This window comes from Amylibacter sp. SFDW26, assembly GCF_009184395.1.
Taxonomy (GTDB): domain Bacteria; phylum Pseudomonadota; class Alphaproteobacteria; order Rhodobacterales; family Rhodobacteraceae; genus Amylibacter.
The window spans coordinates 1-55,841 of the sequence record NZ_WEIC01000005.1 but is presented as its reverse complement, the minus strand read 5'-3'; the positions used below and the strand labels follow the sequence as shown (position 1 = coordinate 55,841).

63 protein-coding genes and 2 pseudogenes (1 of these 65 running past the window's edge) are annotated in these 55,841 nt (G+C 43.4%); 36 read left to right on the top strand and 29 right to left on the bottom strand.

The window, feature by feature from the left end:
* From F9L33_RS13415 to F9L33_RS13385, 8 genes are all read left to right on the top strand, one after another.
* Positions 1-527: the 3' portion of a MoxR family ATPase gene (locus F9L33_RS13415; protein ID WP_152143315.1), read on the top strand. The gene continues 313 nt to the left of window position 1, outside the view; 527 of the gene's 840 nt are visible here — the last part of the coding sequence; its start codon lies off the left edge, out of view; its stop codon occupies positions 525-527.
* A 2-nt stretch (positions 528-529) separates the two neighbouring features.
* Positions 530-961 (top strand): GNAT family N-acetyltransferase, encoded by a 432-nt coding sequence (locus F9L33_RS13410; RefSeq protein ID WP_152143314.1) that lies wholly within the window; start codon positions 530-532, stop codon positions 959-961.
* 11 nt (positions 962-972) lie between these two features.
* The gene (locus F9L33_RS13405) at positions 973-2,346 is read left to right on the top strand and encodes a DUF2927 domain-containing protein (protein WP_152143313.1); all 1,374 of its coding nucleotides are present in this window, start codon (positions 973-975) and stop codon (positions 2,344-2,346) included.
* 1 nt (position 2,347) lies between these two features.
* Entirely contained in the window at positions 2,348-2,518 is a 171-nt protein-coding gene (locus tag F9L33_RS15820) for a hypothetical protein (RefSeq protein ID WP_193222052.1), read from the top strand.
* 3 nt (positions 2,519-2,521) lie between these two features.
* Positions 2,522-3,706 (top strand): VWA domain-containing protein, encoded by a 1,185-nt coding sequence (locus F9L33_RS13400; RefSeq protein ID WP_152143312.1) that lies wholly within the window; start codon positions 2,522-2,524, stop codon positions 3,704-3,706.
* 56 nt (positions 3,707-3,762) lie between these two features.
* Positions 3,763-4,290, top strand: coding sequence for a hypothetical protein (locus F9L33_RS13395; protein WP_226804140.1), 528 nt, complete (start codon positions 3,763-3,765; stop codon positions 4,288-4,290).
* A 43-nt stretch (positions 4,291-4,333) separates the two neighbouring features.
* A complete protein-coding gene (locus F9L33_RS13390) occupies positions 4,334-5,014 on the top strand; it encodes a M48 family metallopeptidase (RefSeq protein WP_152143310.1) in 681 nt (226 codons plus the stop codon).
* 66 nt (positions 5,015-5,080) lie between these two features.
* Entirely contained in the window at positions 5,081-5,590 is a 510-nt protein-coding gene (locus F9L33_RS13385; RefSeq protein WP_152143309.1) for a BLUF domain-containing protein, read from the top strand.
* Here the strand turns inward: F9L33_RS13385 and F9L33_RS13380 are convergent.
* From F9L33_RS13380 to F9L33_RS13345, 9 genes are all read right to left on the bottom strand, one after another.
* Complete coding sequence (locus F9L33_RS13380; RefSeq protein WP_152143308.1) at positions 5,573-6,115, bottom strand: RSP_2648 family PIN domain-containing protein; 543 nt, start codon at positions 6,113-6,115, stop codon at positions 5,573-5,575. The genes F9L33_RS13385 and F9L33_RS13380 overlap by 18 nt on opposite strands.
* A complete protein-coding gene (locus F9L33_RS13375) occupies positions 6,115-7,335 on the bottom strand; it encodes an RSP_2647 family RNA methyltransferase (protein ID WP_226804139.1) in 1,221 nt (406 codons plus the stop codon). The genes F9L33_RS13380 and F9L33_RS13375 overlap by 1 nt, the downstream gene beginning before the upstream one ends.
* A gap of 80 nt (positions 7,336-7,415) precedes the next feature.
* Positions 7,416-8,030: a DUF6778 family protein gene (locus F9L33_RS13370; RefSeq protein ID WP_152143307.1), complete on the bottom strand. Its 615-nt coding sequence runs from the start codon at positions 8,028-8,030 to the stop codon at positions 7,416-7,418.
* A gap of 270 nt (positions 8,031-8,300) precedes the next feature.
* Positions 8,301-8,450 (bottom strand): RSP_7527 family protein, encoded by a 150-nt coding sequence (locus tag F9L33_RS15815; protein ID WP_193222051.1) that lies wholly within the window; start codon positions 8,448-8,450, stop codon positions 8,301-8,303.
* 116 nt (positions 8,451-8,566) lie between these two features.
* On the bottom strand, positions 8,567-9,136 hold the full coding sequence (locus tag F9L33_RS13365; protein ID WP_152143306.1) for a sarcosine oxidase subunit gamma: 570 nt from the start codon (positions 9,134-9,136) through the stop codon (positions 8,567-8,569).
* Positions 9,129-12,143, bottom strand: coding sequence for a sarcosine oxidase subunit alpha family protein (locus F9L33_RS13360; RefSeq protein WP_152143305.1), 3,015 nt, complete (start codon positions 12,141-12,143; stop codon positions 9,129-9,131). Before F9L33_RS13360 ends, F9L33_RS13365 begins: the two co-directional genes overlap by 8 nt.
* Positions 12,140-12,466, bottom strand: a complete 327-nt coding sequence (locus F9L33_RS13355; protein ID WP_152143304.1) for a sarcosine oxidase subunit delta — start codon at positions 12,464-12,466, stop codon at positions 12,140-12,142. The genes F9L33_RS13360 and F9L33_RS13355 overlap by 4 nt, the downstream gene beginning before the upstream one ends.
* A gap of 92 nt (positions 12,467-12,558) precedes the next feature.
* The gene (locus F9L33_RS13350) at positions 12,559-13,065 is read right to left on the bottom strand and encodes a hypothetical protein (RefSeq protein ID WP_152143303.1); all 507 of its coding nucleotides are present in this window, start codon (positions 13,063-13,065) and stop codon (positions 12,559-12,561) included.
* Positions 13,065-14,312 (bottom strand): sarcosine oxidase subunit beta family protein, encoded by a 1,248-nt coding sequence (locus F9L33_RS13345; RefSeq protein ID WP_152143302.1) that lies wholly within the window; start codon positions 14,310-14,312, stop codon positions 13,065-13,067. Before F9L33_RS13345 ends, F9L33_RS13350 begins: the two co-directional genes overlap by 1 nt.
* A 225-nt stretch (positions 14,313-14,537) precedes the next feature.
* Here F9L33_RS13345 and ccmI point away from each other — a divergent pair, with 225 nt between their 5' ends.
* Genes ccmI through F9L33_RS13330 form a run of 3 tightly spaced genes read left to right on the top strand, consistent with a single transcriptional unit; the run spans position 14,538 to position 16,437 of the window.
* Positions 14,538-15,737, top strand: a complete 1,200-nt coding sequence (ccmI, locus tag F9L33_RS13340; RefSeq protein WP_193222050.1) for a c-type cytochrome biogenesis protein CcmI — start codon at positions 14,538-14,540, stop codon at positions 15,735-15,737.
* A complete protein-coding gene (gene ruvX / locus F9L33_RS13335; RefSeq protein ID WP_370452140.1) occupies positions 15,731-16,213 on the top strand; it encodes a Holliday junction resolvase RuvX in 483 nt (160 codons plus the stop codon). The genes ccmI and ruvX overlap by 7 nt, the downstream gene beginning before the upstream one ends.
* Positions 16,213-16,437, top strand: a complete 225-nt coding sequence (locus F9L33_RS13330; protein ID WP_152143300.1) for a DUF1289 domain-containing protein — start codon at positions 16,213-16,215, stop codon at positions 16,435-16,437. The genes ruvX and F9L33_RS13330 overlap by 1 nt, the downstream gene beginning before the upstream one ends.
* A 3-nt stretch (positions 16,438-16,440) precedes the next feature.
* On the opposite strand, the gene F9L33_RS13325 is transcribed toward F9L33_RS13330, so the two are convergent.
* Entirely contained in the window at positions 16,441-17,067 is a 627-nt protein-coding gene (locus F9L33_RS13325) for a LuxR family transcriptional regulator (protein WP_152143299.1), read from the bottom strand.
* 318 nt (positions 17,068-17,385) lie between these two features.
* On the opposite strand from F9L33_RS13325, the gene F9L33_RS13320 reads away from it, so the two are divergent.
* From F9L33_RS13320 to ppk2, 4 genes are all read left to right on the top strand, one after another.
* Positions 17,386-17,628: a hypothetical protein gene (locus F9L33_RS13320; RefSeq protein ID WP_152143298.1), complete on the top strand. Its 243-nt coding sequence runs from the start codon at positions 17,386-17,388 to the stop codon at positions 17,626-17,628.
* Between the two features lie 40 nt (positions 17,629-17,668).
* On the top strand, positions 17,669-18,226 hold the full coding sequence (locus F9L33_RS13315; RefSeq protein ID WP_152143297.1) for an acyl-homoserine-lactone synthase: 558 nt from the start codon (positions 17,669-17,671) through the stop codon (positions 18,224-18,226).
* Positions 18,227-18,302: 76 nt separating this feature from the next.
* Complete coding sequence (locus tag F9L33_RS13310; RefSeq protein WP_152143296.1) at positions 18,303-19,319, top strand: 2-dehydropantoate 2-reductase; 1,017 nt, start codon at positions 18,303-18,305, stop codon at positions 19,317-19,319.
* A 140-nt stretch (positions 19,320-19,459) separates the two neighbouring features.
* Positions 19,460-20,371: a polyphosphate kinase 2 gene (gene ppk2 / locus F9L33_RS13305; protein ID WP_152143295.1), complete on the top strand. Its 912-nt coding sequence runs from the start codon at positions 19,460-19,462 to the stop codon at positions 20,369-20,371.
* On the opposite strand, the gene F9L33_RS13300 is transcribed toward ppk2, so the two are convergent.
* Together F9L33_RS13300 and F9L33_RS13295 are read right to left on the bottom strand one after the other, a co-directional pair.
* The gene (locus tag F9L33_RS13300) at positions 20,368-21,159 is read right to left on the bottom strand and encodes a hypothetical protein (protein WP_152143294.1); all 792 of its coding nucleotides are present in this window, start codon (positions 21,157-21,159) and stop codon (positions 20,368-20,370) included. The two genes, ppk2 and F9L33_RS13300, sit on opposite strands and share 4 nt — an antisense overlap.
* On the bottom strand, positions 21,152-21,976 hold the full coding sequence (locus tag F9L33_RS13295) for a sulfite exporter TauE/SafE family protein (RefSeq protein WP_152143293.1): 825 nt from the start codon (positions 21,974-21,976) through the stop codon (positions 21,152-21,154). The genes F9L33_RS13300 and F9L33_RS13295 overlap by 8 nt, the downstream gene beginning before the upstream one ends.
* A gap of 136 nt (positions 21,977-22,112) precedes the next feature.
* Here F9L33_RS13295 and F9L33_RS13290 point away from each other — a divergent pair, with 136 nt between their 5' ends.
* Positions 22,113-22,526: a hypothetical protein gene (locus tag F9L33_RS13290; protein ID WP_152143292.1), complete on the top strand. Its 414-nt coding sequence runs from the start codon at positions 22,113-22,115 to the stop codon at positions 22,524-22,526.
* 64 nt (positions 22,527-22,590) lie between these two features.
* Complete coding sequence (locus F9L33_RS13285) at positions 22,591-23,007, top strand: hypothetical protein (protein ID WP_152143291.1); 417 nt, start codon at positions 22,591-22,593, stop codon at positions 23,005-23,007.
* Here F9L33_RS13285 and dusA read toward each other — a convergent pair.
* Complete coding sequence (dusA, locus tag F9L33_RS13280; RefSeq protein WP_152143290.1) at positions 23,004-23,993, bottom strand: tRNA dihydrouridine(20/20a) synthase DusA; 990 nt, start codon at positions 23,991-23,993, stop codon at positions 23,004-23,006. The genes F9L33_RS13285 and dusA overlap by 4 nt on opposite strands.
* A 368-nt stretch (positions 23,994-24,361) precedes the next feature.
* Between dusA and F9L33_RS13275 the strand changes: the two genes are divergently transcribed.
* Positions 24,362-24,772: a hypothetical protein gene (locus F9L33_RS13275; RefSeq protein WP_152143289.1), complete on the top strand. Its 411-nt coding sequence runs from the start codon at positions 24,362-24,364 to the stop codon at positions 24,770-24,772.
* Positions 24,773-24,931: 159 nt separating this feature from the next.
* Here the strand turns inward: F9L33_RS13275 and F9L33_RS13270 are convergent, their stop codons facing one another.
* From F9L33_RS13270 to F9L33_RS13260, 3 genes are all read right to left on the bottom strand, one after another.
* Positions 24,932-25,777, bottom strand: a complete 846-nt coding sequence (locus F9L33_RS13270) for an isocitrate lyase/phosphoenolpyruvate mutase family protein (protein ID WP_152143288.1) — start codon at positions 25,775-25,777, stop codon at positions 24,932-24,934.
* Between the two features lie 5 nt (positions 25,778-25,782).
* On the bottom strand, positions 25,783-26,679 hold the full coding sequence (locus F9L33_RS13265; protein ID WP_152143287.1) for a DMT family transporter: 897 nt from the start codon (positions 26,677-26,679) through the stop codon (positions 25,783-25,785).
* A gap of 132 nt (positions 26,680-26,811) precedes the next feature.
* Positions 26,812-27,498: a response regulator transcription factor gene (locus F9L33_RS13260; protein ID WP_152143286.1), complete on the bottom strand. Its 687-nt coding sequence runs from the start codon at positions 27,496-27,498 to the stop codon at positions 26,812-26,814.
* A 763-nt stretch (positions 27,499-28,261) separates the two neighbouring features.
* On the opposite strand from F9L33_RS13260, the gene F9L33_RS13255 reads away from it, so the two are divergent.
* On the top strand, positions 28,262-28,846 hold the full coding sequence (locus tag F9L33_RS13255; protein WP_152143285.1) for a nitroreductase: 585 nt from the start codon (positions 28,262-28,264) through the stop codon (positions 28,844-28,846).
* A gap of 521 nt (positions 28,847-29,367) precedes the next feature.
* On the opposite strand, the gene F9L33_RS15810 is transcribed toward F9L33_RS13255, so the two are convergent.
* Complete coding sequence (locus F9L33_RS15810; RefSeq protein ID WP_193222049.1) at positions 29,368-29,544, bottom strand: hypothetical protein; 177 nt, start codon at positions 29,542-29,544, stop codon at positions 29,368-29,370.
* Positions 29,545-29,843: 299 nt separating this feature from the next.
* Positions 29,844-30,389, bottom strand: a complete 546-nt coding sequence (locus F9L33_RS13245) for a LuxR C-terminal-related transcriptional regulator (protein WP_152143284.1) — start codon at positions 30,387-30,389, stop codon at positions 29,844-29,846.
* Between the two features lie 146 nt (positions 30,390-30,535).
* Here F9L33_RS13245 and F9L33_RS13240 point away from each other — a divergent pair, with 146 nt between their 5' ends.
* The gene (locus F9L33_RS13240; RefSeq protein WP_152143283.1) at positions 30,536-31,327 is read left to right on the top strand and encodes a MipA/OmpV family protein; all 792 of its coding nucleotides are present in this window, start codon (positions 30,536-30,538) and stop codon (positions 31,325-31,327) included.
* 38 nt (positions 31,328-31,365) lie between these two features.
* Here F9L33_RS13240 and F9L33_RS13235 read toward each other — a convergent pair.
* Together F9L33_RS13235 and F9L33_RS13230 are read right to left on the bottom strand one after the other, a co-directional pair.
* Positions 31,366-31,764, bottom strand: a pseudogene (locus F9L33_RS13235) (acetyl-coenzyme A synthetase); the annotation flags it as partial.
* Positions 31,765-31,816: 52 nt separating this feature from the next.
* On the bottom strand, positions 31,817-32,947 hold the full coding sequence (locus F9L33_RS13230; RefSeq protein ID WP_152143282.1) for an AraC family transcriptional regulator: 1,131 nt from the start codon (positions 32,945-32,947) through the stop codon (positions 31,817-31,819).
* 260 nt (positions 32,948-33,207) lie between these two features.
* On the opposite strand from F9L33_RS13230, the gene F9L33_RS13225 reads away from it, so the two are divergent.
* The 6 genes and pseudogenes from F9L33_RS13225 to F9L33_RS15955 all read left to right on the top strand — a co-directional run bounded on the left by F9L33_RS13225 (position 33,208) and on the right by F9L33_RS15955 (position 40,134).
* The gene (locus tag F9L33_RS13225) at positions 33,208-34,191 is read left to right on the top strand and encodes a glycine betaine ABC transporter substrate-binding protein (protein ID WP_152143281.1); all 984 of its coding nucleotides are present in this window, start codon (positions 33,208-33,210) and stop codon (positions 34,189-34,191) included.
* Between the two features lie 128 nt (positions 34,192-34,319).
* Positions 34,320-35,360, top strand: a complete 1,041-nt coding sequence (locus F9L33_RS13220; RefSeq protein WP_152143280.1) for a proline/glycine betaine ABC transporter permease — start codon at positions 34,320-34,322, stop codon at positions 35,358-35,360.
* 11 nt (positions 35,361-35,371) lie between these two features.
* Positions 35,372-36,394: a glycine betaine/L-proline ABC transporter ATP-binding protein gene (locus F9L33_RS13215; protein ID WP_152143279.1), complete on the top strand. Its 1,023-nt coding sequence runs from the start codon at positions 35,372-35,374 to the stop codon at positions 36,392-36,394.
* 374 nt (positions 36,395-36,768) lie between these two features.
* On the top strand, positions 36,769-37,818 hold the full coding sequence (locus tag F9L33_RS13210) for an iron-containing redox enzyme family protein (protein ID WP_193222048.1): 1,050 nt from the start codon (positions 36,769-36,771) through the stop codon (positions 37,816-37,818).
* 3 nt (positions 37,819-37,821) lie between these two features.
* Positions 37,822-39,486 (top strand): annotated as a pseudogene (locus F9L33_RS15960) (FAD-dependent oxidoreductase); the annotation flags it as partial.
* A 99-nt stretch (positions 39,487-39,585) separates the two neighbouring features.
* Positions 39,586-40,134 carry a peroxiredoxin gene (locus F9L33_RS15955; protein WP_226804148.1) on the top strand — a complete coding sequence of 183 codons (549 nt, stop codon included), beginning with the start codon at positions 39,586-39,588 and terminating at the stop codon, positions 40,132-40,134.
* A gap of 384 nt (positions 40,135-40,518) precedes the next feature.
* Here the strand turns inward: F9L33_RS15955 and F9L33_RS13200 are convergent, their stop codons facing one another.
* Positions 40,519-40,809 carry a hypothetical protein gene (locus tag F9L33_RS13200; protein WP_152143276.1) on the bottom strand — a complete coding sequence of 97 codons (291 nt, stop codon included), beginning with the start codon at positions 40,807-40,809 and terminating at the stop codon, positions 40,519-40,521.
* 170 nt (positions 40,810-40,979) lie between these two features.
* Between F9L33_RS13200 and F9L33_RS13195 the strand changes: the two genes are divergently transcribed.
* Both F9L33_RS13195 and F9L33_RS13190 read left to right on the top strand, forming a co-directional pair.
* The gene (locus F9L33_RS13195; RefSeq protein WP_152143275.1) at positions 40,980-41,423 is read left to right on the top strand and encodes a VOC family protein; all 444 of its coding nucleotides are present in this window, start codon (positions 40,980-40,982) and stop codon (positions 41,421-41,423) included.
* Positions 41,417-42,490, top strand: coding sequence for a PQQ-dependent sugar dehydrogenase (locus F9L33_RS13190; RefSeq protein WP_152143274.1), 1,074 nt, complete (start codon positions 41,417-41,419; stop codon positions 42,488-42,490). Before F9L33_RS13195 ends, F9L33_RS13190 begins: the two co-directional genes overlap by 7 nt.
* Before the next feature lie 9 nt (positions 42,491-42,499).
* On the opposite strand, the gene F9L33_RS13185 is transcribed toward F9L33_RS13190, so the two are convergent.
* The 4 genes from F9L33_RS13185 to F9L33_RS13170 all read right to left on the bottom strand — a co-directional run bounded on the left by F9L33_RS13185 (position 42,500) and on the right by F9L33_RS13170 (position 47,189).
* Positions 42,500-42,742, bottom strand: coding sequence for a hypothetical protein (locus F9L33_RS13185; RefSeq protein ID WP_152143273.1), 243 nt, complete (start codon positions 42,740-42,742; stop codon positions 42,500-42,502).
* Between the two features lie 180 nt (positions 42,743-42,922).
* Positions 42,923-43,705 carry a 3-hydroxybutyrate dehydrogenase gene (locus tag F9L33_RS13180; protein ID WP_152143272.1) on the bottom strand — a complete coding sequence of 261 codons (783 nt, stop codon included), beginning with the start codon at positions 43,703-43,705 and terminating at the stop codon, positions 42,923-42,925.
* A gap of 55 nt (positions 43,706-43,760) precedes the next feature.
* A complete protein-coding gene (locus tag F9L33_RS13175) occupies positions 43,761-46,175 on the bottom strand; it encodes an FAD-dependent oxidoreductase (protein ID WP_152143271.1) in 2,415 nt (804 codons plus the stop codon).
* Positions 46,176-46,199: 24 nt separating this feature from the next.
* Entirely contained in the window at positions 46,200-47,189 is a 990-nt protein-coding gene (locus tag F9L33_RS13170; protein ID WP_152143270.1) for a GlxA family transcriptional regulator, read from the bottom strand.
* 219 nt (positions 47,190-47,408) lie between these two features.
* Here F9L33_RS13170 and F9L33_RS13165 point away from each other — a divergent pair, with 219 nt between their 5' ends.
* Positions 47,409-48,779 carry a class II 3-deoxy-7-phosphoheptulonate synthase gene (locus F9L33_RS13165; RefSeq protein ID WP_152143269.1) on the top strand — a complete coding sequence of 457 codons (1,371 nt, stop codon included), beginning with the start codon at positions 47,409-47,411 and terminating at the stop codon, positions 48,777-48,779.
* Position 48,780: 1 nt separating this feature from the next.
* Here F9L33_RS13165 and F9L33_RS13160 read toward each other — a convergent pair whose 3' ends face one another.
* Positions 48,781-49,407, bottom strand: coding sequence for a PAS domain-containing protein (locus F9L33_RS13160; protein WP_193222047.1), 627 nt, complete (start codon positions 49,405-49,407; stop codon positions 48,781-48,783).
* A gap of 151 nt (positions 49,408-49,558) precedes the next feature.
* Here F9L33_RS13160 and F9L33_RS13155 point away from each other — a divergent pair, with 151 nt between their 5' ends.
* Genes F9L33_RS13155 through F9L33_RS13140 form a run of 4 tightly spaced genes read left to right on the top strand, consistent with a single transcriptional unit; the run spans position 49,559 to position 52,145 of the window.
* Positions 49,559-50,440, top strand: coding sequence for a YicC/YloC family endoribonuclease (locus F9L33_RS13155; protein ID WP_152143267.1), 882 nt, complete (start codon positions 49,559-49,561; stop codon positions 50,438-50,440).
* Between the two features lie 2 nt (positions 50,441-50,442).
* The gene (gene gmk, locus F9L33_RS13150) at positions 50,443-51,090 is read left to right on the top strand and encodes a guanylate kinase (RefSeq protein WP_152143266.1); all 648 of its coding nucleotides are present in this window, start codon (positions 50,443-50,445) and stop codon (positions 51,088-51,090) included.
* Positions 51,087-51,614 (top strand): gamma carbonic anhydrase family protein, encoded by a 528-nt coding sequence (locus tag F9L33_RS13145; RefSeq protein ID WP_152143265.1) that lies wholly within the window; start codon positions 51,087-51,089, stop codon positions 51,612-51,614. The genes gmk and F9L33_RS13145 overlap by 4 nt, the downstream gene beginning before the upstream one ends.
* Positions 51,615-51,635: 21 nt before the next feature.
* Positions 51,636-52,145, top strand: coding sequence for a hypothetical protein (locus tag F9L33_RS13140; protein WP_152143264.1), 510 nt, complete (start codon positions 51,636-51,638; stop codon positions 52,143-52,145).
* Here F9L33_RS13140 and F9L33_RS13135 read toward each other — a convergent pair.
* Positions 52,132-52,734, bottom strand: coding sequence for a histidine phosphotransferase family protein (locus F9L33_RS13135; protein WP_152143263.1), 603 nt, complete (start codon positions 52,732-52,734; stop codon positions 52,132-52,134). The two genes, F9L33_RS13140 and F9L33_RS13135, sit on opposite strands and share 14 nt — an antisense overlap.
* 32 nt (positions 52,735-52,766) lie before the next feature.
* Between F9L33_RS13135 and F9L33_RS13130 the strand changes: the two genes are divergently transcribed.
* Genes F9L33_RS13130 through F9L33_RS13120 form a run of 3 tightly spaced genes read left to right on the top strand, consistent with a single transcriptional unit; the run spans position 52,767 to position 54,659 of the window.
* Positions 52,767-52,943, top strand: a complete 177-nt coding sequence (locus F9L33_RS13130) for a DUF3553 domain-containing protein (RefSeq protein WP_152143262.1) — start codon at positions 52,767-52,769, stop codon at positions 52,941-52,943.
* 49 nt (positions 52,944-52,992) lie between these two features.
* The gene (locus F9L33_RS13125) at positions 52,993-53,847 is read left to right on the top strand and encodes a GNAT family N-acetyltransferase (RefSeq protein WP_370452130.1); all 855 of its coding nucleotides are present in this window, start codon (positions 52,993-52,995) and stop codon (positions 53,845-53,847) included.
* Complete coding sequence (locus tag F9L33_RS13120) at positions 53,844-54,659, top strand: 1-acyl-sn-glycerol-3-phosphate acyltransferase (RefSeq protein WP_152143261.1); 816 nt, start codon at positions 53,844-53,846, stop codon at positions 54,657-54,659. Before F9L33_RS13125 ends, F9L33_RS13120 begins: the two co-directional genes overlap by 4 nt.
* Before the next feature lie 53 nt (positions 54,660-54,712).
* Here the strand turns inward: F9L33_RS13120 and F9L33_RS13115 are convergent, their stop codons facing one another.
* Positions 54,713-55,141, bottom strand: coding sequence for a hypothetical protein (locus F9L33_RS13115; RefSeq protein WP_152143260.1), 429 nt, complete (start codon positions 55,139-55,141; stop codon positions 54,713-54,715).
* A 9-nt stretch (positions 55,142-55,150) separates the two neighbouring features.
* Complete coding sequence (locus tag F9L33_RS13110; protein WP_152143259.1) at positions 55,151-55,456, bottom strand: hypothetical protein; 306 nt, start codon at positions 55,454-55,456, stop codon at positions 55,151-55,153.
* Positions 55,457-55,841: the final 385 nt, after the last annotated feature.

Genomic DNA, 55,841 nt, shown 5'->3' with positions numbered 1-55,841 from the left:
AAGCAGAAGAACGTCTTGTTCTATTGATTGATGAGATTGATAAGGCAGATATCGAATTCCCAAATGACTTGCTGCAAGAGTTAGATCAGATGCAATTTCATGTTTATGAAACAGGGGAAACAGTCAAAGCAAAGAATCGCCCAATTGTCATCATCACATCCAATAATGAAAAAGAACTGCCTGACGCATTTTTGCGCCGTTGTTTTTTCCACTATATCCGATTCCCTGATATGGAAACGATGCAACAGATTGTTGATGTACACTTTCCAAGTATCAAACAGGATTTGGTCGCAGAGGCTTTGACACAGTTCTTTGAAATCCGTGAAACGGCTGGTTTAAAGAAAAAGCCATCGACATCTGAAGTGTTGGATTGGTTGAAGCTACTGCTGGTCGAGGATTTGAATGCGGCTGATATGCGTCGTGATGGTAAAGATGCATTGCCGAAATTGCATGGTGCGTTGTTAAAGAATGAGCAAGATATCCATTTATTTGAACGTTTGGCGTTTCTAGCGCGAGGGGAGCGATAAGAATGGACATCAGGCTGGTTGAGGCAGAGGATAAAGCAGATTGGTCCGCCCTTTGGGAGGCGTATCTGACGTTTTACGAAACATCTCGTCCGCCAGAAGTTTATGAAAAAACGTGGGACCGTATCATAGACCCAAATGAATCTATGTATTCTGCATTGGCGTTTCAGGATGGGAAAGCCGTCGGATTGGTGAATTTTCTCTATCATAAATCTTTTTGGGATATTGAAGAGCGCATCTATTTAAATGACTTATATGTGGATTCTACCCACAGGGGATTAAGCATAGGTAAAAAACTCATTAAAGCTGTAGAAAAACACGGTTCTGAACATAATGTTGCCTCAGTCTATTGGTTAACGTCTACGGACAATGCGCAGGCGCAGGTTTTGTATGATAAAGTGGCCACGCGAACGTCGTTTATTAAGTATCAAGTATAAGTGTAACCAGTATGAAACGTATTTTATTACCACTATCTTTAATGGCCCTTATGGGATGTACCGCGACCGCCCCCTCAGAGGTTAGTCGAAATTCTTCAGAACTTGTATCGTCTACAACAATGCGTAGCTTCCCAAATGAAGTGGCAATTCGCAGCGTGCAGAAATCTAATGTTGATATTGCTCAAGAGTTTCTCGATTTAAGTTTTGCCTTGGAAAGCGGACAAAAACTTTCAACTCTTACGAAGTTTTCCGGCCCAATTTCTATTGGCATCAATGGGACTGCACCAAAACATGTTGTTCGCGACTTAGAACTGCTTATTACACGCCTTAAATCTGAGGCGGGTTTGGATGTTCGCCGCGTTTCTGGATCAGATGCCAATATTCATATTGAAACAATCCCAAAACGCCAATTGCAAAGTGTGATACCCACAGCTGCTTGTTTTGTTGTTCCGAATGTATCAAGCTGGTCTGATTACCGTCGTAATCGCTTTAAGAACAAACTGGATTGGACACGCTTGAGTGAGCGTAAAAACCTGACTGTGTTTATGCCAAATGATGTGGCACCCCAAGAAGCTCGGGACTGCTTGCACGAGGAAATTGCACAAGCTTTAGGGCCTGTTAATGATCTTTACCGTTTGCCTGATAGTGTATTCAATGATGATAATTTCCATATAACATTAACGCCTTACGACATGTTGATTCTACGCACGTATTATTCGCCTGAATTGCGCAATGGTATGTCTCGTCATGAGGTTGCAGCTATTTTACCAGATTTATTGGCACGTTTGAATCCAATTGGCCAATCACTGCCAGCTGCGAGACTGCAAAAGACGAGCAAAGCTTGGGTGAGAGCTATTGAAGTGGCTCTTGGTCCAAAAGCAAGTTCGGACAAACGTCGCAATGCTGCATTTGATGCCGTGAAGATTGCACAGGATAATGGTTACCGTGATCATCGTTTAGGTTTTGCACATTATGCACGCGCACAAGTATCATTAGGACCTGACCCAAAAACAGCTGCTAGTGATTTCGCGCGCGCTTACTCAATCTTTAGAACTTTATTTGGCACATCAGATATTCACACTGCACAGGTTTCAGTACAAATGGCTTCATTGGCATTATCTGCCGGCCATTACGACGCGGCATTGAAATTCATCAATGAATCATTGCCGGTTGCTCAAAAGTCGCAAAATGGATCTTTGCTGTTCAGTCTCTTGGCAATGAAAGCCGAAGTTTATGAAGGCTTAGGTCGCTTTGGCGATGCAAAGACGTTGCGACGCGAAGCAATCAGTTGGGGGCACTATGGCCTTGCAACCCGTTCAGATATAACTAAACGTCTAGACCTAGTTGCGTCCTTACGTCCAAGGGTGTCCACGAAAGGCTTCTAAAATGATTATGGTTCCTGCGTTTTTTCTTGGTTTGTTGGTTGGTGCATTCCGATCCTATAGAAAACAAGGGTCCACATTAGATATGCTGCAATATGGATTTGCACACGGCATAGCTTTTTTCATACTGGGTATGTTTTTATCCATCGCATTTGATTGGCAAGGTTGGGTATAAGTTATGCTATTACCACTCTTCGCAAATTTAAAAGATGCGAAGATACCAGTATCACTGCGCGAATACCTGACATTATTGGAAGCAATGCAAGCGAGCCTTACGACCTACGATATTGATCAGTTCTATTTTCTTGCACGCACTTGTCTGGTTAAAGATGAGCGCAACTTAGATAAGTTTGACCTAGCGTTTTCAAAGACATTCCAAGGTTTGGAAAATGTCACATTCGAAGATGTTATAAAAACCGTAGATGTGCCACAAGATTGGATCAAAAAACTTGCTGAAAAACATCTAAGCAAAGAAGAAATGGCTCAGGTCGAAAGCCTGGGTGGTTTTGATAAACTTATGGAAACGTTGAAAAAACGTATCGAGGAACAAGAAAAACGTCACCAAGGTGGCAGCAAGTGGATTGGTACTGCTGGTACGTCCCCCTTTGGTGCCTATGGATATAATCCAGAAGGCATTCGGATCGGTCAAAATGAAAGCCGTCACCAAAAGGCTGTGAAAGTTTGGGATAAGCGCGAGTTCCGTAATTTGGATGATAGCGTGGAACTGGGCACGCGGAATATCAAAGTAGCTTTGAAACGTTTGCGCCGTTGGGCGCGAGATGGGGCTGATGAAGAGTTGGATTTATCTGGCACCGTTCAAGCCACTGCTGAAAACGGATACTTGGATGTGAAAACCCGCCCTGAGCGGCGCAATGCTGTTAAGGTATTGATGTTTTTTGATGTGGGCGGATCGATGGATCCATATATCAAAGTGATCGAAGAATTGTTTTCGGCATCGCGAACAGAATTTAAACATTTGGAATATTTCTATTTCCACAACTGTCTGTACGAAGGCGTTTGGAAAGATAACAAACGCCGTTGGACAGAACAAATTCCAACATGGGATGTTCTGCGCACCTATGGGAAAGACTACAAATGCATTTTTGTAGGGGATGCCAGCATGTCACCTTACGAAGTGGCTTATGTGGGCGGTGCGAATGAACATTATAATCCAGAAGCAGGGCAAATCTGGCTGGAACGTGCACGCGAACACTGGCCTGACCACATATGGATTAATCCAGTACGCGAAGATGCATGGAGCTATACACACTCCATCCAAATGATCCGCCAGATATTTGAGGATAGAATGTTTGGTATGACCTTAAAAGGGATCGAAGCTGCCATGAAAGAATTGGGTCGCTAAGCTGTTACTTGACAGAAATGGTATGGCGCTGGCAGCATCGTCCTATGAAATGGCTTATGATCCCTTTAGTTCTATGTGTAAACACGGCTTATGCCTGCTCTGAGATTGCTGATCGTAATGATGAACGTGCTATGCTTTTGCAGAACCTAAAAGATGCCGATACTTACCGCAAAGGCCAAGCGTCTATTGCTGGAATGTGGATGTTTTGGCAACAAGCTCCAGATGAAACAGCGCAAGAATTGCTGGATACAGGGTTATCACGCCTACGCATTTCCGATTACATTGCAGCAGAAGATGCATTCGCACGTTTAGTGGATTATTGCCCAGATTATGCAGAAGGTCATAACCAATTGGCATTTGCGTATTTCTTGCAAGATAAACTTGAAGCATCCTCAGACAGTTTAGACCGTACATTAGAATTAGAACCCCAACATTTTGGTGCGTTGGCTGGTAAAGGTTTGGTTTTTATTAAACAGGGCCGTAATGATATTGCGCAAATATTCCTACGTCGTGCTCAAAAGGTTAATCCGTGGTTGAATGAGCGTGGCTTGATCAAACCCGTCCCTGGCCAAGGTGAATTATAATAAGTGACTTGCTAAGCACCTCTTTCGACCCCATATCAAATCTATGTTAAAATTCACACCCATCCTTTTGGCTATAATCTATGCGGTTGTAATGTACCGCCTGTCTGCATGGCGGTTGCGTTCGGAGTTGGATGAAAAGTCCACGCTTTTGGTTGACCCCATGTTGCAACCAATCATGGACCAATTGGCACAAGCTTTGGATTTAGAAAAAATCAAAGTCTTCGTGTATGAAATAGAACCAGTAAATGGGTTGGCTGCACCTGATGGTCGTATTTTCATCACTCGTGGCTTTGTGAATAAGTTTAGATCTGGCGAAGTAACAGCAGATGAGATTGCCAGTGTCATCGCGCATGAATTGGGGCATGTGGCATTGGGGCATTCGCGCAGACGTATGGTGGATTTTTCAGGGCAAAATGCTATTCGCGTTGCCCTCAGTATGATTTTGGGGCGAATTATCCCGGGTCTTGGCGTTTATATTGCCAACTTTTTAACAACAATGCTGGCTGCGCGATTATCACGTTCAGATGAATACGAAGCAGATGCTTATGCGGCTGCATTACTCACAAAAGCTGGGATCGGGACAGGCGCTCAAAAAAGCCTGTTCACCAAATTAGAAGCTCTTGTCGGTGCATCTGGTCAGCCTATGGCATGGCTGATGAGCCACCCTAAAACGGCTGATCGTATTGATGCGATCAAAAAACTTGAAGATCGTTGGAATGTTTAGCTAAATTTTCACAAGTTTTTAAGGCTCTCCTTCTATAGCTGATGGTTAATAGAAGAGGTGTTATGTATGTTTGTTCAAACGATATACCAAAGTAAATCGCGGATGCGGATAAAGCCGCATGATATTGCGCAGATCACAGCGCATTCTACCCCTAAAAACGCCCAATGCGGTGTAACAAGTTATCTTTATTACGACGATTGGTATTATTTGCATGTACTTGAAGGCGGGGCAGCTCAAGTTGCTGAAACCATGAAGCGGGTTGCGTCGAATAAATTACACCATTCCGTAAAGGTGCGGTTGATGACGCGAAGTTCAGAACGGGGTTTTGAGGGTTGGCCGTTTGGCTCTATTGCTGCAGATGATTTTGAACTGCGGCGCGTTATGAAAAACTTGGGGCATAAAGTATTAGTGGACGCAAATGTTTTGGATATCATGAAGATACTGAAACGTACTGCAGGTCGAAAACTACGCACGATGTCGTCTTTGGAAAAACGATCCTTATCAGATGTTGGTTCTTTGAAAATATTAGGATCACAAGGCAACCTGATTGAAGAGGTGTTAGGATTGCGTAGCTAGAAGTTTGCCTAGACGCGGCAAACCTGTGCGTTTTAGCAGCTTTCGGATATCTTTGGGTTCGCCTGAGTGTAGTTCGGCAGCGTGTTTGATTTCATTTGCAACATCGATCATCGCATTAGGGTGCTCTTGTGCGAACTCAACCAAAAAGTTATCGGGATCACGGCGTAAAATACTATGATTGGATAAAACCCGTGTTGGAAAATCTTTAATGTTTACAGTCAAAATTGCACCAGCTTCCGCCGTGATTGCTGTTTCCAAAACATGAATATCATTTTCATCTGGTAACCAAAGATTTTCAACGTGAACTGATGCAATCTCTGCCTTTGGCCAATTCGCTTTGAGTAATGCAATCTCAACACCTGCTACTTGTGCTTGATCTTTTCCATGCCGCACAGCAGCACGACGCCATTCTTCTAGTAATCGCGCAGACCAGATAGGATCGAATGCCCCTTTCTTTGCAGCCCCTAAAAGGACCTCACGCATAACGGTGGGATATAAAACACAAGCATCTAAAACGATGCGCATTAATCTAACCTAAAGAATATAGCTTTTAGATAAGCGCTTTCACCAAGGCTTGCATGTGTTGGATGATCAGCGCCTGCAAATCCTGTATGTAAGATTTGTGCAGAACGCCCAGATTTCCCAATGCCTGCTAGGGATGCTGTGCGGAAACTTTGAATATCCGCTGCGTGTGAGCATGAACACAGGCCGAGATATCCATTTGGTGCAACCAACTGGCTGCCATAGCGCGCGACGCGTTCATAGGCGCGCAAACCAGCCTTTAGTGCTGTTTTATTTGGCGCAAATGCTGGCGGATCACAGATCACAAGATCATATTTTTCGCCTGCATCAATCAATTCTTTCATTTTATCAAACGCATCGCCGCGCAATGTATTGAACTTATCCGAAACACCCGTTGCTGCGGCACCTTGGGATGCTAATTCCAATGCCGCTTCTGATCCATCTAAAGCTGTGACTTCGGATGCACCATGCGCCAAACAAGTCAAAGAAAACCCACCGACATGAGAAAATACATCTAAAACACGCAAATCTTTTGCTAAACCAGCTGCAAATGCATGGTTTGGACGTTGATCAAAGAACAAACCTGTTTTCTGACCACCTTCAACGTCGGCCATAAATGTAGCACCGTTCATGGAAACAGGGATTACACCATCTACAGTACCTACAAGTACGGCATTATCTTCGTCTAACCCTTCTAATTTACGGGCACGTCCTGAAGCATTCTTAATCACTGTTTTGATATTCAGATCATCCGTTAGGACAGCCACGAAATCATCCAACATATTCTCTGCCCAACTGGCGTTTGGCTGTAACACTGCCGTGTCACCAAAGCGGTCGATAATGACACCTGGTAAACCATCAGCTTCAGCATGTACCAAACGATAGAATGGAGCATCATATAAACGGTCGCGTAATGCAGCGGCGTTTATAAGTTTGCCACGCAACCAATCACGATCAATCACTTGCTCAGCCTTACGATCCATGAAACGGGCAACGATTTTGGAATCCGCATTAAAGGCACAAATCCCAAGAAAATGCGCATTGCTATCAACCACATTCACAAAGCTACCAGAGGGTAACTTGCGTGTGCGCCTGTCCATAACTAATTCATTTGAAAACACCCAAGGAAAACCAAAACGTATCTTTTGGGCATTCATTTTAGGAAGGAGGCGGATTGTGGGATAAATGCTGTCTGTCATAGCACCGCTAGTAGCGGGTTTCATAAGTTTCGGAAACCCACAAAAAAAGGTGACCGATATTCAGGCCACCTTAAGTTTGGTCTTTCGGGAAAAGTCTTGAGAGATCAGCTTTCTGTATTGCCGATCATTTCTTTGTACATAATGTCACGTACACGCTGTGTGATACGAACTTTTTGTGTTTCGCCGCGTTGTTCTGCTGCTACGGCTTTTCTGCCGCCGTGCGCTTTGAAAGATGCATCAATGTTTTTTATTTCTGCAACTGGTAAACCAGTGTTTACGTCACGTAAAAGGTAATCAAAGTTGATGTTATGTTTTCCACCTACTGTGTAGCGCGCTTTTTCTGTAACTGCATGGAATAGGTTTACACGTACTTCCATTGTTACAGGTTGGCCTTCTGCCACTTGCGATACGCCTTCTGCTATTGCGTTCGCCATGATGGCTTGTACTTGGTGTTTGCGATTACCGCGAGGATCTTCGCGCCACACGATATCTGCACGTGGAACGAATGTGTTAGCTTCTGATACTGTTAGTTCTTCTGGGATTGTTACGCTTAATTGCTCAACCTTATATACAGGTTGTTGTGCTTCGATTGTTTGTGCTGGTGATGCATTGATTGCATTTTTAGTAGGCGCTTGTGTGCTTGCACACGCTGTTACTGACAATGCCAACGCGATACCTGCGATGTATTTTGCGATTTTTGTTTTCAAGACCATTTTCATTTTTTCTTCCTTCGCTTTGTTGCGTGGATTTATTTTATGGTCTCTTTATTGCGCCTGAATGTGTTTGATTTTGGTAAGGCGTGAGGGGATTCAGAGGTAATATTAAGAAGATTTTGCGCCGAATAAGGGCTGAATTGTGCCAATTTGAATTAAATTGGGCAGATTTGACAAATTCAAAAATGAAAAAGCCGCAGCAAAAGCAGCGGCCATTCGATTACTCTATAGGGTCTCGATGTGAAATCAAAACACTCTCATTAGAGCAGGTTTTGCTTAATGCGCAAAACGTAGCTTTGGGGACAACTTGAATGATTTGATCCAAGCCACAAACTGTGTGCCAGCATTTTGCATTGCTTCTGCGCGTAGTTTGCGTGCTGTCGCTTCAATTGCTACATAGTCGATTTTTGTGTCTAGGTTAGTCATTTGGTGCTCCTTCGCTTCCATGATTAGAATATAGGAGCTAAAAGCGACATTTTCATCAGACAATGTCGCAAAACCGCTATGCGTTAAGCGCATATGTAATTGTAACAGTTATGCGATTATGTGTAGTATTTGGGCAAACTGCCTTTTTCTGAGGCATTTTTTAACCACATAAAGACGTGTTCACCAACTGAGCGGAAGCAAACCATGTGTGCCGTCTTTTCATCGTCCATCCAAAAAGCAACAGCAAGTTGCCCCAAGCGGCTGCGACGCATAACACCCACAGGTAAGCCTTCTTTGCTCATATCCGCAGGGCTACCTTTGGCGAGGATATCGCGTGTGGCAGCACCTTTGATTTCAAACATGGCACGGGCATCAGATACATTTATAACCAATGCATGTTCGCCAGATAGGGCCTTATCCAGCTTAGCAATAATGGCGTCTACTTTGGTGTAATCCACGAGTAAGAGTAACTCATCAGGCGACATCCATGCCGCAGACCCTTTTGCACTGTGCAAAATTTGCCCTGTTTCAGGCATAGCAGTACCCGTTGCTGTTTTAAGAGCTTTGGCAACGACGGCAGATTTGAAATCGCCACGTAGGGTGATCATACCTTGTAGGCCTGTGTCTTTGATCGTTACAGACCCTTTGAACGATGCGCCGTTCATTGCGCTGACAGCATTAGACATTTTGACGTGCCCCTTCTTTATCCAAGAATACTGGATCACAAATTTCTGCTTTGATGCTTTCGCCGCCGATTGTCGGGAAATCGATCACTTCACCCATTCGGTCAGGGCCATTCAAAACCAAACCCATAGCAATAGAGTGATTTAAGGTCGGTGAGAAATACGTCGATGTCACGCGACCGATCATATTGTGCATGCCATTTTCACGCATTGTGCCATCAACAGCATATGCGCCATCTGGAATGACTTTTGCAGGATCAACCGTTTTCAGCCCAACAAGTTTCCAACGGTTCGGGTCAGTCATATGCGATCTTTGTTGACCACGCTTGCCCAAGAAGTCTTCTTTCTTCTTTGAAATAGCCCAATTCAAACCCAAATCCTGTGGAATAACCGTACCATCGGTTTCATCACCGATCATGATAAAGCCTTTTTCAGCGCGCATCACGTGAAGACATTCGGTGCCATAGGGTTGAATGCCAAACTCTTTACCCGCTTCCATGCACATATCCCAAAACGCTTGGCCTTGGGATGCTGGTACGGCAATCTCGTATGACAATTCACCAGAGAATGAGATGCGGTAAGGGCGGGCTTTGATGCCGCCCAATTCGCCGTCTTTAAAGGTCATGAATGGTAATGCTTCGGCGGAAACATCCATACCGCCCAACTTTTCCAATACTTTGCGAGCATTTGGTCCAACAACAGCGATTTGCGCATATTGTTCTGTGGTATTGGCTGTATAAACTTTCCAATCCCACCATTCGGTTTGCAACCACTCTTCCATATGGGCGTGAATGCGGTCGGAACCACCAGAGGTCGTGTGGCATAGGAATGTGTTTTCATCCAAACGCGCAACAACACCGTCATCTGATAAGAACCCATTCTCAGAACACATCAAACCATAACGGCAATGCCCGACTTTCAATGTACTCATCATATTGGTGTACATCATATCTAGGAATTTACCCGCATCAGGCCCTTTGACGATGATCTTACCAAGCGTAGATGCATCCAACAGTCCACAGTTTTCACGTGTGTTCAGAATTTCGCGTGTGACTGCGTCTTCAACACTTTCGCTGCCTTGTTTATAACAATAGGGGCGACGCCAATCTGCAACAGGTTCCCAATCGCCACCGTTTTCATCAATCCATTGATGCATAGGTGTTTTGCGGATTGGCTTAAACAATTCATTATGTGCATCCCCTGCAATCGATCCCAATGAAATAGGGTGATAGGGCGGGCGGAATGTTGTTGTGCCGACATTTGGGATATCAGCGTTCAGGCTGTCAGCTAGGACTGCTAAACCGTTGATGTTTGACAATTTACCTTGGTCTGTTGCCATACCTAACGTTGTATAACGCTTCGTATGTTCCACACTTTCATAGCCTTCTTGCGCGGCAAGGCGCACATCACTGACTTTGACATCGTTTTGGTAATCAAGGAATGTCTTAGACTTAAGCTCGTAACTTGCGCCTTGTGGCATAGACCATACAGGCATCATTGCAGCCTCGCGTTCGCTTGCAGCTAGGGGTGCGGCCGCACGCGCGGGCTTATAGCCCACTTCCTTGGCCGCGGTCATGCCTGCTGCATGACCATCTTTGAGAGCAGCCGCTGCATCAAGATGACCGTTGGCTGTGCCCGTTGCAATTACGAAGCCAGTTCCATCAGCACCCAAAGGTGGGCGCGCTGGGTCAGGGCGGAACATCGCTGTATCTGCATCCCAGTTCAGTTTGCCACCGCAGTGTGACCAGAGGTGCACCACAGGTGACCAGCCGCCAGACATAGCAACGGCATCGCATTTAATTTCTTCTAATGTGGCGCCTTCGCCCGCTTGGGCGCAAAGTGTAACAGCTTCAACGCGTTTGCCGCCTTTGACTTTGCCGATGGCAGATTTGTTTTCAACACGGATACCCAAAGCGATGGCTTTTGCAGGCAGTTCACCGTCCAAATCACCGCGAGGGTCAATAATGCAAGGAACGTTTAGACCTGCTTCATGCAGTGCAATCGCTGTGCGGTAGCCATCATCGTTGTTGGTGACAACAACTGTGCGATCGCCAACGCTGACGCCGTAATCAGCGATATAATCACGCACGGCACCTGCAAGCATCACACCTGGGATATCATTGCCAGCAAAGCTAAGCGGGCGTTCAATGGCGCCTGTTGCTGTGACAATACGTTTTGCGCGGATGCGCCATAAGCGCTGGCGCGGACCATCAGAAGGGCCCATGTGATCTGTAAGCCGTTCATAACCCAACAGATAACCGTGATCATAAACACCAGCAGCCATCATGCGAGTGCGCATTTGGACGTTTGGCAGTTTCTTTAAAGCGGCCAATGTGGATTTGATCCATGCTGCGGCTGGTTTGCCGCCGATTGTCACGCCGTCTGTAATCGCACGACCACCATAGTCGACAGCTTGTTCCATCAAAAGAACTGTGGCGCCTGCTTGACCCGCTGTCAGGGCGGCTTGCAAACCTGCTATACCGCCGCCAGCAACCACGACATCTACGTGAGCATAAAAGTACTCATAGCTGTCTTCGTCTTTATGTGTTGGGGCTTTACCCAAACCTGCGGATTTGCGGATGATCGGCTCGAACACATGTTTCCAAGCAAAGCTCGGTGCCATGAAAGTCTTGTAGTAAAATCCAGCTGGGAAGAAGCGAGATAGCTTGGTGTTAATAGCACCAACATCAAACTCTAGCGATGGCCAATGGTTCTGAGAGTGGGACTTAAGCCCTTGATATATCTCAGTTGTTGTAGCGCGCTGGTTTGGTTCAAAACGACCGTCTTCGCCTGTGCCCATCAGCGCATTTGGTTCTTCTGGACCTGCTGCAACCACACCGCGTGGGCGGTGATATTTGAATGAACGGCCCATAAGCATTTGGTCATTGGCTAAAAGGGCAGATGCTAAAGTATCGCCCTGAAATCCGTTCAGACGTTTCCCATTCCAGTTGAATTCAATTTGTTTTGTGCGGTCGATCAAACGGCCGCCGGATTGTAAACGTGTGCTCATTTCACAAATCCTTCCCAATCAGGGCGCTTCTTTTTGATTTTGTTGATCAATGCTTTGGGTGGCTCCAGCGTTTGTGCCGAATAAGTCCCAAACACTTCCAATGTCATTGTGCAACGTGCTGCATGGAACCATTTTCCACAGCCATAGGCATGACGCCAACGTTCAAAATGTACACCTTTTGGATTTTTACGCATGAACATATACGTCTCAAAATCATCGTCAGATGCACCAGCGCCGTGGCGAGTGATATGGGCCTCACCACCTGCTTCTAATTCTGTTTCATCGGCATCAATGCCGCAACATGGACAATTTAACAGTAACATTTTGAGCCTCAATTATGAGCGTATGACTTACGTATGATCCGCGTATGATTGACGTATGACATTTACGCCATTCTAATACCGACCCTTTAGTGTTATTTGATACCTTCTAGGCATGTATCTACGCTGGCACGAGCTGCGCGAATAATGTCTAGATCGATGTTCATTGTGTCATTTGTATTTTTGAAAACAAACGACATGGTTTTTGCAGTTGTGACACCTGCATCAAAACCTTTTAGGTCGTTGTCTTCTGTGAATGGTAAAACAAAATCACTGCGGCTGAAATCAACGGCGCGGGCCATTAGATTGCGACCATCAAACTTGATGAACAACAGATCGCTTTTGGATGTGATTTTATTATCGTCAGTATAACCCGCGACCTGCCAACGGTCGTTGTCCAAAGTTTTATATGTGGCATATGTGAAATCGGAACCATCTTCTGATTTACCTGCATGAACAGCAAAACAGACTTTCGACGCAGCAACCTGCATCACATTATAGTTTTCGGCTTTTTCAAAGACCTCAACATTTTGGGCAACGACAGGTAAGGCAACACATGAAAGAATTGAACTTGTTACGATTGTTTTAATTAGTGTTGTCATTAGTGAGCTACTCCCGCTGCTACGCTTTCGTCGATAAATCGACCTTCTTTGAAACGGTCCAGCGTGAACGGTGCAGCCAGTGCACGCGGTTCACCGTCCGCCATTAATTCTGCCATGGCCCAACCTGAGCCCGGAATTGTTTTAAAGCCACCTGTGCCCCAACCGCAATTGATAAAACAGTTACCAAGGGGTGTTTTTGAGATAATCGCAGAACGATCCCCTGTCATATCCACGATACCACCCCATTGGCGCAGCATCTTCAGGCGCGACAACATTGGAAAGGTTTGAACAAGGGCGCGTACTGTTTCCTCAATGTGGTGGAAACTGCCGCGCTGTGTGTAGTTGTTGAATACATCTGTACCACCGCCGATAACCATTTCGCCCTTATCGGATTGGGACAGGTAACCGTGCACTGTGTTCGCCATGATGACAACATCCATGCAAGGCTTAATCGGCTCTGATACCATCGCTTGAAGCGCTACAGATTCAACTGGCAGGCGGAAGCCAGCCATGTCAGCCAGGTGACCAGAGTTACCAGCCACAACGATGCCAAGTTTTTTTGTTTTGATATAGCCTTTGGCGGTTTCAACACCTGTTACCTTGCCATTCTTACGGGTGATGCCCGTGACTTCGCATTGTTGGATGATATCCATACCCATGTCAGAACAGGCGCGCGCATAGCCCCAAGCCACCGCATCATGGCGTGCTGTGCCGCCACGTGGTTGCCAAAGACCACCCAAAACAGGATAGCGTGGGCCAGAAAGTTCGATGATTGGGCAAAGCTCTTTGACTTTTTGCGCGTCTATATATTGCGTTGCGACACCTTGCAGATTGTTTGCATGTGCTGTGCGTTTATAGCCGCGAATTTCGGATTCTGTTTGTGCCAACATGATCACACCGCGTGGGGAGAACATGACGTTATAATTCAAGTCTTTGCTCATTGTTTCGTACAAAGAACGGGCTTTTTCAAAGATCGCCGCAGACTCGTCTTGTAGATAATTCGAGCGAATGATTGTTGTGTTTCGACCTGTGTTACCACCGCCCAACCAGCCTTTTTCAATCACGGCAACATTGGTGATGCCAAAGTTTTTGCCAAGATAGAATGCGGTTGCCAAACCGTGCCCGCCAGCGCCAATGATCACAACATCATATTCTTTCTTTGGCTCAGGCGATTTCCATGCGCGTTCCCAACCAGTGTGGTGACGCATAGCTTCACGGGCGATAGCAAAAGCAGAATAACGTTTCATAATGTGACCTTAACGATGAGTGTCGTGAATGATATAGCGTGATCGTCGCAGAACGACCAGTCTGTATTGTATTTGCGTCAGATGCACGATTCCACCCGTTCACACAGCGGCGCTTTCATGTTTTTTCACGACATTTTGCGCTGCCTCAGTGTCGCGTTATATGAAAATCGCTTTCCTTGCCTAAATCGCTTCGATAGCAAGGGGGAAATTAATAAGGATAACCCTATGGTTTGGCTTGGCGCCATTTTTATTACGATTGCTGTGACTTACGTGATCTTTAAGGCGTTTTTGATTGCTCCTGCGGGGGCGAAAGCGGCTGAATTAGACGTTCAGGTTTATAAAGATCAGTTGAAAGCTTTGGACAGTGATTTAGAGCGTGGGGTTTTATCACCAGAAGATGCAGCATCAGCACGTTTAGAAATCTCACGTCGGCTTTTGGCAGCGGACAAACGTGTGCAAGATGAAACAAGTATCGCAGCTGATGGTGTATCAAAGTCGTTCTTGGCTTTGATTGGTTTGGTTTTGGTAGGTGGCTCATTCGGGCTTTATACAGTTCTGGGCAATCCAGGATTACCAGATCAACCATTGCAAGCCCGCTTAGAAGTGGCAAAACAGGCGCGTGCGGATCGTCCAAACCAAGCCCAAGCAGAGGCGCAGATTACGGCACCAGCTATTGAAACGACGGCTGAATATATGGAACTGATCGAAAAATTGCGCACGGTTATGATTGAACGCCCTGATGATGAAAAAGGTTGGGCTTTATTGGCATTACACGAGTCGCGGATTGGTAATTTTTCTGCGGCTTGGGTGGCCAAAGACAAAATGATTACACTGGTGGGTGATAAAGCCGTTGGTGAGGATTATGCTGATCTAGCCGAATTTATGATTTTGGCAACCAATGGTTATGTCTCTGTCGAAGCAGAAGGTGCTTTGGCAAATGCACTGAAACTTGATCCAAAATCATCACGTGCACGGTATTATTCAGGGCTGACTTTGGCGCAGAATGGTCGCCCTGATGTGGCGTACCGCATGTGGGTGGGATTGCTGGAAGAGGGGCCTGCGGATGCACCTTGGGTACAGTCTATTCGTGGGCAAATTGGTGGTGTGGCGCGTGCGGCCGGTATTGATACGGTAAATCTTGATGCGCCAGGGCCATCAGCAAGAGATGTGCAGGCGGCTGATCAAATGACAGAGGTCGAACGCCAAGAAATGATTGGCGATATGGTTGCGGGACTTGCCGATCGTCTGGCAACAGAAGGTGGCACGCCAGCGGAGTGGGCGCGGTTGATCCGTGCATATGGTGTTTTGGGTGAAACTGGAAATGCTTCAGCTGTTTGGAAAGAGGCGCAGGATGTGTTTTCTGGAAATGCAGAGGCTTTGGCTTTGTTGTTAGAAGCGGCGCAAGGGGCAGAGATATCATTTTGAGCGATCTTATTGAAGATATTAACAAATTTTCTGATCAGATTGGTGTGATTGGCTCGCTTATGGGCTTGGATTTTGGCACCAAGACTATTGGCGTTGCGATTTCTGATCGTTTGCAATCAGTTGGGACACCGCGCGAGACTATTAAACGTAAGAAGTTTGGTGTAGATGCGGACGCGATTGATCGTTTGATTGCTGAAAATGAGGTTGTTGGTATTGTTTTGGGTTTGCCACGCAATATGGATGGATCCGAAGGGCCACGTGCACAATCTACGCGGGCTTTTGCACGGAACTTGTCGGCGCGGATTAGCATACCTATATTCTTTTGGGATGAACGTTTATCGACCGTTGCGGCGGAAAGAGTGCTGATAGAGGCGGATATGTCGCGTAAGAAACGCGCAGATGTGATAGATAATGTAGCAGCGTCTTACATTTTGCAGGGCGTTTTGGACAGATTAGGACATGTTAGGGCAGGCTAATGGATGAAGTTTGGAAACGTGAAGAACGTCAGAGTCCTTGTGTGAAGATTTGCGTAATGCACCCAGAATCTAAATTATGTATTGGATGTTACCGCACAAATGCCGAAATTGCGGCATGGGGTCGTATGAGCCGTGAAGAACGTCAAGAAATTATGGCTGAACTGCCTGCAAGAGAGCCACTGTTGAAACCAAAACGCCGTGGCGGGCGTAAAAGACGCGCCTAAGTTTTAACCGTCGTTTAAATAACTGCGAACAATTGCTATTGATACGGCATGTGTTGGTGTCTTTGCATTTAGCTTATGCATTGATTTAGCAACGCGTTTTTTAATGCCAGAAACACTGACTTCTAAGGCATAAGATATTTCTGGATAATTATATCCGTCCCTTAACATCTTTAGAACCTCTAGCTCTCCTGTTGATAAATTGGCATTTGCGATTAATGCATTGGTCATACGATCCCATTGTGCCGTAAGTAGCATTATTTCGTTATCTGTTAGTTCACGATCATGGCGTGAGACTGAGAGAATAGATTTTTTACCATTTTTCAAACGTGAAAAAATCGCACCATAGTTGATATCATATCTACGCGCTTTTTTAAAAACACGACTAATGTCTATATATCCGGTTTCGCTCCAACGGCATTGGCCTGTATTGCGAATAGCCCACCAAACTGTCGGATCTACAAATTGTAAGCTTTTACTATGGTACTCTTCTTTCCACTTTTCTGAATAGGTACTAAGTAAATATTCTGCTCCACTATAGCCTGTATTCCACGCAATAACGATTCCCTTATTGGCGATCTCTTCAATCGATTTTAATTCGTTGTCGAAATTGGGAATTATAGATGAAAGCAATTCTGATATCCTAAGTGCAATTACAGGGGGTCTTTATAGGGTACGATCGTACAGTACGATAGTACCTTTCGCAATAATTTTACTATGATAGTTTCCTGCATGGATGAAAACTGATCACAGTAGTGGGGGGAACTGCGTGATTAGTAATGAAACAGAAATTCAATTTGTGTGTTTTGAAGCGTTAACGAGTGCGAGCATTATACCTGTAACGATGCAGTTGTTTTTTGTGAAATGCAAAAATAAACGAAATCAAAGGTTTATGGTCGAAGAGTGGGAGAGTGCAAATCAACTTGTACGAATAGCAAGGCCCGTTCTGATATGAGTAAAGACACAGAGATTGAGTTGACCATGGAGATGGTCGAAAGTTTGGTAAAGTTCTTTCCCCGCTACGCCAAAGACGGTGTGGTTAAGATAAATTGCAATAATATGGGTTTGTGGTTCGTAAACCCTTCAAATGGCACACATCAGTTCATCGGCAGGGTACAAGAAACGGAAAATAATCCCTCTACAAGCGAGCCAAAACAGGCTAAACAGGAAAAGAAAAAACCTACGCTGAATTAAGGGGAAGTTCAGTGTATTTTGAATACTGGACGCCCGTTGAATGACCGAAATAACAATCCTTAGTTTTCCAAAGGATATTGATAAATACGATCTTGTTGCAAGCTTTCTGAAATTGAGAAACGAAGTTTTTATCAATAAAATGCGCTGGCCACTCTATCAAACCGAAGGCATGGAATTCGAGCAATATGACACGCTTGGTGTGACTTATATTATTGCGCATGAAGGTCGGGAAGTGGTCGCTGGCGCGCGATTAATGCGCACAGATCGAAAATTTGCACGATATAGCTATATGATCCGCGATGCGTATTTAGAGCTATTACCTGGCTTGCCGAGTGATATTTGCAGTGAAGAACCACCTGTGGATCATAATATCTGGGAAATGACACGTTTTGCATCTACGCAGAATAGTGTTGGCGCTGAAATTATTAACCAAGGTATTGATTTTTTAAGATCGAAGGCGGCGAAAGGGTGTTTATTTCTGGGCCCGCCAGCGTTTATGCGATTTGGCGTGCGTCTCGGTTATGATCCCATTCCTTTGGGGCCGGTTACAGGCAATAAAGATGGGCGTTTTTTAGCATTTAGGTGTGATTTTAAGTAAGATATGCCCCTGCGTTACGATTGCGTTATAAGGTTGGTCGCGTTTATCTTCTAGATATTTGTGAAGAAGGGCGTGTATGTCGGGTATATCAAAACCTGTTGTGATGATCGGAACTGGGGCAATCGGGTGTTTCACTGGTTGCCACTGGGCTGCAAGTGGTATGAATATTAAATTGCTTGGGCGTTCTAAATCAATCAATGATTTGAAACGTGATGGCTTACGGTTTACGGGGAACACTAATTTATCGGTCGCGCCTGATGCTATCCAAGTAACTGATGATGTTAGATGTTTGGAAAATGCACATGCTATCATTCTTGCAATAAAATCAACAGCTTTGGCGCAAACTATTCAAGATATTCGCCAATATGCACCAGTTGGAATACCAATCGTGAGTTTGCTAAATGGATTGGCTCCTGTACGTGATCTGCAAAAAGCTTTACCAGAATTTCCAATAGTTGCTGGGATGGTACCCTATAATGTCGCTTGGAAAAACACTGATCATTTACATCGCTCGAGCGCGGGAAATGTTGCACTTGAACGTTGTGAATTTACCGAAAAATTAGCATCTTTCGCTGATGAAACTGATGCTGTCGTACATTTATATGATGATTTACGACCCATACAATATGGAAAATTATTGCTGAATCTTATCAATCCAGTGAACGCACTTTCTGGCATGGCTTTACATAAACAAATGTCCAAACGTGGATATCGATTGATCTATGCAGCTGCATTGGAAGAGGCTTTGCACATATATAAGGCAGCTGGGGTTGAGTATCAAAAAACGGGCCCATTTCCACCTGCATTGATTGTTCGTATGCTAAGATTACCTGATATATTGTTCAATCACACTGCATTGCGACTGCAAAAAATTGATAAAGCAACACTCACATCTATGGCATCTGATTATCAAGCGCATAAACCCACGGAGATTGCTACGATTAACGGTGAAATTATACATTTGGCAAGTGCAATAGGACTGGATGCCCCTGTGAATAAAGCTTTGATCCGATTGATTGAAACAGCTCAGACGAAGCACTGGCCACGCTATGACGCGCTTGAATTGGCCCAAGCTATTGGTTTGAAGGCTTGATACTTTAAACTTTGGTGAAAACACTCTATTTTGAGCATTTACAGACTTGTACTTTACAAATCTGTTACGGGCAGTGTGTTAAGTTTTTATATGCCGTAACCATAGATAGTTCTGTGGGTTAATTTTAGAGTGAGACGACGATGGACGATAATTTAAAAGATCAAAGCTGGATCCAAACTGAATTCCGGGATGGCTTGGATGAAGAATTGGAAATGGAAATCTATGATGAACATATTCCAGAAGAATTGCGCCATATTAATCGTCCTGGTGCTTTACCACCTATGGAGCGGCATACATATTTTACGGAATTGTTCCGTTTACAAGCCGAATTGGTGAAGTTGCAAGATTGGGTCATCCATACCAAGGCCAAGGTTGTTGTAATCTTTGAGGGTCGTGATGCCGCTGGTAAGGGTGGTATTATCAAGCGTGTGGCTCAACGTTTGAATCCACGTGTTGCACGTGTTGTGGCGCTGCCCGCGCCAAGTGAACGGGAACAAACGCAGTGGTATTTTCAACGCTATGTATCGCATTTGCCTGCAGGTGGTGAAATCGTGTTTTTTGATCGGTCATGGTATAACCGCGCTGGCGTAGAGCGTGTTATGGGATTTGCCGATGAAGGCCAAGTTGAGCAGTTTTACAATGACGTTCCAGAATTTGAGCGTATGTTATGCCGCTCTGGTATTAAGCTGGTTAAGTATTGGTTCTCAATCACAGACGAAGAACAACAATATCGGTTTTTAACACGTATTTATGATCCAATGAAGCAATGGAAACTTAGCCCTATGGATTTGCAATCGCGTATCCGTTGGGAAGATTATACAATCGCCAAAGAGGAAATGCTTTTGCGAACGAATATCGACGAAGCCCCGTGGTGGATTGTAGAAGGGAACGATAAGAAGCGGGCGCGTTTGAACTGTATCGATCATCTATTGAAACAAATACCATATGAAGAGGTGCCACATGATATGGTTGAGCTGCCTGACCGCGTATCGAACCCAGATTATGAACGCCACGTTCTACAAGAAGACCTATACGTGCCGCAGAAATACTAAGTCAGCCAGCGTTGCATATCGCCGTTCCAATAGGGGCGAAAGTATGCGATGACACGACCCTCCGCAGGCCCATCTAATCTATCTGGCCAAGAGGCCATACCATGTAATGAAAAACGGTGAGCGATGTAAGCTTCGCCTACTTCAGCATGAAGCTCAACACGCTTACATTCATCGAACATACGTTGGCGGGTTTCTTGATATATCTCAGTAATATCAATAGTATCCCACTGATCATGTGGTGTGTCTGCATATAAGCTTTGCAGCATGTCACGGAATATAATGTGGGACCCTTCCCATATGACAAAAGGCGATGCTTTTGCTGGGTAATCGTTCAATGGGATGCCCAGAATAAACCCGTGAAATTCATCCATAATACGACGGCGTTTATCACCAATAGGCTTTAAACCGTCCAGATGTGCAAAATCACGGTTACGGCGATAGTTGAACATGCCGTCTGTTTCATCATCACCTTTTTTAGGGTAACCTTGATAACATACAGAAACTTGGCCCAACCCCCAGTTTATGGCCTCTTGTCCTGTTGCATATTGTGCAGCTTTTAAAACACCGCCCCTTAAGGGATCAGAACCGTGCACACATCCATCTGGATCATTGTCCAATGCATCAACCCCCACAAACCATGTGCCTTGGGATCGCAGCCATTCCGTGTGATGTTTTGGGTCATTTGCAGCGTCTATTGCATAGGGCAACGCATTCTGTGCCCAAGATTTCAGTTCTGGCTCATATGGGATTTTTGCCCAACCAAGAGTATCGAAAGAGAACTTATCCAAAATATGCTTTCCGCAACATGTTCAAAGCGACAAAGATTAGGAAAAATGCAAACACACGCTTGAGCGGTTTTGGGTCCATTGCATGTGCAATTTTTGCTCCAATCGGTGCTGTGAATGTGGTCATGGAAATGATGATTAGGAAAGCGGCTATATTGACGCTACCAACTGTGAAAGGTGGGCGCGCTTCTGCAACAACAGGTGTCAGTAAAAAACCTATCGCAGATGGCACCGCAATAGCCAAACCAAACCCAGCAGCGGTTGCTACTGCACGGTGAATAGGCTGGCCATGCAATGTCATGGTCGGAACGGCAAAGCTGCCGCCGCCGATACCCATTAGAACCGATAAAAAACCAATGATAGAACTTAGACTGATACGTTTTAACCCAGTCGGCATGATATCCGATATCTGCCAATCCTTTTTGCCAAAAGCCATATATAGACCAACGGCAAACCCAAGGCCTGCAAAGATGTATTGCAACGTTGTAGAGCGCAGATTGCTGGCGATAATCACGCCAATAATAGCGCCCACCATAATACCAGGTGCCCATGATTTAAGGATATCCCAATCTACAGCACCCTTTTTATGGTGACTGGAAACAGACCTGATGGATGTAAACACGATGGTGGCCAACGAGGTGGCTACACAGATTTGCATCAACTGCGGTGAATTATAGCCAAGCGCTGGGAAGGCATAGAAAAAAGCAGGCACCAAAACGATACCGCCGCCAACACCTAGCAAGCCTGCAAGTACACCAGCAAAAGCACCAATGCCCATAAGCAAAACAAGTATAGGGATATATTGAATAACGTCTTGCATCTGTGATCCTGTCTTTTGGCGCACTTTAGGTAAGCGCTAGGAGGCTCACAAGAGAAAACGGTGTGACCTTTTGGGTCATTGTTTGAGATCAAGCCGAGTGACTATCTTTAAGTATCAAAAGAAAATGAGGCTGAGCATGGAACGCGGTATTAAGTGTCATCCAGTTAGTTTTTGGGCTTTTATAACGGCTCTTATTCTTGTTCCGTTCATTTTTCTATTACTTACAATACCTTTAAGTTTTGTGTTTAGCACTGGTTTTTTTGCTATGGGCTTCTTTTCTTTATATTTAATTGGCCCATTCTACTTGCTCTTAGGGGGACCCATTTATTGGCATACGGTACGCCGTTTTGGGCCAAATTATCGCCATACAATGATTGCAACTATTTTTGCATTTTTCTGCGTCCTGATTATTACTAGCGCTGCCTATTCCTTACACTTATTAGATTGGGATGCTTTTTTCACTTCACTTTGGTTTGCTATTCTAGGCAGCATAGTAATGTCGATTTGGGGGTGCCTTTTTCTTTTTTATACAAGAAATTTCAAAGGATAAAGCTTGTGCCTGAAAGCGAATATCATGTTGATAAAATAGATCAAAGCCTTAAGGGTTAACGTCTATGGATACCAGTTCTTTGAAATACCCTGTGTCTATTAAGGCCTTCATATCGGCTCTTGTCATTGCTCCAGCCCTTTTCACATTTCTTATGTTGTGGTCGCCTATGGTTGCAGGAGAAATGATGATTGCTGGTTGGCCACCCTACTTTATTTTGGGAGGGCCCGCTTTTTGGTATACGCTACGTCGTTTCGGACCATCTTATCGGTATATAGCTCTTGCCAGCCTGTTCGCTGTCGGGATTATTCCTGTAATTGCATGTGCTGCTTATTTCTTATCTCTTATAGATTCGAACGCCTTTGAGCTTATACTTGCAGGGGTTACGTTTGGCGGGGTCGTTGCATTAATCTGGGGATGTTTTTTCTTATTCTTATATAAACGCTTTCGACGCATGACGATTGTGCCAAAGAGTGAGGTTTAAGCGGCTTTTTGTTTCATAGCGTCCAAAGCAGTTAACACCACTTCTGGGCCTGCACCATCTTTATGCGCTGTTTCAGATAAAATCCGGCGCCATAGTTTTGCACCTGGGCGCCCTGTAAAGATACCCAGCATATGACGTGTGATTTGGTTTAAACGACCACCTTTGGAAATGTGGTTTTCAATATAGGGCAGCATGTCTAATACGGCCTGTTCCGCGGTGGTCTTATCCGTATCACCGTAAACCAAACTGTCTGCTTGTAGCAAAACAGAAGCAGGGTCGTGATAGGCCGCACGCCCGATCATAATACCATCCAAACCGCGCTCTAAATGAGGCAAGGCTTCGTTCAGTGTCATCAGGCCGCCATTGATGTGAATGTTCAGATCAGGGTTTGCCGCTTTCATCTGATGCACCAGATCATAATCCAGTGGTGGGATATCACGGTTTTCCTTAGGGCTTAACCCTTTTAACCAAGCTTTGCGGGCATGGATTGCAAAAGTTTTAACACCTGTCGCACTGACACGTTTGATGAAATCAGGAAGTACCTCATGTGGGTCTTGTTCATCGACACCGATACGGCATTTCACCGTAATTTCGGCACCTGTACTTGCATCTTGCATGGCTGACACACATTTCGCGACCAAGTCAGGGTCTTGCATCAAACAAGCCCCAAAAGCACCTGATTGTACGCGGTCCGAAGGGCACCCGATGTTGATGTTGATCTCGTCGTATCCATAATCGCAGCCAATTTTTGTGGCTTGGGCCATTAAATTTGGGTCTGACCCTCCAAGTTGCAAAGCGATAGGATGCTCGGTTTCATCATAAGATAACAATCGATCCCGATCCCCATGGATCACAGCAGGGGCTGTCACCATCTCTGTATACAACAGGGCATGCGAAGACATCAGGCGGTGAAAGTACCGACAGTGCCTATCGGTCCAGTCCATCATCGGGGCTACTGATAATATTTTTTCTTTATTTTTCAGCATACTAGTACATATTTCAAAGGGGTAAAGGGAGAACAAAACTGCACGGATTCACCCACCCGTGCACTTAATTGCACTATATTGCACCACGTGGTGCACGGAAATTGCACGGATTCGAAGGACTGCACGGTTATCATGGCTACATTAGTTCAGACAAAAGAAGGTTCATGGCGCGCGCAAGTGCGACGCAAGGGTAAATATGCATCAAAAACATTGCGATTAAAAGGTCATGTGAAAGAATAGGCGCGAGATACTGAATATTTGATCGATAACGGAGGAGAGGTCACAACACCTTTGGCTAATAAGGCATCAAGCTTTGTTCATCTGATTGATTTACACATCGAAGATATGCATGAGGTTGGGAAACCATCTTGCGATCAAAACACGCCGTACTCGAAGCTTTAAAACGTGATTTGGGACGAACACGGATACGCAACCTAGACCGCGCGACCATCGTTCAATACGGTAAGAAACGCGCAAAAGCAGGAGCAGGGGTAGTAACCCTTGCTGTTGACCTTTCATACATCGGTACAGTGCTAACCCACGTACAAGCCATCCATGGGATAACTGTTGATACAGAATGTATGAGACCGGCGCGTGTCGCACTTAAACGGCTTGCCCCAAACAATGCACGTTTGAAGTCGGACACAAGCTTCTCCAACCGTTCAATACAATTATCTTTAGAAATAACCATGGCCTGTAATGTGGTTATATCAGTGGGGAGATTTGGAGCGAAAGTCATAGGCTGCACCTATCAAATCTTGGATAGCTTGACCTTGTAAAAGCTACATACGATTCACTCTGCCGCAAGAGGAGGTAAAGATAATTGTTATGATAATGCCACAATAGAAACGTTTTTCAAACTCGCATATCGAAACCCAAATGCTGAGTGGGATCGCATACCGCTACATAAAAATTTGAGATAGGCTTTAAAAGAAGTTTCACTCATCTCTTAAGAAGAGCTTGTTTGCTTTATCGTAGGGAATAGATTGCTCATACATACTTGTAAAAGTCCCTTGATTCATTAATTCCTCAATGATCTTTTGTGTCAAACCAAGACATGCTCTTGCAGGGCTCGAACCTACACTCAAACGACTAACACCCAATTCTTGTAAAGCATAAGTTGATGGACATGCAGTTGATGCAAGGATGTTTATAGGCCCCTTGATCTGCTGAACTAAAGTACGAATGCTATCGGCATCAGCTATGCCAGGTATGAATACACAATCCGCACCTGCACTTAAACAAGCGTTTCCTCGTTCAATTGCAATATCCAGAAGATGTGATTTATCTGACAAATCATACCAATGAGTGTTAATCCGTGCATTCAATACGAATGGTATATTGTTTTTATCTTTTAAATCAGCAACTGCAGTAATAATGTTTCGATGATAGTCTATTGCAGTTAGCGTTTTGCTTTTCGCATCAAAACTATCTTCAAGATTAACTCCTACGGCACCTTTCTTGATAACTTCACTTACATTTTGCGCAATCTCGCACGGAGTGCTTCCGAAGCCCTCTTCTATGTCCACTGTAAGCGGTACATCTATCCTGTGACTGGTGCGATCAACGTATTCAAGCAGCAAATCAAATGGTAATTGTTCACAATCTGAATACCCTAGGGAATATGCAACGCCCGCACTGCTTGTACCAACAGCTTTAAAACCAGCTTTAGAGTACATCACAGCACTTCCCGTATCCCATGCATTCGGCAACACCATAATATCATCACAAAGGTGGAGCCTTATTAACTCTTTTGCTAATCTCTGCTGTTCTTGTTTCAACATTATAACTATGCCTTACCTAAAATTATGGTTGAAACTCCTAATACTACAAATATCGCTCCAACCCACGCCCACTTGCTTGGCCGTTCCCGTGTAATAACCCATAGAATAGGCAGCACCATTACTGGGGTCGTTGCAGACAAAACGGTAGCGATTCCAACATTTCCCAATTTTAATGCATAAGTTAAAAAGAAGCCCACCGCTATAATGATGCCAAATACCCCAGCAGTTAATGTCCACATAAACTGCTTCCAAGTTATATTTTTATACCAATGTGTTTGAGGCAAGAAATAACCAACGCATGCTATAACACCACCTGCAGCCATGATACGTATTGTTGCAAGAACAAAAGGATCAGCACCATTATTAAGAACTGGCTTTAAAAGAATGATGCCAACTGCTTGGGATAATGCACCGAACACCCCCCACATAATTCCTATCCACAATTTACCCTCAGTATCTTCCCAAGAATGGGTTTGCTCTTTGCGTTTACCATAAGCGATAGCAATAAAGATTCCTAAGAATGTTATCGTGACACCAAGTAGCTGTAAGTACGTTGGGTACTCACTTAATATTATAACCCCTAAAAAAACAGTCATGGGGGCATTGAACGAATAAATAATTTGAGTTCTGCGCGGGCCTAGGTATTGCATCGACATCAACATTGCAGAGTCGCCTAAAGAAAAACCAATAAAGCCAGAAAGCATAACAACAAATAGATCAGACGTATCAACCGTATTCCAGCCCCCTAGAGCCAATGCAACTAATGGCATGACAACAGCCATTATAGTAAGTCTTAGCCTATTATATGCAGTACCGCCTAAACTTCGGCTTAAATCAGCGTGTATAAGGCTCGTAACGGCCCACAAAAAAGCAGTGCCAAGAGCAAGATATTCATAATTCATATAAAATGGCTTTCATTATAATTAATATATTTATAGTAATTCACGCTTATTAAAAACAACTGTAAGATGTTGAAGCTAAACTTATAAATACGGCAAAATAATAATCAATGGGTATGTTGACTACCCTGAATATCACACATTTATAGCAGAATAATTCAAGGATGTTGCCGTATTGGTACTCATCGAAGCTATCGCAGCTACTGCAAAATATTTCTTAGTTGCTTCATTTCTTGTATTAACGTTCAACTTCTTGAAAATAGACTTATTATGTACTTTGACTGTACTGCATTGAATGCCAGTGTAATTAGCGATCTCTTTATTACTAATGCCTATAGACATTAACGTGAAGATTGTATGTTCCCTCTTTGAAAGGCTATATTTTTTCCTTTCGTTTTCTGGATGCTTAAGCAACAAAGGCACGAGATCGTAAGGGATATATTTTTCCCCCGTCATGATTATTTTTATAATATACGGAAGACTATTCGTATTCGTACTTAATGAGAATACGCCCGAAATTCCTAGGTTAATTAATTCAACGATGTAACTTATCGGTATATTATCATTAATACGTATTAAAATTTGAACTTCTTTTGCCGTATCTAAAATCTTCTTTATTGAGACTAAGCTCTTCATATCAGGCAAATCTAAACTTAAAATAACCATATCAGGTAAAGTAGATCTTTTACTTAAATGGAATAATAGATCTGTATATGTATGAGCTGTTGCAAATGTAATTTCGTCAAATGATTTACTAATTAAAGATACAATACTATCGTTAATAAACTTAAAGTTTTCTGCAATTAATATCTTTTTGTACATCTTCTATTATCGTCCCAATTTAATATTCAAATCTTCTGCCTTTGATTCAAAAAAAATAAAATATGCTTTTTACACTCATCCAAATTATTAAAGGCTTCACTACTTACGATATCTTCACCTTGTTCATTTTGACCAGCCAGACGCCACCGCCACATATCAAAGTGATCCTTTTCAAAACAAACTCCGCTTATGCTTGCAAACCTTTGCACCCTACAAGACGTGCATTTTTCGCAACACCTGCAGAGCCTTTCAGAACGTTCCATCATATATCAAAATTCCTAAATCAATTTATCATTCTAACCTTTCAAAAGCGAATATTAATGTCCAAGATCAATTAGTGGTAATCCAACTCTAAATGGTAGTAGCTTTACAAAACACGACGAATGGCACACTCTTAACGACCAGTTCCTATAAAGTAGGAAAAAGTAAAATGATTGCACAATCATTGAGAGGGTCTCAACAAGAATTAATCTCATAACAAATAGATAAGAGGATATTTGGGTTCTTCTTGTATTTTATGATTTGCTTGCTCGTTTCTGATAAAGAATTAAATGAAGACTGATCTTTTACTTTGAAACAACTTCAATCGTGTTTCGCACCAACTTTCAAAAATATAATACCTAAGCTCGCTCTATGGCAGTAAAAGTGCCCCTTTTTTACTAGAGAATTACCTCTTCTATTTTGTGATTGCTACTCATTCAATCATGACACAGTGGAAGTAACGTTTATATATAATGTTTCAATTTAAACCCTGAGGTAAGATATGGATAATAATGTAATCAACAATATTGCTACGCCAGCAACGTTTCTAGCTTCTCGCAGGTCATCTTCACCAAAGCTCTTTACAGGACCGCTCCCGGATCATGATACATTGAATCGGATTTTAACCTCTGGTTTACGTGTACCAGATCACAAAGGGTTGCAGCCTTGGCGCCTCATTGTATTAAGAGAAAACGCATTAACAAAGCTATCGTGTTCCATTGAACATGAAGCCATGGAACAAAAGAATGGCAATGCAAAATGGCTTAGAATAGCCAATCTATATCGAAACGCTAAATTAGTTGTTTGTGTGGTTTACTCTCCTATAGAACAGCCAGAGGTTCCAAAGTGGGAACAGTTATTATCTGCGGGTTCTGTCTGCCTGTCACTTGTCAATGCAAGTTTAAGCGAAGGGTTTGCGGCGGCGTGGCTCTCTGGTCCTCCAACAGAGAGTCGTTCTATCATGAATGAGTTAGATATTATGGAGCATGAAAAAATTGTTGGGCTCGTTCATATTGGCTCCTGTAAAAACACCCCATCCGATAGACCTAGAGCTAACATATCGGGTAAAGTTTCTTATCGAGATTAGTGCTATATGTCTCAACTCGATCACATATGTCCTGACTTTAAATATGACACGCAAGTTATAAATTGTATCCGCAAGTATAAAACCACCATAAAAAATTGTGGCTTTGATACCTTCTTGCTCAAAATCACATAATATAATTGAGTTTGTTAAATTAATTTATTTGATTGCAAGCAATGCAACACAAAGTAAATATTATAAATTTAAATTCTATTTTAATCCATATATCGACTAATATAAGGCATGATTGCTCCCATTGGCTATCTCAACTGTCCAGTAACTAAAACAATTGTGCTAGACAAAGAACATTTTGGTGCCATGCGTTCGATGTTTGACCTTTTACTATCAGGGCATCATTCACCTAGTTCAGTACACCGTGTGGTGTGTAACCATTGGAATTACACAACGCCTCTACGGAAAAAGGCAGGCGGCAAACATCCCGCTGTCCCCACTATATACAAGATACTGTAGAACCCATTTTATGCGAAATTTATCCATTGGAAGGGACAGTTGTATTCAGTAAATCACATACCAGTGGTGATAAAGGCTGAGTTTGAAAAGGCCCAAGGACTGTTGGGACATAAATTACGTCCTAAACCTATCAAACATATTTCTTCTTGGCGCATGGCTGCTGCAATCGCAAAGCGTACAATACGGCTCATAGGTATGATGGATGGATTTGTACCGAAGTAGGCAAGCATCGCGTCAATCTCGCCCTGTGTGGGCCGTCTGTCACGCTCTTGGCTCTTACCTACCAACCCAAAGCCAGAGAAAGTATCTACAGATCAATATGAACTGATGCTTGAAGATATTGAAACAGCGATTGCGACCATCCACGAACTGCTACGGTGGAACTTTGGGAAGTAAAAACAACGCTTACCGCTTTAGTTACTTTTAATCAGTAGGTCTCGGGTTCGAACCCCGACCGGCTCACCAATAAAACAAAGGCTTAGCATTTATTTGCTGAGCCTTTTGTTTTTGGTGCTTAATGAATTTACTTTTACTTAGCTGCAGTCGAAAAAGTAGATGGCAGCAAAAGATCTTCTAAAAAAAATGCTGAAAGCTCTGCACGTCCCCCGATATCCGCTTTACTATAAATCGTGACCGCTTGTTGACGCGTTGTTCGCTCAGAAACCTGTCTTAGGTCTGAAATTTCTTTCATAGAGAACCCTTTCAACAACATCAAAGCCACGTCCTTTTCTGCTGCTGTTAAGCTCCATGCATCAAATTGTGCATCTATATAAATCGCCAAACCTTCCAACTGAATTTGTCTTTGATGCGATAAATGCGCAATATCTATGGCTTGTGCATCATTACTGCGGGATAATTCTTTGTTATCCGATTTGGTTTTCATGGGTTGCAATACATAGATGTATGCAAGCAAAAGCGATACCATCGCAACCACGACAACATCCTTTAGTAATTCCACCAAAGCTTCGCCTTCTTGAACATCTTCCCAGATATCAAAAGCGATAGCGAGTAAAAGCAATATCAATGCTAAAATTGAGAACTGTTTTTCTCGTGAATATGTTTGTTGAATTTTCATTCTTACAATAAAGCGAAATTTACCCTGTTTCACTATATGTCATTTGACGCATGAGAATAAAATGACCGTTAAATAGTTCCTATGCTGGATGACGCAATCGTATTTAAACATTTAATTGCCGCATATCTAATAACAAGGAAACAGATATGCGAATCTTAAATTCTCGTAAAGAATCTTTACTCATTTTACCTTTAAGCCTTTGTCTGGCTGCCCCTTCCGCATTCGCAGAAGAGCAAGGTTGGTCCTTTAGGCTTGGTTTAGGTGCTGAATACGAACCCGCTTATGTCGGCTCAGATGAATATTCAACCGAAGCAGGTTTTCTTTTAGGGGCTGCATATACAACAGCAAATGATGTAACATGGTCTGTCGGTACAGATGGCATTGGCGTAGAATTTGAACCCTTTGAAGCGACAAAAGTTAAGTTGAACTTCGAATATGAATTTGGCCGTGATAATGCAGATGACCCGATCCTGACAGGTTTTAAAGAAGTTGAAGACACCGTAGAGTTTCAAGCCGTTATTATACGTGAATTAGGTAATTTCGAAATCGGTCTAGGGTTGCAACAAGACATTCGTAATCGCGGCAAAGGCTTTGTTGGTTTTGTTGGCGCAGGGTATGAAAAATCACTTACAGATCGCCTGTCTTGGAATGCGAGCGTTGACGTCAGCTTTGCAAATTCCACACATATGAACACTGAAGTGGGAATTACTGCGGCAGATGCAGCTGCCTCAGGCTTAAGCAGCTATAACGCATCTGGCGGATATAAAGGCACCTCATTTGGCTTAGGCTTGGATTATGCGTTAACCGATTCCACAGTCCTATTTGCAAACGCATCTATTGAAACATACGGATCTTCTATTTCTGACAGTCCACTTGTGCGCGATCACGGATCATCCACAACACAAGAAGCGTCATTAGGGGTTCTGTTCAACTTCTAATCGTTCTGGTGAACAATCAAAATTACGGATCATGCTTACCCCAATGATCCGTAATCATTTTCTGCAACCTTACGCAGAATGCGGCGCATGATTTTGCCAGAGCGTGTTTTTGGCAAACCAGGGGCGAATTGGATAAAGTCAGGGGAGGCAATTGGACCGATCTCTTTACGCACCCAATTACGCAACTCAAGGCGCAAGTCTTCGGATGTTTCTGTGCCTACATTCAGGGACACATAACAATAGATACCTTGCCCCTTAACATCATGTGGGAAGCCTACAACAGCAGCTTCCGCCACGTTTGGATGGGCGACCAATGCGCTTTCAATTTCAGCTGTACCCATACGGTGACCAGAGACGTTCAACACATCGTCCACACGACCAGTGATCCAATAGTACCCATCTTCATCACGGCGACAGCCATCTTCGGTGAAGTAATAGTCTTGATTTATTTTATGTTTTAATAGCTTCAGAATATAAAGAGCGATACCATCAATGTTGTTGTTTAGTAATGGAAGACTTATATTCTCGGCTGAATTCAGTTGGAGTTTTATTCGTAAGTTTTCGAAAAGCATTATTGAATGAAACCCTATTATTAAATCCTGCTTCAAAAGCTAAAGTGGTGAGGTTAGTTTTGCCATTAGCTATTAAGAAATCGGCAGCATATTTAATGCGAAAACCATTAACATAATCATAGAAATTTTTATAGCGATGTTGGTTTATGACCTGAGATAAATGATGGGGCGCTAAACCCATTTCACTTGCAAGATCTGTTAGGTTTAGATCGTTGCGTAAGAAAAGCTTTTTCTTTTTCATTAAAGTATCTAAGTTATCAGCGAGTTCTGTACCAAGCGTATTATCAATTGGTGAATTCAAATATTTCTCAATCGTTGGGTTTGGCGTATCAGGAGCTGAATTCGTACCGAGAAATATCTCTGGTTGCCGCAATGACAAATAACCTACTACGTATACCGTTAAAGCTTCAGTCAAAACAATCCAGTTATAGAACCAAGGTCGCGCTTCATTGAATAAAGTTGCTGGAATGTTCATCGAATAGTCGATTAACAATATTAAAGAAAAAACACCTAAGACAACATAAAGCCAAACAAGATTAATTTTCTCTAATGATGAGAATTGCTCTAACAGATTTTGGCGATACTTTTTTAATAGCCGTACAGATAAGGAAAAATATAAAAAGACTTGTGGGAAAAGCAGAACTACAGCGGTTTTGGACAGTATAGTCGTTATCAGAATACCATTTGCTGTATCTTGAAAAAAATGTAGTGGAATTTGTGCCAAGCCTAATAGAATAGCAGGCAGGCAATGAATTAAAACCTTTTGATCTTTCACTCTTTTTTGCCGTGTCATTTCGCCAATATAGAAATATACAAAAGGTGCCCAAAGAAGTGGTATTGCCCATATATAGACATCGAAAACTCTTTTTGGTTGCCCAGACTGTGCAGTGAGCGTGTACATATTCCACATAGTTATTGTAAGAAGCGCAACGAGGATGGCCAATAACCTATTAGCGGTTCTGTTTGCATGAGCATTAAAGAACAGTAAGACTACTAATGCAGCACCATGAATGGCCGTGCCAAAAAAGATATTATCTAAACTCAACATTGCTAGTTTGTCCTTTGCGAAGCTCAGGTTTCAATTAATGCCATAAGTATAGAAAGTAGGCCAAAGATTTATTGGTAATTTTCTATGTGTAGATCAAATAAATAACAATTTGATGCTCATGTACATGAAGCAAGTTGTAAACCTTTATCGAGCTTGTCGATCCCGAACTTCTAAAATCATTAGCTCTCTAGGTGATATGCGTGCAATAAATTTTTGCTAGAAAGAAACGCATTTTACTTATTAATAATAGGGAGAATATAATGAAAAAAAATACAAAAATAGCCGTAGTTTATGCAACATTTACGTCTGCAACGGCACTGTTTGCTTCACAAGCTCATGCAGATTGTGGTCAAGTATCCATCACTGAAATGGGATGGGCGTCTGCTTCTATTGTAACGCATGTATCAAAGTTTATTATGGAACAAGGATACGGTTGTGAAGTTGTTCTCGTACCTTCCGATACAATTCCTTCAATTGTGTCCGTTTCTGAAACTAATGAACCTGATATTGTTACAGAATTATGGGTTGCAAATGTTCCTGCTTATCCAGGTCTGGTTGATGCTGGAAAAATAAAAACAGTTGGTAAGGTTTTATCGGACGGGGGTGAAGAGGGCTGGTGGATACCTGATTACCTCGCAGAAAAGCATCCAGAATTAACAACGGCAAAAGGGATTTTGGCAAATCCAGAGCTGGTAGGAAGTCGTTTTCACAATTGTCCAGATGGTTGGGCTTGTAAAATATCCAGTGGGTCAATGGCTGCAGTTTTAAGCATGGAAAGCAAAGGTATAGAAGTATTTAATCACGGCTCAGGCGAAACTCTTGCGGCTTCTATAGCTGCCGCATATGAAGCGAAAGAACCGTGGTTTGGATATTATTGGGCACCTACCGCTGTTTTAGGTAAATATCCAATGGTAAAGGTTGATATTGCACCTGTGAATGAAGAAATTCACAGGTGTAACTCTTCTGCAGAATGCAGCGATAATAAAGGGCTTTCTAATTATCCAACGTCTGACGTGATTACTGCGGTTACCACGAGCTTTGAGGATAAAGAACCTAAGATAGCTGAACTTATGTCCAAAGTTTCTATGACAAATGCTCAAATGAACGGCGTCTTAGCTTGGCAACAAGATAACTCTGCATCGTCTGAAGAAGCTGCTGTTTATTTTTTATCTAACAACAAAGAGACATGGGCTGCTTGGTTAGATGATGATGCAAAAGAAAAATTAAGCGGCTTCTTAAAATAAAAAGCAAACAAAAAGATAAACCGTTTTAGGGCTGTCTCCCAGTTTGTACGGTTAAGGAGGTGCTCACAAGATGCGCACCTCCATTATTCACACCAAGTATATTGGTGAAGTTTACAATAGGAAAATAAATGGCGTTTTATGATAATGTTTTTACATCGGTTGGATTGTCCGATTGGTGTAAATCGGAGAGTGAAGGAAACCTTTTGACAATGTCTGATTTTATGTCAAAGAGCGGACAAAATGAAGTGAGCAAGATAGAGGGTACATCATTTTGGGATATACCATTCCCATCGCTTGATGCACTGAACGCATCTTGCCCCGCAATTGCACGCACAAGAGACATGACTTCTGGTTTGGAAGATTTCTTTTTAGCAACAAAAGATGCAATTAAATTTGTATTGGACCCGATGACACAACCATTGAGCTGGGCTTTGGATGCTTCACTAGAAATATTTGTCGCAATGCCATGGTTTGTTCTAATTCCCGCGCTTGCTGTTTTTGCTTTTTATGTTGCCAGGTCGATTGCAATCGTTGGTTTGGTTCTAGCAACATTTATGTTTTTTGCCTTCATTGATCATTATCTACATGCGGTTCAAACATTATCAATTATCACTGTTTGTACTGTTATTTGTGTTGTCATAGGCCTACCGTTAGGTGTTTTAATGTCCAAGAGTAACGTATTTAAAAAAACTATGATCCCCATTTTGGATATGTTGCAAACATTGCCAGCATTTGTATACCTTGTGCCTTTGATCTTTTTGTTTAGTGTGACGGAGTCAAAATTATATGGCATTGCCATAATTTTATATGCAATTGTTCCGATTATGAGATTAACAGATCTGGGCATCCGGCTTGTAGATAAGGATGTCATAGAAGCTGCCGACGCTTATGGCATGAATAGCAGGCAGAAATTGATTAATGTACAACTACCTCTAGCAATGCCAAACATTATGGCAGGCCTTAATCAAACGATAATGATGGCGTTGTCACTTGTCGTTATTGCTTCATTGGTTTCTGCCCCAGGTTTGGGTGTCCTTGTACTTCGAGGCATTCGCAATCTTGAATTGGGCGTAGGGCTGGTTGCTGGGTTCTGTATCGTCATGTTGGCGATTTTATTGGATCGTGTCAGTAAAGCTGCTTTGTCCCGAATTAACACTACACAAAACTAAGAGGGATAAAAATGCTTAAAACAACGAAAATATCCATCCGCTCTTTATATAAGATATTTGGTAATAATCCTGATGTTATGATGGAACATGTTCTAAATGGATTAGGCAAACAAGATTTGCTAAAACAACATGCCCATGTCATGGGTTTGCAAAACATAAATGTAGATATCCAATCTGGGGAAATCACAGTCATAATGGGGTTGTCTGGATCTGGTAAATCAACATTAATCCGGCACCTTAACAGGTTGATCGAACCAACATCGGGTGAAGTATTCGTGAATGGTGAAAATGTTCTTGATTATGGTGTTAACGAACTCCGCCAGTTGAGACGAAATACGATGTCGATGGTGTTTCAAAAGTTTGCTTTATTGCCTCATAAAACTGTCTTGGAAAATACTGGAATGTCGGCGCTGGTACGTGGTGAAGACATTGAGGAAACATCCACTAAGAATTTAAAATGGTTAGAGCGTGTTGGCCTCTCTGGATATGATAACCATTACCCACACCAGTTATCAGGTGGTATGCAACAACGCGTAGGTATTGCACGTGCATTGGCATCGGATTCTGAAATCATGTTGATGGATGAAGCATATTCTGCTCTAGATCCCCTTATTCGAACAGATATGCAGGATTTGTTACTAGAGCTTCAAAAAGAGCTTCATAAGACAATTGTGTTTATCACCCATGATCTAGATGAAGCACTTAAATTGGCGGACCATCTCGTGATTTTGAAAGATGGGTATGTTGTTCAACAAGGCGATCCTCAAGGTATTTTATTAAACCCAAAGGACCCGTATATTGAAGAATTTGTGGCCGATATTAATCGTGCACGTGTATTAAGGGTTCGTTCAGTTATGTCGCCAAAAGATGGCAGGCTGCTAAAAATAACAGGGCAAGTTCAGGCGTCAGATAATCTAGAGAAAGTAATTGCATTGTCAGGTGGTAATACCAACTGTTGTTATGAAGTTGTAGACAATGACGAAACCGTAGGCACTTTGCATATGAAGGAACTTGTTCGAGCACTTGTACCATAAGTGCTATAATGCTTTACCAAAGATGGTTTTTAATGACGAGTTCTGCTGATTGATTCAGTTTTTGCGGGCTGCCTCGTGGAGCTAATGTATAATATCGCCGTCAAAGGATGTGATCAAAAACTGATTGTTCTTGAGTGGGGACGACAGAAAATTATTAATGGATTTAGTTACATAGTCCATTACGGCTTCTATACTCTCGCTCACAATTTTTACCACTATATAAATGTCTAATACCCATTTTAGGTATTAGACATATTACCTCGAATTTTGTGACGATCTGGCAAGCATGAAATCTATGCTAGGGCCGCTGTTGGCCTGCATCTGGGTTTTATCGCCTAGTAATTGATCGCCACATGGCAAGAGGAAATAAATTAATGAACCAACTTTTTAAACCAAGTAACGCAAAGATCGCGACAAGCCTGTTCTCGTTCGCACAAAGCAACGTTTATAAGAAAGGCTTCGACCGTGAGTGTACATCTGACATTGAAGAAGAAGCCGTATCCTATACAAAGCAATTGATTGAAAAAGCTTTTGGGCAAGCAGACCCAGATGCTCTCCTTGATTTGCACCGTACTGTTTTCCAAATTCTAACCGCAAATTTTGCGTTACATTGGAAAAAAGATGCTATCAACGCACAGCTTCCTGTTTTTATGCGTATTGTACATTTGTTTAGTGAAGCCGTGGATGCGAGTGATCGTAAACGTTTGAGTGGGGATTTCGATGCTTTGGTTGCAGCGGGCAAAGATGATCTTTCTGGTGCAATCAAAGAGCATGTAAAACAACACCCACATAACGTACATCACCCAGTTTTTGATTTCCTAGAACATGAAGCCACATTTGAACAACTGAGTGAGTTCATTGTTCAAGAAGCGCCATTCGATATGTTGTTCGGTGATATCGTTTCTTTAATGCTGCCTGGCATTTATGATGAAATGAAAATGGAGATTTTAAATAACTATCTTGATGAGATGGGTGAAATGAAAGTGGATGGCGTGCACCGCACTATGCGCGTCAATATGATGGAAAAGATCGGTATTACTGCCGAAAGATATGAAAATATAGAAGGGTTTTGCGTTGAAGAGCTTGCATTGGCCAATATGTACATGCTTGCAGGGTTCAATCGTAATAAACTAGCTGAATTGATTGGCATGCTTTTGGCTACCGAAGAAGTTGTTCCTGGTCGCTTACGTAAACAAGTTTTTGGATGGAGACGCGTCGGCGTTCCTGATGAAAATATGCCATATTTGATACAACATATTAGTTTGGATGTAGTGCATGCATCTGGTTGGATGGACAACGTAGTTCTGCCACTTATTAGCGAAAATCCAAACGTTCTGCCAGATATGATCTGGGGCGTAGTGCGGCGTTTAGATGCTGCTGGAACCATCTGTGATGTTCTGCTTGAACGTATGAAGAAAATGTAAGTCATGCAGATAGTCATAAACATTGAAACAACCGAAATTGACCGGTCATTGTTTGCGACGCCAAATACCCACTGGATAAAAACATCCAGTGGGTATGAAGGCGAAAAAAAGCTGCTTAACAACCTTATTATGCAAGGAGCAAAGGGGTTAATTTGTAGCGTACCGCCCTCAAAAGCAGTCGTAGAACAATGGTTATCAAATGCTGAAGATGATGTATTTATTGCACACCCAGGTCTGCCAAAGCAAACATATCCCAAAGGAGTTATTTTTCAGAAAGTAGAAATTAGTAATGAAGGTCTTGGTGTTGCTTTAAGTAGTATGGAGCAATGGTTCTTGAAACATTCTACGCGTTTAGCAATGCCTGATATATTGACTGGTAAATCCGTTATGCTTGTTGGTGCGGGGATTACTAATCTTATTCTTGCTTTGCAGCTCTTAGATAATGGCTACAACGTAGATATATTTGATCAAGCGCCAAAACCAGGTAACGGTCATTGGAGTGAACATGGTTGCTCTAATGGCGGCGGCGATGCGCGAATGTTCACTTTAACAGAAATGGATAATTACAATATTAAGGACAGGCTTTGCCAAAAAAACCCTATTTTTGAAAATAATATCTCAAGCGGGGGCTGGCTTATTCAAGATGATATCAGAGAGAATGGAAAGCAGCATGAGTGGTTGGACACCCATAACTCCATTCCACCATGGTTAGCATCTGTTTATAGCGAAGATATCTATCAGCTTAATGCTGCTGCCGAACCTTTGTGGATTGATCTTGTAAGTAATCATAATGAGATTTTTCAAGATGTTGTACATAGGGATGGAATATTACGCTTGTATAATACGCCACAACAGTTCGAATGGGACATTGTGCGTCAGGATAAATTGGGCGCTTTGCTAGATACTTATGACATTACTTACATAAAAGAGAATTTCCCCTCATTGAAAATGGCCTGCGAAAAAGGTAAAATTGCAGGTGGTATTTTAGTCAAAGGTTTCACTGTAAATGTACATAAATTCGTTCAAAAACTAGTTGAGCTTATTACGGATAAGGGTGCCAAACTACATTGGAACACGCAAATTGATAAAGTGTTGCGTACTAAGCATAACGTTGTTGCAGGATTATTGACTGGCGATACTCTATTACAATCAGATCATTATGTAATCTCACCAGGTGTTTATGGTAATGAGCTCTTGCAGCATACACCGTGTGAGGGGAAAATTCATGGCGTCTTAGGTGCATGGTTGGAAATTCCTAATCACAAGCGATTGCCATTGCAAAAATCACTCAAACTTGCGCGCAAAGGTCATTTGGCAGAAGATTCAAATATAACTGTTGCCTGTAATAGCCGTGGTCATAATGCTTTAATAATCGGTTCTGGTTATGGGTATGTTGGAGATGTCAGTGAGCAAAAACAGTATGAGCAATTGATAAATCAAAATCAGTTGGATGTATTATATGATGCATTAAAAGATACTGCTGAAGAATACTTTGGAGATTGTTTGCCAGAAGGCGCTGATGATTTTCAGCCAAACTATAAATATTGCATTCGGCCTTGGACCGCTACTTCACTTGGTTTGTATCATAGTGAAGTGTGTTCGTCAGGGGGCACATTTATTGTTTCTGGCGGACATAATACTGGCGGATTTGCTCAAGCGCCTATTATCGCGGATGCCGTATTGGCTACTCTCAAAGGGGAACAGCATCCCCTTCATTTTATCTACCACCCTGAAAGAAATCATAATTTTACAAGGAAATACTTAACTATGAAAACAGGATTAAAACTTCCAAGTGTCACATTTAAAACGCGTGTTCGTGACGATACAATCAAATCAGATAATCCATTTAGATGGCTAGATAAAACGACATCAGAATATTTTGATGGAAAACGTGTTGTGTTGTTCTCATTACCAGGGGCGTTTACGCCAACATGCTCTACGTATCAACTTCCTGGTTTTGAGGAAAATTTTACAAGATTTAATGAGAAAGGTATTGATGAAATTTATTGTATGTCTGTTAATGACAGTTTCGTAATGAATAAATGGGCTGAGCAACAGAAGATTACCAATGTAAAGGTTATCCCTGATGGGTCTGGAGAGTTCACCCGTAAAATTGGAATGTTGGTTCAAAAAGATAATTTAGGTTTTGGTCTGCGTTCGTGGCGTTATGCAGCTATCGTAAATAATGGTGTGATTGAAGCTTGGTTCGAGGAACCTGGGCGTTCAGACAATCATTCCGAAGACCCTTATGGTGAAAGCGCCCCTGATATGATTTTAAAATATTTAAGTTCGTCATCAACAATCGCAGCCGAGTAATTTAAAAACTGCGCAAGGCATTTAGATAATTTAAATGCCTTGTCTTCATAATTGATAATGTTGTTATAATTTGACCTTATGTTTTGATTATGGATGAAAAAACATTATTATATGATCAGATTGCTTGAGGATTAATAAATTTTGCGCGATTTTGAATAAATGAGTGAGAATTACTGATAATGGGGATGTTCATATCCTTCCCTACATTGACTGAACAGATAGCAATTACTGCACGGATGGTGCACAGAAGATCTCGTAAATCTATGAGTTATTTACTCTTTCTCTCCAGTCCATCATGGGGGCGACGCTGAGGATGTGTTTGGCTGTTTTCTGCATAAATCGACCTATAACATGCGCGTTCACAAGAGCAAGATATGGGAAGTGCTATTTGAACTTGTTTTTTGCTCGTTCAATTAGAGCGTTTTTTGCATTTTCAAAGCCATAAGCGATCAATAACCCAAGACCAATCGCTGGTAAATCTACTGTTTGAGCAAGGCTTGGCAGGCCAATGAAAATCTGCAACAGCAGCCATAATATGACGCCAATCATTGCAATACCAGACAAAAGGATAAGGGGCCTTTGTAGCGGGTTTTGCGACACAGGCAATTTGGATGCGATCCATATAACGGCCATGCCGATGCAGAATGCGAGTGTGACCGTCTGATAAAAACCCATGATTTCCCCCGTTTTGTTGAAAATACCCATACACGAGTTCTATCGCAAGCATGATCCTTTCAGTGGATATACGGATAGGGGGGGGAATTCATTGGTGAAACTCCGCCGAAGTCATTGGACAAAGGTAAACACGTGGATATGATGTTGGTGAATATTACAGGAGATATGGTATGAAATTTTTACATACAATGGTGCGCGTCAGTGATTTAGACGCGTCTTTGGATTTTTGGTGCAACAAATTTGGATTGATCGAACGCAGTCGCACTGAATATCCGGAAGGTAAATTTACATTGGTGTTCTTAACGGCATCAGAAGACGAAGAAAGCTCCTCGGAACATCATGCCCCTGAATTAGAGCTGACGTATAATTGGAACAGCGATGAAAAATTGGAAACAGGGCGTAGTTGGGGCCATTTGGCCTATTCAGTGCCAAATATATACGAAGCCTGTAATGATTTACTGAACAAAGGTGTTACGATCAATCGCCCCCCACGTGATGGGCGAATGGCGTTTATTAAGTCGCCAGATAATGTATCAATTGAACTGCTTCAGCAAGGTGATGCCTTGCAACCGACAGAACCCTGGGCCTCTATGGATAATGTGGGTGAATGGTGAAAACTGGGCACATCATTTTACAAATTTGTACGGGGATATTCCTTTCAACAGGCATGTCCGTTGCTGATGTGATGCGGCATGACAGTGGAACTGTCAAAATTGAACCAGTTTTAGATGATCTATACGCCCCTTGGGCCGTTGGTGTTCTGCCTGATGGTGGCCTGTTGATTACAGAACGTGATGGCGTTTTGATCCATTTTAAGAATGGCAAGCGGCAAGAGGTCTCTGGTGTGCCAAAGGTTTGGGCCAGTGGGCAAGGTGGATTACTGGATGTGGTTATTGCACGTGATTTCTCCAAGACCCGCAAAGTTTATCTGACCTATGCGGAACCCCGTAAAGGCGGCGCTGGGACGGCATTGGGAACCGCACGGCTGTCCGCTGATGGCACCCAAATTTCTGATTTTAAGGTTCTATACCGTCAAATACATGCCAGTAAAGCGGGGCGTCACTTTGGATCGCGCGTGGTCGAAGGCAAAGATGGTTTTCTATATGTCACGGTTGGTGATCGTGGTGACCGCCCCAAAGCGCAAAGCTTGCAGCACCATAATGGCAAGGTTATTCGGGTAAATCCAAATGGTGGCGGTGAAATCTATTCAATCGGCCACCGGAACCCCCAAGGCGCTACTCTGGACTTACAAGGCCAGTTATGGACAGTGGCCCATGGTGCTAAAGGCGGCGATGAGGTTAACAAACCTGAACGCGGCAAAAACTATGGTTGGCCTGTAATTTCATACGGTATTCATTACAGGGGTGGTAAAATCGGCGAAGGCACACATAAAGATGGGATGGAACAGCCCAAGTTTTATTGGGATCCGTCTATCGCCCCCTCTGGTATGATGATCTATTCGGGTAAACTTTGGCCTGAATGGAAAGGTGACATCTTTGTGGGCTCACTCAAATTCGATATGATTTCACGTCTTGAACGCAAAGGGGATAGGATCACGGGTGAGGAACGCTTATTCACCAAGAAATATGACCGTATTCGCGACATTCGCGAAGCCCCAGATGGCTCGATCTATTTCTTGGCCGTTGGCGATGGCGTGCTTTACCGAATGACCCCAAACTAAGCTGGATTATTAACTCAACATTGCAGCACAGCCTTTGTGTGCATTTGGTTGGCCAAGGTGATGTGGATTCAAAATAAGATGCCATGTAGGTGCGTATCCCGGCGCTTGCGCACGTGAGTAAGAACAACCGTTCGCAAGGGTCATATGTTGACCGTATGCATTTGCAGGTGCTGCGCTAATTTTTATATTGTCACCCGAAGAGGGGCCGATGAAATCGGAAATATCTTGGCCCGTGTCAAAACGGTTTATCACAGCTTCACCTGCGCCTCCGCAGTTTGCGAGTACTAGAGTAGAGAGAAGAAGCGGGAGTTTAGAATTAAGGAACATGAGGATACTTTCGTTGTGGAAGGTATCCTCTTAACTAGGGTGGAAATGTTAACGGGTGTTTGTAATTCCTTAGGAATTATAACTCGGATTTATGATGATTTTTCATCAAACAGCCGTCCATCCGCCATCCATGGATATATTCGTCCCCGTGATGCCTTTCGCAGCATCAGAGCATAAATAAACAACCGTGGCTGCAACATCATCCACTTCGATAAAATCTTTGTTTGGGTGTTTCGCCAGAAACCCTTCTAGCTTTGCTTCATCTTCACTAATGCCGCGATCTTTGGCAACGGCATCGATCTGGGCTTGCACCAATGGCGTCAGCACATATCCAGGTGAAACAGCATTCACTGTGACCCCAAATTCAGCCGCTTCTAAAGCGACAGTTTTGGTCAAACCAGCTATACCGTGTTTGGCTGCGACATAAGCCGATTTATAGGGTGATGCGACCAAGGAATGGGCAGATGCCAGATTAATAATACGCCCCCAACCGCGTGACTTCATGCCTGTAATCACAGCTTTGGTCGTGTAAAAAGCAGAGCTTAGGTTAATCGCAATGATCTGTTCCCATTTATCAGCAGGAAAATCTTCGACGGGGCTGACGTGTTGTATGCCTGCATTGTTCATCAGAATATCGACACCGCCCATTTTGGCATCGGCCATTTTAATCATTTCCGCGATCTGATCAGGGTCGGTCATATCTGCATCTGAATAAAACGCACGTTTACCAGATAATTTTTCCAATTCCGCAATCAACGCATCAATGTCAGCTTTGTCGCCAAAACCATTGATCATAATTTGCGCGCCTTCAGCCGCCAATTTCAATGCGATACCACGACCAATCCCACTGGTTGATCCTGTAATTACGGCTGTGCGTCCTGTAAGCATATACATCCCCTTTTTACGTTTAATTTAAAGGTTTTATACAGGTTGAAAAGACCGTTTAACTACGCATGCGGCTGTTTTCTAGGTCGAATAAAACCGTATCCAAACGTGTGGCTTTACACATTTTTCCCAGTATTTCGATTTTCGCAGAAAAATCTGTATCCACCAAATCGCTCGGAATGAACGCAAAAGCGATCGATTTTTGCGCATAATGTGAATAGCCACCAGATGTGCAGAACCCAACGACCTTGCCATCCACCCAAATAGGTTCATATCCACCCACATCGGTATCATCTGCATCCACTTCAAAGGTGCATAAATGACGGGTTGGTCCTGCATCCCGTTCGGCAATTGCAGCGGCTTTACCGATGAAGTCCGCGGGTTTATCGTAAGATGTAAACCGATCCATGCCTGTTTCCGCTGGCAGATAATCTGGACTGAACTCAGCATTCCACGACCCAAACCCTTTGTCCAAGCGCAAAGACATCATGGCGCGCATTCCGAACGGTTTCATATTAAATTCTGCACCAGCTTTTGACAGTGTTTCATACAAAGCAACCTGTTGATTGGCATCGACATAAATCTCATACCCCAGATCACCTGTATAACTGACACGCTGCACAAGGGCAGGGATGCCGCCCAAGTCGATATGTTTTGCATCCATAAACTTAAACGCATCATGGCTGACGTCAGCATTGGTGCAAGCTGCTAAAACATCACGCGCTTTTGGTCCTGCAATTTGAAATCCTATGCGTTTGGTCGAGATGTTTTCAATGCTTACACCATTATCAGTATTCTGTTCGAAATACCGCATATGGATGGCTTGCATCCCGAAAGAGGCTGTTAAAAGGAATTCCTCTTCAGACAGGCAAGTCACTGTAAAATCGCCTAATATCTTACCTCTAGCACTTAACATTGGTGTCAAAGATATACGCCCAACCTTTGGAATACGTCCAGCCATAATACGATCTAACCACGCACGTGATCCCGCACCTGTGACACGGTATTTGCCAAAGTTATGCACTTCATTGATGCCAACAGAATTACGAACGGCCATAACTTCCCGCGCTGTTGCCTCAAACGCGTTTGAGCGGCGGAACGTTGGTGTTTCATAATCTGCCTCACCATCAGCAGCGAAATAATTCACCACTTCCATGCCGAACTGGGCACCAAATACAGCGCCTTGTTCTTTCCAGATGTCATACATCGGCGTGGTGTTCCATTCACGGGCTACGGGCAATTCCTCATTCGGATAAGAGACCGAGAAGCGACGTTGATAATTTTCCACGACTTTCGGGCGTGTGTAATCTGGTGTAATCCAATCACCAAAACGACCCACGTCCATCGCATGAACATCACGTTCTGCCTCACCTTCGATCATCCATTGCGCCAAAGACAGGCCAACACCGCCCCCTTGGCTGAACCCTGCCATAACACCACAAGCAGACCAATAGTTGCGCAGCCCTGGCACAGGGCCAACCAAAGGATTGCCGTCAGGGGCGAATGTGAAGGGGCCATTGATAATGGTTTTGATGCCAGCGCGTTGCAGCACAGGGAAACGGTTGAACGCAAATTCAACGCTTTCAGAAATGCGGTCCAGTTTGTTTTCCAGCAATTCATGCCCGAAATCTTGTGGTGTGCCATCCACAGCCCATGGGTCACAGCGTTGTTCGTAAAAGCCAATACAAATCCCGCGCCCTTCTTGGCGCAGATAACTTTCACCGCCTGGATCCATCACATGTGGCAACTCACTGTCGCGTTCATAAACCTCTGGTGTTTCTTCGGTCACTAAATACTGATGTTCCATCGGGTGAAGCGGCAAATACACACCTGCCATTGCACCAACTTCACGTGCCCATAAACCACCTGCATTCACAATGTGTTCTGCGTGAATGGTGCCTTTTTCCGTCACAACATCCCATGTGCCATCTGCGCGTTGATTGGTTTCTTTCACAGGATTATGGATAACAATCTCTGCCCCACCCATACGCGCAGCCTTGGCATAGGCGTGTGTGGTGCCTGATGGGTCAAGATGGCCATCCAAAGGGTCATATAAACCGCCAATCACACCTTCGATATTGGTGATAGGTGAGATTTTCTGTATCTCGTCTGGCGTCACGATTTCCGTATCCAGCCCCATAAACCGATGTTTAGCACGTTCCGCCAACATCATATCCATACGCTCTGGAGTATCCGCCAAAGTCACACCACCCACATGGTGTAAGCCGCAAGACATGCCTGTCAGCTCTTCCAACTCTTTATACAAACGAATGGTATAGCCTTGTAGAGCAGCCATATTGGTATCGCCGTTCAATGTGTGAAAGCCGCCAGCCGCATGCCATGTCGATCCAGATGTCAGCTCAGACCGTTCCACCAACATCACATCTGACCAACCCAACTTGGTTAGGTGATATAGAACGGAACAGCCAACAACGCCGCCTCCGATAACACAAACTCTTGTTGTTTTTTTCATCGGCGTTGCTCCTGATGGTCTGGATTACTGTGGTCGGTTGGGTACGGCCCCACGCTCGCGGTACGGCGTGGTTTCATATTGCGTTCGGTAGCATTTGGAAAAATGCGAAGGCGAGGCAAAGCCGCAAGCAAGGGCGACATTGATCACGGACATATCCGTTTGCATCAGCAAATTACGTGCTTTTTGCAGGCGTAATTCCATGTAATAGCGTTTGGGTGAGCGGTCCAAATAGCGGCGGAACAAGCGTTCCAATTGGCGCGTCGACATACCTACATCTGTTGCCAAGTTGGATGGTGAAATCGGTTCTTCGATATTTTGTTCCATCATTTGAATGACTTTGGACAATTTTGGATGGCGGACACCAATACGCGTTGGAATAGACAAGCGCGGTTCATCATGCTCGGTACGCATCGAGTTATAGATCATCTGATCGGCACACCAATTTGTAATCTCTGGGCCGTGATCATCGCCTATTAACTTTAACATCAAATCCACAGAAGCAGTCCCACCTGCAGATGTAAAGCGATTGCCTTCTGCCGTGAAAACGCTTTTGACCAGTTCCACATCTGGGAACTCTTCTTCGAAACTGTCGTAGTTTTCCCAATGGATGGTGCATTTTTTGTTGTTCAACAATCCAGCGGCTGCCAATGAATAGGATGCGGTACACAAACCACCTACAGCCATGCCTTTACGTGCTTCGCGGCGCAACCAGTTTAAAACAGGGCGTGTGGTGTTCTCTTTGATATTAACGCCACCACACACAATGATTGTATCATTACGGTTCAGTTCGCCCAAACTGCCACTGACACTCACTTCAATATTGCTGGATGTCACAGCTGTGCCACCTGTTTCGGACACCAATGTCCATGAATAAAGCGGCTTGTCGTTAAAGCTGTTTGCCAAGCGCAAGGGTTCTATGGCGCTGGTGAAAGCGATCATAGAGAATTGATCCAGCAGCAAAAACACAAAGTTTTTCGTGGGCGTAGTGGCTATCGTGGCTTCTACAGGCGACATGGGCAATTGTCCAAAAAGGTGACGAATCAACCGTTAACAAGATTATTCAGCAAGCTAGAGCAAAAAGTTTAAACCCAAGCAAGCATTTACGTACATTCATCTAAAAAATGTAATATGTGATAGTTTCATCCTAGGCGTCTGTGATTGCAAATGTCCACTAGAATCCCTTGTAAAATTGTTCTATGGGAGTGTTCTGAAAATTTATTATGGAGAAGGCCAATGACCATGGCTTGGGACAAAGCGGGATGGCGTTCAAAAGAACGCATCCAAATGCCAGACTACACAGATGCTGCGAAACTCGCAGAGGTAGAGGCGCGCTTGGGTCGTTATCCACCCTTGGTATTTGCAGGGGAAGCCCGTGATCTGCGCTCTAAATTAGCAGCTGCATCACGCGGTGAAGCCTTTCTTTTACAAGGCGGCGATTGCGCAGAAAGTTTCGATGAATTCAACGCTGATTTGATCCGCGACACTTACAAAGTGATGCTACAAATGGCTGTGGTTTTGACATATGGCGCCAAAGTGCCAGTGATCAAAATCGGCCGTGTGGCCGGTCAATTTGCAAAACCACGTTCAGCACCGACTGAAACTGTAGATGGCGTAGAATTACCAAGCTACCGTGGCGATATCATCAATGCTTTGGACTTCACACCAGAAGCTCGTATTCCAAACCCTGACAATATGCTACGTGCCTACACACAGGCTGCTGCATCATTGAACTTGCTACGCGCGTTCAGCCAAGGTGGCTTTGCCGATATTCACCGTGTTCACGAATGGAACCTTGGCTTCGCCAATGCAGCAGGGGCGGCTGATCAATACAAAGTTCTGGCAGATCGTATTTCCGACAGTTTGGATTTTATGAACGCAGCGGGTATCAATTCAGATAACAACCATTCGCTTCACACAGTGGATTTCTACACATCACACGAAGCGTTGTTGCTGGAATATGAAGAAGCATTATGCCGTACTGACAGCACAACTGGTTTGCCAGTTGCTGGTTCTGGTCACATGATTTGGATCGGTGACCGTACACGCCAGCCTGATGGTGCGCATGTTGAATTCTGTCGTGGTGTGCAAAACCCAATCGGTTTGAAATGTGGTCCAACAATCACAACGGATGATCTGTTGAGATTGATTGATAAGCTGAACCCAGAAAACGAAGCAGGTCGTTTGACATTGATTGCACGATTTGGCGCTGGCAATGTTGGTGATCACTTACCAAAATTGATCAAAGCTGTCGAAGCAGAAGGCCGCAATGTTCTTTGGACATGTGACGCAATGCACGGCAACACGATCAAATCATCAACAGGCTTCAAAACTCGCCCATTCGACAGCATCTTGCGCGAAGTACGCGAATTCTTTGCTGTTCACAAAGCCGAAGGTACTGTGCCAGGTGGTGTTCATTTTGAAATGACAGGTAAAGACGTAACAGAATGTACAGGTGGTGTTCGAGCGGTAACAGACGAAGATCTGTCCAGCCGTTACCACACAGCTTGTGATCCACGTCTTAATGCGTCCCAATCGCTTGAATTGGCATTCTTGGTGGCCGAAGAGTTGGAAAACCGTCTGCAAGCACAACGCAAAGCGGGTTAAGCTACTTTACAAGTTTAAGAACAGGCGGTCCTGATCGGGCCGCCTTTTTTATGCGGGGGCGAAACGGTGTTTGAGTTTCTGCCAACTCTAATGCTTTAACAGATGGCGCATTCACCACCCGCTGTGCATTGATGGATAAAATACCCATTCGTGTCGGAAACACAGGTCGATCAGGGTTCGCAATAAGGCATCCTAAAACGCGGCTTACATCATTATTTTCGTCGGATAAGGGCAGTAAAATCAACCTTGCACCTTGGGTTAACTGCATATCAATAATCTCAGACACTTTTTGCAAACGATGTAACGCAGATTGAAAACGATCCCTATCTTGCACGTCGATGATGGCATGTGCGGGCATCCCACGTACTTCCATCCCCATGCAATCGCAGACTTTACTGCCCGCCAAACGAAATTTCAGATCACCATTGGTATGTTGCTCTAGGATGAATGTGTAATTTAGGGCTTTTTTCAACGCGCGTGGATCAACATCTGACCGTTTCGGAACCAAACGACCATTTCTTAAACTTTCCCAATGGCTCAATACCTCATCCGCGATTTTGTCTTTCATTGGCTGTTTGGCTGCGGGCATCTGGAGAATTACACCTGTTTTTGGCTTTGTATTTTGCATTTTCATCGCACCGTTTTAATTTTCGCTTAATTTTAGGTGTTTTATTGAGAAAAGCGTTAAGAGTTGTTATCACTTTATAAACACCCGCTTTGGTGCTTTTTACACAAAATCATCTCAAATGAGAGGTAAAGTTTCATTAATGGTTAATTCGATGACAGGGTTCGCGTCATTAGGCGGCGAATATCAGGGCACACATTGGGTCTGGGAAATACGCAGTGTTAATGGTCGTGGCCTAGACGTTCGCACCCGTTTGCCAGAAGGATTTGATGCAATCGAAAAGTTCGTCAAAGCAGAAACAGCCAAGGCTTGCGCGCGTGGCACTGTGAATATCGGATTGCGAATTAAGCAAGGCGCCGAAGATGCAGCACCTGTTTTGAATGTGGAAAACTTGGATGCTGTGATTGAAGCGGTGAAAACTGCGGAAGAACGCGCATTGAATAAAGGTTTATCGCTGGCTGTGACCCGTGGTGCAGATCTATTATCTGTGCGCGGTGTTATTGAAATGGCGTCCCCGGATAAACAAGATGATGCGGCACTTCAAAAAACGATCAAGTCAGATTTTCAAAAAGTTTTAACTGATTTTACCAAAGCCCGTCAGACCGAGGGCGACAGCCTGAAATCCATCCTTTCGGAACAGGTGGATCAGATTGAGACGTTGAATAAGCAATCCTCTGATATTCTGGCAGAGCGTTCTGATAAAACCAAAGAAGCTTTCCATGCCAACATTCAAAAAATCCTGCAAAATGCAGATGGTGTTGACGAAGCGCGTTTGACGCAAGAATTGGCAATCCTAGCGGTTAAGTCTGATGTCATGGAAGAATTGGACCGTTTGACAGCGCATGTAAATGCGGCACGTGAATTGTTAAAAGCCAAAGGGCCAATTGGTCGTAAATTTGATTTCTTAACACAGGAATTCAACCGCGAAGCCAACACTTTATGTTCTAAAGCAGGACATACAGCGTTGACGCAAATCGGATTAGAGTTAAAAACCGTTATCGACCAGATGCGCGAACAAGTACAGAATGTGGAATAAAAATGACTGAAAACAATCGCCGTGGATTACTGATTATCCTATCGTCGCCATCAGGGGCAGGTAAATCGACATTATCGCGTATGTTATTGGATTGGGACAGTAATTTACAGTTTTCAATATCCGCAACCACGCGCGGCCCGCGTTCTGGCGAACAAGATGGACGCGAATATTACTTTAAAACCCGCGAAGGGTTTGAAGCCATGGTTGCAAGCGGCGATATGCTGGAACACGCTGAAGTTTTCGGAAACTTCTACGGATCTCCACGCGAACCCGTTGAAGATGCCGTAAGCATAGGCAAAGACGTTGTGTTTGATGTGGATTGGCAAGGCGGTCAGCAAATCGGCGAAAGCACAATGAGCGGCGATGTGGTTTCTATCTTTATCTTACCACCGTCCATCGCTGAGCTTGAACGCCGCTTAAACAGCCGTGGTCAAGATAGCGCCGAAGTGGTTGCCAACCGTATGTCAAAGTCCAAAGATGAAATCAGCCATTGGCGTGAATATGAATATTTGATTGTGAACGATGATCTTGAAGCTTCATTTGAAACGTTAAAATCAATCCTGATTGCCGAACGCACAAAACGTGTGCGCCGTAATGATCTGATGGAGCACGTGAACAATCTAAACGCAGAATTTGAGGCTTTATCATGACCCTATATGCATTGGATGGCGTAAAGCCTACAACACCAGAAAGCGGCGATTATTGGGTGGCACCTGACGCTCAAGTCATCGGTAATGTTCATATCCAAGAGGCCGTTGGTATTTGGTTCGGTTGCGCACTGCGCGGCGATAATGAACCAATCACATTGGGCGAAGGGTCGAACATCCAAGAACACACAGTGATCCATACAGACCCAGGCTTTCCTGTGACGATTGGCAAAAATTGTACGATTGGCCACAAGGCAATGATCCATGGTTGCACCATCGGTGATAACACTCTGATTGGGATGGGTGCCACTGTGTTAAATGGTGCTGTGATCGGCAATAACTGTTTGATCGGAGCAGGGGCGTTAATCACAGAAGGTAAGGTTATCCCCGACGGATCAATGGTTGTGGGTATGCCTGGCAAAGTGATCCGAGAATTGGATGAAGCTGCCATTCAACGTCTCACCGTATCTGCAATGATGTACCAATCAAATATGCGCCGTTTCCGTGATGGTTTATCTGTAATCTAAATTTAAACAAAAAGGTTTCTTATGAGATATATTTTAAGATATTACAAAGCGTTTTCTTTAATGTTTTGCCTTCTGATACCGCAAGCAGCTCATGCAAAAGACGCTGATGTTGTTGCTGAAACTATTGCTTTTACAAAGGCATGTGTGAATTCTATCGGTACTAAAAACGCGGCATTGGCTGGACTGGCTGAACGAGGATATAAACAAGCAACTTTGCGAAAAAAGAAAAGCAAATATTGGCTTAAACAAGGTGCATATGATATCAGCGTAAGAGTTGAAAACTGGAAGAAAAATAGCGGTTATACTTTGTGTATTGGAACGTTCTTTTTCACAGAGTATGCGGAAGGCCAAAAAGCATTCCAGACATCTTTAGCTACATTAAAGAAAATGGGTTTCTCTGGTAAACCAGTTAAAGCTTCAAGTGGTGAGAATAAATTTGAGTTTAAACGTGGGCCGCAATTAATAACTGTTATTACAAAACACATTGAAGGCTCTGGGTCTTTAACTGAATTTAGGTTTATTGGGAAGTAATCAAAACGGATAAGTTGTTTTCAGCCTGAGTAAAACGTATCTTATACCCACCATCAGAAAGCATCATTTGGGTTATTGAGTATTGAACGGTAGATGATCCGTTTGATACGTAAAAACGCTGCGAAGCTAAATCAATAACATCTTCTGTTTTGACTTGGTCTCCAATCGCTTCGAACTGCCACCCATCACCATGATCTGAAACTGCGATGGTTCCGCCATAAGGCAGCGTATTTTCCAAACACATCAAAGTGAGAAAACACAGCTTCAAATCTTTACGGCTAAGCGGTGTGTCGACATGCCATTTAACATTCAAGCGACCATTGCCATAATAATGCGCCAATATATCTGCGATCTCAGATATTCCAATAGCACCATCACCTGAAGCATCACCAAAGGTTATGCGTAAAAAACGAACCTTAGCATTGGCCGCTCGCACACTATCGGCAATCAATATCATCTCTGGGGTTTGAGGTATCCCTGAAAGCTCTAGAAGTTCTAAGCCATTACTGATAGCGCCTATAGGGCTGATAAGGTCATGACAAATGCGCGATCCTATATTTGCCGCAATGTCAGATTTCTTATCAAGCATTATATTGACCTTTGCGAAAGTAAGGATACTGCATGAATGATTTTTTGACGCCGGGTGATTTTGTACGCCATCCTACCCAATCCGATTGGGGCTTGGGGCAAGTGCAATCTGTTATTGATGGAAAGATAACAGTGAATTTTGAACATGCAGGAAAAATTGTCATTAAAGGCTCGCGTGTAGAATTACGTCTTGTGATTGATCAAAAATGATATTGATTAAAAGTTAGTTAATTTTTTAATTTTGCAGAGTTATACTTTTGTGGACTTTGGTACAGAATGTTTGCAAGGAATTGAAAAACGCCGTATCAGCAAAACAGGATGGTACATTACGGTTTTAACGATGAAACACGATAGCGCGGAATTCTCAATTAAGCTGGCGGAAACATCTATAGAGATGCAAGCCGCCCAGAAACTGCGATACCGTGTCTTTGTTAAAGAGCTTGGTGGGGTTGTTGATCCAGACTATGCCAAGGATGGTTTGGAATGCGATGCATTTGATGCGCATGTTGATCATTTAATACTTCAAGATAAAACACTGCCAGAAACAGATAATGTAATTGGTGTTTACAGGTTGCTACGAGGGGATGTCGCAAGCAAAGGTATTGGGTTTTACTCTGCATCAGAATTTCATTTGGATAAAATCATTCAATCTGATCGTAAATCATTGGAACTTGGGCGTTCCTGTGTGGATAAACGTTACCGAGGTGGTGCTGCAATGCATCTGTTATGGAGTGCATTGGCGGATTATGTGGCTGCGCACAAGATTGAGATATTGTTTGGCGTGGCGTCTTTTCATGGTACAAATCCCAATGACATTGCTCATGCTCTGTCTTTCCTTCACCATAACTATTTAGCACCAGATGATCTGTGCGTTTCAGCATATGGTAATGATGCAATTTCAATTGATTTACTTGCGATAGAAGACATCAACAGGCCAAAAGCATCAACACAATTGCCCGCACTCATTAAATCCTATCTGCGGTTGGGCGGGACAATTGGCAAAGGCGCTTTTGTGGATCATGCCTTTAACACGATTGATGTTTGTTTGGTTATGGACACAGCACAGATGTCTGAAAAATACAAAGCGTTATACGAACGGGACAGCGCTGCATGATCAGATGGGACGGGGGGGAACCAATCGAATTAGATCGTCCTTCTGGTCTGCAATGGATACGTGTGGTCGTGCGTGCCAGTTTAGGCGTCATCACAATCGCCACACTTATGGTTCCGATGATGCTCTTTCGTGCTGCCGGCGCATGGCGTATCGGTCAACGTATCGTGCGCACAGCATGCTGGATTTGCTTGAAAATCATTGGCTTACCCGTGACAACCAAAGGCAAGCCAATGAAACACGCGGGTGTCGTTGTTGCCAATCATTCATCGTGGTTGGATATTTTAACCTTACACGTCTGCCATAATGTCTTTTTTGCATCCAAAGACGAAGTGAAATCATGGCCCGCAATTGGTTTCATGGCACGATCCGCAGGAACATTATTTATCAAACGCGAACGCACAGATGCCAGACGTCAGCATGACCTGTTTTTAGAACACGCACTAAAGGGTCATAAACTACTGTTCTTTCCAGAGGGCACCAGCACAGATGGCTTGCACGTATTACCGTTTAAATCATCGCTCTTTGGCGCGTTCTTTTCCCCTGACTTGGCTGATCGCATGTGGGTTCAGCCCGTAACAGCGCTTTATTACGGACCAGCAGGAAAACGCCATGACTTTTACGGTTGGTGGGGAGATATGGGACTGCTTGAACATATGGGACATGTGCTATCACAACGCAAACAGGGACGTTTGGAAATCGTATTCCACGAGCCTTTGAAGATCACGGATTACAGTGATCGCAAAAAACTAACCCAAGACGTCTGGCAAGCCGTTGCAGATGGCATGCCGTTTAGGGTGCCTAATGATGCGTAAATAGGTATTTGGTTAAAACGTTTGTATGTCTGCTTTGAGCCCAAACTAGACATTTATAATTTGGAAGAGAGTAACAGTATTGTTTCAGAATCCATATCATTTTGATCTGAGTATTTTAAAGTGATTATCTCATTATCTAACATAAACACGAATTGAGAAAGCTCAGGTTGGTTAAGCTGAGTTCCAATACAACGAGCCGAATTAATAGTTTTTCCTTTTAATTTCCATTTAGAAGTATAGTCCGTTTCCATAGAGACTTTATAACCATCTAAAGCATCATCTTTAGTCATACATTCAGAATAAAACCCAATGCCTGCATCTAAAAAGAACCGGTGCCAAAGGTGGTCATCATCAAGCTTTACTATAATAATTTCTACAGTCTCAGCGCTGTTCACTTCGCCATATGCAAATAATTCAGATATCGTTTTTCCAGCAAAAGTTGGCAATTGAAACTGTGAATCTTGTCGGCCAAATCTTGTCATGGATTATATTCACTCATATATTTTACCAGCATAAATAATATGAGCTGCAGATAGCCATGCATCTTTCGCTGTAGCATCGCTTATTATACTATCGGCTACAGTGGTTTTAGACCAAGCAACAGCTGCCTCGAAAAAATGGATTAAATTTGTATTTTCCCAACCATTAGCATTAGATTCATACGGGCTTGATGGAGTGGTTTTCTCTTGTACTTCAGACATTACTTTATCATCATGCAATGCCTTAAGAAACTCAATAAAACTATCGGCATCACAAACTTTACCGAGTTTATATTCTAGTTTATCTTCATCCATCATTCATTGCCTTGAAAACTAAAAGTAATTCTTATCATTATCAAGAATGAAACAAAACCTGTATTTGCGGACGGCAGCTTTGTCCCCCATTACTGCCATTCGCTAATGTCCGTTATGAGCCCTTACACGACATCCGTAGTGGCCGCGGCATCCGACAATAGGGGCGGAAAAGAGGCATTGCGTTAATAGCAATCTTTTAGTTACCTCATCGTGCCAAAAACAATGGCTTCTGAGCCTAGACAACCTTGGAGCAAGAGGCCTGTGGCTCACTGTCCTACGGGTCGTGCTTACGTGCTACGTAGGGCGCTACGGCACCAAGACAGAGCGTTTTAAGTATATCGCGCTGACGATCTTACGTTTCTTTTGGTTCAAGTTGACTACACGCTTA

What these genes read in the sequence shown, in the direction of transcription:
- F9L33_RS13410 (WP_152143314.1), top strand. Translation starts at nt 530, where the DNA reads ATGGACATCAGGCTGGTTGAGGCAGAGGATAAAGCAGATTGGTCCGCC.
- F9L33_RS13405 (WP_152143313.1), top strand. Translation starts at nt 973, where the DNA reads ATGAAACGTATTTTATTACCACTATCTTTAATGGCCCTTATGGGATGT.
- F9L33_RS15820 (WP_193222052.1), top strand. Translation starts at nt 2,348, where the DNA reads ATGATTATGGTTCCTGCGTTTTTTCTTGGTTTGTTGGTTGGTGCATTC.
- F9L33_RS13400 (WP_152143312.1), top strand. Translation starts at nt 2,522, where the DNA reads ATGCTATTACCACTCTTCGCAAATTTAAAAGATGCGAAGATACCAGTA.
- F9L33_RS13395 (WP_226804140.1), top strand. Translation starts at nt 3,763, where the DNA reads ATGATCCCTTTAGTTCTATGTGTAAACACGGCTTATGCCTGCTCTGAG.
- F9L33_RS13390 (WP_152143310.1), top strand. Translation starts at nt 4,334, where the DNA reads ATGTTAAAATTCACACCCATCCTTTTGGCTATAATCTATGCGGTTGTA.
- F9L33_RS13385 (WP_152143309.1), top strand. Translation starts at nt 5,081, where the DNA reads ATGTTTGTTCAAACGATATACCAAAGTAAATCGCGGATGCGGATAAAG.
- F9L33_RS13380 (WP_152143308.1), bottom strand. Translation starts at nt 6,115, where the DNA reads ATGCGCATCGTTTTAGATGCTTGTGTTTTATATCCCACCGTTATGCGT.
- F9L33_RS13375 (WP_226804139.1), bottom strand. Translation starts at nt 7,335, where the DNA reads ATGAAACCCGCTACTAGCGGTGCTATGACAGACAGCATTTATCCCACA.
- F9L33_RS13370 (WP_152143307.1), bottom strand. Translation starts at nt 8,030, where the DNA reads ATGAAAATGGTCTTGAAAACAAAAATCGCAAAATACATCGCAGGTATC.
- F9L33_RS15815 (WP_193222051.1), bottom strand. Translation starts at nt 8,450, where the DNA reads ATGACTAACCTAGACACAAAAATCGACTATGTAGCAATTGAAGCGACA.
- F9L33_RS13365 (WP_152143306.1), bottom strand. Translation starts at nt 9,136, where the DNA reads ATGTCTAATGCTGTCAGCGCAATGAACGGCGCATCGTTCAAAGGGTCT.
- F9L33_RS13360 (WP_152143305.1), bottom strand. Translation starts at nt 12,143, where the DNA reads ATGAGCACACGTTTACAATCCGGCGGCCGTTTGATCGACCGCACAAAA.
- F9L33_RS13355 (WP_152143304.1), bottom strand. Translation starts at nt 12,466, where the DNA reads ATGTTACTGTTAAATTGTCCATGTTGCGGCATTGATGCCGATGAAACA.
- F9L33_RS13350 (WP_152143303.1), bottom strand. Translation starts at nt 13,065, where the DNA reads ATGACAACACTAATTAAAACAATCGTAACAAGTTCAATTCTTTCATGT.
- F9L33_RS13345 (WP_152143302.1), bottom strand. Translation starts at nt 14,312, where the DNA reads ATGAAACGTTATTCTGCTTTTGCTATCGCCCGTGAAGCTATGCGTCAC.
- ccmI (WP_193222050.1), top strand. Translation starts at nt 14,538, where the DNA reads ATGGTTTGGCTTGGCGCCATTTTTATTACGATTGCTGTGACTTACGTG.
- F9L33_RS13330 (WP_152143300.1), top strand. Translation starts at nt 16,213, where the DNA reads ATGGATGAAGTTTGGAAACGTGAAGAACGTCAGAGTCCTTGTGTGAAG.
- F9L33_RS13320 (WP_152143298.1), top strand. Translation starts at nt 17,386, where the DNA reads ATGAGTAAAGACACAGAGATTGAGTTGACCATGGAGATGGTCGAAAGT.
- F9L33_RS13315 (WP_152143297.1), top strand. Translation starts at nt 17,669, where the DNA reads ATGACCGAAATAACAATCCTTAGTTTTCCAAAGGATATTGATAAATAC.
- F9L33_RS13310 (WP_152143296.1), top strand. Translation starts at nt 18,303, where the DNA reads ATGTCGGGTATATCAAAACCTGTTGTGATGATCGGAACTGGGGCAATC.
- ppk2 (WP_152143295.1), top strand. Translation starts at nt 19,460, where the DNA reads ATGGACGATAATTTAAAAGATCAAAGCTGGATCCAAACTGAATTCCGG.
- F9L33_RS13295 (WP_152143293.1), bottom strand. Translation starts at nt 21,976, where the DNA reads ATGCAAGACGTTATTCAATATATCCCTATACTTGTTTTGCTTATGGGC.
- F9L33_RS13290 (WP_152143292.1), top strand. Translation starts at nt 22,113, where the DNA reads ATGGAACGCGGTATTAAGTGTCATCCAGTTAGTTTTTGGGCTTTTATA.
- F9L33_RS13285 (WP_152143291.1), top strand. Translation starts at nt 22,591, where the DNA reads ATGGATACCAGTTCTTTGAAATACCCTGTGTCTATTAAGGCCTTCATA.
- dusA (WP_152143290.1), bottom strand. Translation starts at nt 23,993, where the DNA reads ATGCTGAAAAATAAAGAAAAAATATTATCAGTAGCCCCGATGATGGAC.
- F9L33_RS13270 (WP_152143288.1), bottom strand. Translation starts at nt 25,777, where the DNA reads ATGTTGAAACAAGAACAGCAGAGATTAGCAAAAGAGTTAATAAGGCTC.
- F9L33_RS13265 (WP_152143287.1), bottom strand. Translation starts at nt 26,679, where the DNA reads ATGAATTATGAATATCTTGCTCTTGGCACTGCTTTTTTGTGGGCCGTT.
- F9L33_RS13260 (WP_152143286.1), bottom strand. Translation starts at nt 27,498, where the DNA reads ATGTACAAAAAGATATTAATTGCAGAAAACTTTAAGTTTATTAACGAT.
- F9L33_RS13255 (WP_152143285.1), top strand. Translation starts at nt 28,262, where the DNA reads ATGGATAATAATGTAATCAACAATATTGCTACGCCAGCAACGTTTCTA.
- F9L33_RS15810 (WP_193222049.1), bottom strand. Translation starts at nt 29,544, where the DNA reads ATGCTTGCCTACTTCGGTACAAATCCATCCATCATACCTATGAGCCGT.
- F9L33_RS13245 (WP_152143284.1), bottom strand. Translation starts at nt 30,389, where the DNA reads ATGAAAATTCAACAAACATATTCACGAGAAAAACAGTTCTCAATTTTA.
- F9L33_RS13240 (WP_152143283.1), top strand. Translation starts at nt 30,536, where the DNA reads ATGCGAATCTTAAATTCTCGTAAAGAATCTTTACTCATTTTACCTTTA.
- F9L33_RS13230 (WP_152143282.1), bottom strand. Translation starts at nt 32,947, where the DNA reads ATGTTGAGTTTAGATAATATCTTTTTTGGCACGGCCATTCATGGTGCT.
- F9L33_RS13225 (WP_152143281.1), top strand. Translation starts at nt 33,208, where the DNA reads ATGAAAAAAAATACAAAAATAGCCGTAGTTTATGCAACATTTACGTCT.
- F9L33_RS13220 (WP_152143280.1), top strand. Translation starts at nt 34,320, where the DNA reads ATGGCGTTTTATGATAATGTTTTTACATCGGTTGGATTGTCCGATTGG.
- F9L33_RS13215 (WP_152143279.1), top strand. Translation starts at nt 35,372, where the DNA reads ATGCTTAAAACAACGAAAATATCCATCCGCTCTTTATATAAGATATTT.
- F9L33_RS13210 (WP_193222048.1), top strand. Translation starts at nt 36,769, where the DNA reads ATGAACCAACTTTTTAAACCAAGTAACGCAAAGATCGCGACAAGCCTG.
- F9L33_RS15955 (WP_226804148.1), top strand. Translation starts at nt 39,586, where the DNA reads ATGAAAACAGGATTAAAACTTCCAAGTGTCACATTTAAAACGCGTGTT.
- F9L33_RS13200 (WP_152143276.1), bottom strand. Translation starts at nt 40,809, where the DNA reads ATGGGTTTTTATCAGACGGTCACACTCGCATTCTGCATCGGCATGGCC.
- F9L33_RS13195 (WP_152143275.1), top strand. Translation starts at nt 40,980, where the DNA reads ATGAAATTTTTACATACAATGGTGCGCGTCAGTGATTTAGACGCGTCT.
- F9L33_RS13190 (WP_152143274.1), top strand. Translation starts at nt 41,417, where the DNA reads ATGGTGAAAACTGGGCACATCATTTTACAAATTTGTACGGGGATATTC.
- F9L33_RS13180 (WP_152143272.1), bottom strand. Translation starts at nt 43,705, where the DNA reads ATGCTTACAGGACGCACAGCCGTAATTACAGGATCAACCAGTGGGATT.
- F9L33_RS13175 (WP_152143271.1), bottom strand. Translation starts at nt 46,175, where the DNA reads ATGAAAAAAACAACAAGAGTTTGTGTTATCGGAGGCGGCGTTGTTGGC.
- F9L33_RS13170 (WP_152143270.1), bottom strand. Translation starts at nt 47,189, where the DNA reads ATGTCGCCTGTAGAAGCCACGATAGCCACTACGCCCACGAAAAACTTT.
- F9L33_RS13165 (WP_152143269.1), top strand. Translation starts at nt 47,409, where the DNA reads ATGACCATGGCTTGGGACAAAGCGGGATGGCGTTCAAAAGAACGCATC.
- F9L33_RS13160 (WP_193222047.1), bottom strand. Translation starts at nt 49,407, where the DNA reads ATGCAAAATACAAAGCCAAAAACAGGTGTAATTCTCCAGATGCCCGCA.
- F9L33_RS13155 (WP_152143267.1), top strand. Translation starts at nt 49,559, where the DNA reads ATGACAGGGTTCGCGTCATTAGGCGGCGAATATCAGGGCACACATTGG.
- gmk (WP_152143266.1), top strand. Translation starts at nt 50,443, where the DNA reads ATGACTGAAAACAATCGCCGTGGATTACTGATTATCCTATCGTCGCCA.
- F9L33_RS13145 (WP_152143265.1), top strand. Translation starts at nt 51,087, where the DNA reads ATGACCCTATATGCATTGGATGGCGTAAAGCCTACAACACCAGAAAGC.
- F9L33_RS13140 (WP_152143264.1), top strand. Translation starts at nt 51,636, where the DNA reads ATGAGATATATTTTAAGATATTACAAAGCGTTTTCTTTAATGTTTTGC.
- F9L33_RS13135 (WP_152143263.1), bottom strand. Translation starts at nt 52,734, where the DNA reads ATGCTTGATAAGAAATCTGACATTGCGGCAAATATAGGATCGCGCATT.
- F9L33_RS13130 (WP_152143262.1), top strand. Translation starts at nt 52,767, where the DNA reads ATGAATGATTTTTTGACGCCGGGTGATTTTGTACGCCATCCTACCCAA.
- F9L33_RS13120 (WP_152143261.1), top strand. Translation starts at nt 53,844, where the DNA reads ATGATCAGATGGGACGGGGGGGAACCAATCGAATTAGATCGTCCTTCT.
- F9L33_RS13115 (WP_152143260.1), bottom strand. Translation starts at nt 55,141, where the DNA reads ATGACAAGATTTGGCCGACAAGATTCACAGTTTCAATTGCCAACTTTT.
- F9L33_RS13110 (WP_152143259.1), bottom strand. Translation starts at nt 55,456, where the DNA reads ATGATGGATGAAGATAAACTAGAATATAAACTCGGTAAAGTTTGTGAT.